Here is a 55,173-nt window from a genome sequence, read left to right as displayed (position 1 = left end):
CCCCGCCGGGAACGCGGAGCATGCCGGGGATAGACACCCCGCCGGGAGCGTGGAGCATGCGGGGGGCAGGAACTCCCGCCGCAGCGCGAAGCACCTCGCCGGGGGCGCGGACCGCGCAGGGCGGTTCGACCGGGTCGGTCGGGAGCCGGGGTGTGTGGGGGCAGGTGGAGGTGGGGTTTCGGTATGACTTGACGCCTGGGTCGCCGGATGTTTCTACGTTTCCGCGGAGTGAGTGGTTGGCGGCTGCGCGCAAGGCGTTGCCTTCGGCACCTAATGAGGCGTTCGGGTACGGCGATCCGCGGGGGCGCATCGAGCTCCGGCGGAACCTGGCCGACTACCTCGCCCGGGCGCGCGGCGTACGGGCTGATCCGGAGCGGATCCTGGTCTGCTCCGGCTACGTCCAGGCGCTCAACCTGCTGAGCGACGCGCTCCGGGTGCAGGGTGCGACGACGATGGCGGTCGAGGAGTTCGGGTACAACCTGCACTGGGATGTGATCCGCTCGCGCGGGCTCGATCCGGTGCCGGTCCCGGTCGACCAGTACGGCGTACGCTCCGATCTCCTGGTGGGTCAGGCCGCGTTGCTGACGCCGGCGCACCAGATGCCGACCGGGGTTCCGCTCGCGCCGGACCGGCGGGCGGCGGCGGTCGAGTGGGCGCGCGAGGCCGATGCGTTGCTGATCGAGGATGACTACGACGGCGAGTTCCGGTACGACCGGCAGCAGGTTGGGGCCTTGCAGGCGTTGGATCCCGAGCGGGTCGTCTACACCGGTACGGCGAGCAAGAGCCTCGCGCCGGGGTTGCGGCTCGCCTGGATGGTGTTGCCCGAGGCAATGATGGAGCCGGTGCTCGAGGCCAAGCGGACCACGGATCTGCTGTCGGCGACGCTGGACCAGTTGATCCTTGCTGAATTCATTGCCTCAGGCCACTATGACCGGCATGTACGGCGTTCTCGGTTGCACTACCGGCGTCGCCGGGACAAGCTGGTGGAGCTGCTCGCCGTCCGCGCGCCAGGCGTCAAGGTCGCCGGGATCTCGGCCGGCCTGCATGTCCTCCTCGACGTACCGGGGCAAGCGCTGGAGATGGTCGACCGCGCCGCCCGCCAAGGTTTGGGCATCGCCGCCCTGGACCGCTACCGCTTCGTCCCCGCACCGAACGACCGCCAAGCCATCATCGTCGGCTACGGCACCCCACCCGACCACGCCTACACCGGCGCCCTAGACCTCCTCTGCCAAGTCCTCGCCGTCTAGCCGACGCGGCGGCGCCGCCACTCCGCGTCCGCCGAATCCTCGCCGTCAGCCGACTCCGTGCGCCGCCCGCGCACGTGGAGTCTGCGGGGTCTAGGTGGTGCTTAGGGTTTGGGCTAGGGCGTGGATGTCGGTGGGGCCTACTCGGCAGCAGCCGCCGATGTAGTGGGCGCCGGCTGCCGCCCAGGCGGGTGCGAGGGAGGTGGCGTCCGAGGTGTTGCCGGTCCAGCGGCGGCCTCCGGCGTCCCAGCCTTCGCCGCTGTTGGAGTAGGCAACGACCGGCTTTCCGTTGCGGGCTGCGAGTTCGACGGCCTGCTGTACGTCCTCCGGTGCGCAGCAGTTGATGCCGATGGCAACGAGATTGTTGCTGTCGACAGCGAATGCTGCTTCGAGTGGCTGGCCTGCGCGCGTCAGGGTTCCTGCGGCGGAGTACGAAAGCCAAGCAGGGAAGGCGATCTCGTCGAGGATCTCGATCAGGACCTCGGCCTCGTCGATGTCCGGGATGGTCTTGATCGCGAGCAGATCGGGGCCGGCGGCAACGAGTAGCTCCATCCGGGGGCGATGGAAGTCGCGGAGGAACGCCTTGCTCACGCCGTACCGGCCTCTGTACTCCGATCCGTCGGCGAGCACGGCGCCGTACGGGCCCACCGAAGCAGCCACAAACCGCCGCCGCCCGCCGGGAACCACCTCATCGTCGCCGCGTTCGGCGTCGGCCAACTCGTCGCGGACTTGGCGGGCGATGGTGACGCTCGAGGTGATCAAACGTTCGGCTTCGGCGCGAGACACGCCGGCTTTGGCGAAGCCGTCGACGCTTGCCTGGTAGCTGGCTGTTGTGGCGAAGGTGGCGCCTGCTTCGTAGTACGCGCGATGAACGGCTGCGATCTCCTCAGGCGCATCTTTCAGCAGCCGCGCGGACCAGAGTGCGTCGGAGAGATCGTGGCCGCGGTCCTCCAGAGCGTTCGACATGCCGCCGTCGAGGATCTCCATCAGTTCGCACGGACCAGTTCGAGGACCTCATCGGCGCAGCCCCAGGAGAGCGTGACGCCGGAGCCGCCGTGGCCGTAGCAATGGATGACGCGCTGGCCGGCTGCAGTACGGACCGATTCGCACCGTACTTCGGGGCGGGCCGGGCGCAGGCCGACTCGGTGCCGGAGCACTTTCGCCTTGCGTAGTTGGGGAACGAAGACGGATGCGCGATCCAGGATCGCGGTCGACGTCTTCGGGTCGACCGAGAGATCCCAGGTGTCCGGCTGGCTCGTGCCACCGACGACGATGTCCTTGCCGCGCGGGAACACATAGACGAGGTCTTGCGGGCCTTCGTCGGCCATCAGCCATTCGGTCAGACCGAACTGCTCGACGGTCAGCACCTGCCCGCGAACAGGCGTGACGGTCGGATCGCCTGCGGTCAGCCGCGCACCGAGACCCGCGCAGTTGATGACCAGATCGGCATCGTTAGGAAGACCGGACAAGGCCGCTCGGGTCAGCGTTCCACCTGCAGCTTCGAGGCGTTTCACCAAATACGGGAGGTAGCTCGGCATCTCGATCACCGGAGCAGTGAACGACCAGCCGTCCTTGAATCCAGGCGGAGGCGAACCGACCCGGCGTAGGTCGCTGAGCACATCCGTCCACACCGGATCAGGAGTCACCGCATGCTTGAACTCCTGCCCGTGCCGCAACTGCACTGACGGCTCACTCTCGGCCAGCTTGCTGAACTCCTGGTACGACGCCCGCGCCCAAGCCGCGACGCGATCCACCGGAGCCGACAGATACGGATAACAGATCGCCCCCGCCACCGCCGACGTGGTCTCCAACGGAAGATCCCGAGCCAGCACGGCCACCTCGTACCCCGCCTCGGCCACCCGCACAGCACAACTCAGCCCGATCACCCCGGCACCCACCACGATCACGCGCATGTCCGCATTCTGTCCCGCCCCACCAAAACCCGCCACCACAATCGGACTGTTGCCCCCTCCAACCAACCTCTACCTTCCACCTCTGACCCGGATGCGATCGGTAGGGAGATGCGGTGGTTAGGTGGTGAGTTTGAGGGCGCGGCGTAGGTCTTCGGCGTAGGCGTGGGGGCGTTCCCAGGCGGCGAAGTGGCCGCCTGAGTGGTGTTCTGCGTACTCGTGGAGGTTGAGGAACGCTTCGGCGTACGCGCGTGGTTCTGGTTTGAGGTCGTGGGGGAAGACGGACAGCACTGTTGGCGTCTCGACGCGGGCGGGCAGGGTGACCGGTTCGGCGTACGTGCTGAAGGAGGTGGCGATCGTACCGGTGGACCAGTACGCCGTGACCCAGGTGAGTAGGTCGTCGGGGGTGAAGGCTCCGGGGTCGGACCAGCGGTCGAGCTTCCAGGCGGCCAGGCCGGCGGGGGAATCGGCCAGGGCGACGGCGAGGGTGTTGGGCCGGGTCGACTGCTGGTGGATGTATCCGCCTTCGGTCCGGAACCATTGCGCCGTACCAGCCAAGTAGGCCGCGGCTTCCGGTGGAAGAGTCGCCGGGTCGGCGGTGAGCGCCCTCAGCGGGGCGACGTTGGTGAGGTGCAGGGCGGCGACCCGTTCCGGATGATCCGCGGCGAGGATCTCGGCGACGGTGCCCCCTAGATCGCCGCCGGAGAGGATGTAGCGCGGGTAGCCGAGTGCTTCCAGGGCGCCCGCGACAAGCTCGGCGATGCGGTTGGCGGACAAGCCGCGGCTGTCGAGCGGGGCCGCGAAGGGGAAGCCGGGCAGCGCGGGAACGACCACGTGGAGATCCGTGAGAAGTGGCAGGAGGCGCTCGAACCGTAGTACTGAGTCCGGCCACCCGTGCAGGAGCACGACGACCGGGGCGTCGGGATCAGCCGCTCGTTGGTGGATCAGCCGGAGGTCGGCGCCGCCCGCGGGCACCGTCACCCAGGGCAGGTCGTTGATGCGGCGTTCGTGGATGGCCCAGTCGAAGCCGTTGGCCCAGTAGTCCAGCAGTTCGTCCAGGCGGGTGTTGGTGATGCCGCGCGTCTCGTCGTCGCCCCAGGGCGTCGCGACACGACGCGTCCGCAGGAGCCTTTTCCGTAAGTCGTCAGCCATGTGTATGAGCGTACACATTGATGTGTATGCTCGTACACATGAATTCCCGCAATGCGGCCGCCACCAGAGAGCGGATCCTGGAGCAGGCGCGGAGGCAGTTCGCTCAGTACGGGTACGCCGCTGTCACGGTCAAAGGTGTGGCGGACGCGGCTGGCGTCTCGCCCAACCTCATCACCCGGTACTTCGGCGGCAAGGATGGCCTGTTCCTGGCCGCGACCAAGGTCGAGATCCCGGTATCGGACTCCTTCGACGGAGACCTTTCCGCCCTCGGTTCGCGGCTCGCGGCGAGCATCGTGCAGCGCTGGTTCGGCGAACCCGGCGAAGATCCGCTGCTCGTCCTGCAGCGCGCATCCGGTGAACGTCCCGAGGCCGCCGAAGCGCTCGCCGCCTTCCTGGACTCGAACTCGCTCGAGCCGCTCCAGCACTATCTGCGCGCCACCGGCCTGGACGCCGCGGAGGCTCGCAACCGGGCCGCCGCGATCGACGCCTTCGTCCTCGGCGTCTCCACTCGTCGCCGGGTCCTGCGCTCCGAACTCGGCGACCCCACGGCCCTCCAGACCTGGCTCAGTACCACCATCCAGCGCCTCGCGGACAGCTGAACCAACGCCCGGCTCAGCACAGGTCGACCGCCACGGGTCGGGCCGTCTACTTCTGTAGGCGGTGGCGGGTGTTTGAGAGGTGTACGCGGGCTGCGGCTCTGGCGGCCTCGGGGTCGGAGCGGGCGATCGCGTCGTAGATGTTCTCGTGCTCCGCGATGACCCGGGTGAAGTGGGCGGGGTCGGCGGCGGAGAAGGATGGGTCCAGGCGGGTGCGCGGCAGCATGATCATCATCGGTCCGAGGGAGTCGAGGAGTTCCGGGTAGAAACGGTTGCCGGAGGCAACGGCTAGCTTGAGGTGGAACGCGAAGTCCGCCGCCACCAGCTTGCCGGGATCCTGTCCGGCCCGGCGGAAGTCGGTCAGCGCCCGGGCGATCGCCTTCAGCTGATGCTCGGTACGCCGTCCGGCCGCCAGCCCGGCCGCCTCGACCTCGAGCCCGAGCCGGAAGTCGAGCAGGTCGAGCACATCGTCGTGCGAGCGGATCCGGGACGCGTCGAGGGAGAACTCGTGCGCGGGCAGCGCGAGTACGAACGACCCGCGGCCCTGGAAGGTCTCCACCAGCCCGGCCGCCTGCAACCGGGAGATCGCCTCGCGCACCACGGTCCGGCTGACCCCGAACTCCGCCGTCAGCGAACTCTCGGTGGGGAGCTTGCTGCCCGGTTCGAGCTCGCCCGCCAGGATTCGCTCCTTGAGTCGCTCGACCAGCTCGTGCGCCAGTCCGCGCCCACCCTCGCGATCCAGACCCTGCTGCTCCTGCCGGTAGTTCATGGGGTGCCGAAATCGCAGCTGTCGACGGTCCAGGCCTTGCACTGATCGCTGGTGGTGAACCCCAGCCCCGGCCGGTCCGGCACCAGCATCCGTCCGTCTTTCGTCTCAAGGCGTTCGTTGAACAAGGGATCGAGCCATTCGAAGTGCTCCACCCACGGCTCACGCGGGTACGCCGCGGCGAGGTGCAAGTGGATCTCCATCGCGAAGTGGGGCGCGAGTTGCAGGCCGTGGTGATCGGCCAAGGTCGCCAGCCGCAGGAACGGGGTGATGCCGCCGATCCGCGGGGCGTCGGGCTGGAGGATGTCCGCGGCGCGGGCTTCGATTAGCCGGACGTGCTCGGTGACGCTGGACAGCATCTCTCCGGTGGCGATCGGGGTGTCGAGGGTGGCGGCGAGTTGAGCGTGTCCCTCGGCGTCATAGGCGTCGAGCGGTTCCTCGATCCAGACCAGGTCGAACTGTTCAAGGGTCCGTCCGACCCGGAGCGCCGTGCCGCGATCCCACTGCTGGTTCGCGTCGACCATCAGCGGTACGCCGGCGCCGAGATGCTCGCGGACGGCGTGGACGCGATCCAGGTCGATCCGGCTGTCGGGCTGGCCGACCTTGATCTTGATGCCGCCGATGCCGCTGGCCAGCGACTCCGACGCGCGCTCCTTGACCTCCTCGATCGGCGCGTGCAGGAAACCGCCTGAGGTGTTGTAGGTGCGCACCGAGTCCCGATACGCACCGAGGAGCTTCGCGAGTGGCAGGCTCGCACGCTTCGCCTTCAGATCCCACAAGGCGATGTCGATGGCCGCGATCGCCTGGGTGGCGACGCCGGACCGGCCGACAGAGGCGCCCGCCCAGAGCAACTTGTCGTACAGCTTGGCGATATCCGACGGATCCTCGCCGATCAGGTTCTGCCCGATCTCCTTGGCATGGGCGTACTGCGCCGGTCCGCCGGCCCGCTTGGAGTAGCTGAACCCGATCCCGTGCTGGTCGTCCTGGGTGGCGATCTCGGCGAACAGCAAGACGATCTCGGTCATCGGCTTCTGCCGCCCGGTCAGGACCTTGGCGTCACTGATCGGCTGGTCGAGCGGGAGGACTACCGAGGACAGCCGGAGATGACGGATCCGATCGCTCATGAAGTCATCATACAAGTGATCAACTCGTATGATGACTACACCTTGACTGCCAGCGAGTAGAGCCGGGTGATCTGGGTGGCGCCGTTGTTGTCGTCCGACATCAGGTACAGCTGGCGACGTCCGCCCGGGAGGTGGCCGCCGAGCGCCAGCGCCTCGACGTTGTCCAGTAGCGGGTTCGGCTGCGGCTGCTTCGCGATCGCACCCGATGGCGGGCAGTTGACCAGGTCGAAGAGGAGCTTCTTCTTCAGGAAGACCTGCTCCGGGGCATCGGCCAACGAAGTACGGGCGGTCACGTCAGTAGCGTGCTGGATGGAGACCGTGAAGACGCGGATGGTGTTGCCGACGCCCGGCGTGTAGGTGCGTTCCATGGAGATGAGTTCGTCGCGGTTGACGACGGCCAGCTCGACGAGGGCGAGGCCCGGGTCGGGTTTGTAGGCGTATTGGGCGACCGGGTAGTAGCCGCGCCCCGGCAGACCGGCGTACCGGATGATGCGGTTTCTTGTCCGTCCGTCGGCGTCGGTGCCGTCGGGAGCGAGCGGGCCTTCCATTCCGGCGAACAGGCTGCGTCCGTCGGGGCTGACCGCTAGCGACTCGAAGGTGGCGTTGGCCGTGGCCTCGCCGGCCGGTGCGACCTGGAAGCGCGGCGGCACCGGCAGCGAGTCGACCTGCTTGCCGTCGGACAGCCGGAACCGGCGGATCGACGGCTCCCGCTCCGACGTCGCGAGAATCGTCCGCCCGCCGCGCTCGGCGACCAGTCCTTCTCCGTCGAAGTCAGCGCCCGTGTACGGCGTACCGTCGGGCCGCCGCAGGGTCGTCATGCTCTCCACGGCGGTCCGCGGCTTACTGTCGATCGTCAACCCGAAGACCCGCGCGGGCGTGGTACCGACGTTGTCCACGAGAGCCAGCGCATGCCCCGGCCGGGTCAGGTTCAACGCGGAAAGCCCAGCGACCGGCTGCCCGTCGTACGTGGTCTTGTCCAGGCTGTCCGTGAACCCGAGGAACCGCGCGTCCGGCGAACAACTCCCACCGCCGGATCCGTGCGCACTGGCCGGTACGACGGTGAGCGAAGTGGTCAACGCGGCCAGTACCACGGTCGCGACGATGGGTGTCTGCCAGCGCATTCGAGTGCCTCCGTTGTCGACGTCGACTTGCACCGAAACCTACGCCCGGGAATAGCGGGTGAACAATGAACTCACCCGGCCCTCAACACGAACCCATCAGGAACTGAACCTGCACCGACGGGCTACTCGACGGTGACCGACTTGGCCAGGTTGCGCGGCTTGTCCACGTCGTGGCCGAGGGCGACCGATGCGTGGTACGCGAGCAGCTGGAGCGGAATGGTGAGCAGGATCGGGTCGAGCTCCGGCTCGTTCTTCGGGACCCGGATGACCGCGGCCGCGCCGTCCGGCACGTCGACACCTTCGTGCGTCACGACGTACAGCGGACCGGAGCGGGCCGCGATCTCGTGCAGCGCGCCGATGTTGCGGTCGAGCAGCTCGTCCTGCGGCACGATCGCGACCGTCGGTACGTCGGGGGAGATCAGCGCCAGCGGACCGTGCTTCAGCTCGGAGGTCTGGTACGCCTCGGCGTGCCGGTACGAGATCTCCTTGAGCTTCTGCGCACCCTCGCGCGCCACCGGGTAGCCCCGGGTCCGCCCGACGAAGAAGATGCTCTCGTGCTTGGCGAGCCGGCCGGCGATGGCAGCCAGCTCCTGCTCGGTGTCGACGATCGCCTGGATCTGCGCGGGGATCTTCTTCAGCCCCTCGATCAGCCGGCGCCCATCGGCCGGCGAAACATCCCGGATCCGACCGAGGTGGATGCCGAGCATCGCGAATGCGACCGCCATGTTGGTGAGCGCCTTCGTCGACGCGACCGAGACCTCGGGGCCGGCGTGCAGGTAGACGCCGCCGTCGACCTCACGGGCGATGCTGGAGCCGACCGCGTTGACGAGACCGATCACCCGGCCGCCCTTGCGCTTCAGTTCCTGTACGGCGACCAGCGTGTCGAGCGTCTCGCCCGACTGACTCACTGCGACGTACAAGGTGTCCCGCTCGACCACGGGGTTGCGGTACCGGAACTCCGACGCCGGCTCCGCGTCGGCAGGGATCCGGGCCACTTCCTCGATGAACTGCGCGCCGAGCTGGCCCGCGTAGTACGCCGAACCGCAGCCGAGGATCTTGACCCGCTTGATCTCCCGGGCCTCCCGGGCATCCATGTTCAGACCACCGAGGTGCACGGTGTGAAAGCGCTCGTCGAGCCGGCCGCGGATCGCGCGGAGTACGGACTCGGGCTGCTCGTGGATCTCCTTGACCATGAAGTGCTCGTGCGCGCCGCGCTCGTACTCCTCGGCGGTCCACTCGACCGTCTTCTCGGTCTTGGTGGTCGCGCGGGCGTCCTGGGTGAAGGTGCGGTACCCGTCGGCGCGCACGGTCGCCAGCTCGCCGTCGTCCAGGTAGACGACCTGGCGGGTGTAGCGGATCAGTGCGGCCGCGTCGGACGCGACGTGCATCTCGCCGTCGCCGACGCCGAGGATCAGCGGGCTGCCGTTACGGGCGACCACGATCCGGTCGGGGAAGTCCAGGTCGATCACCGCGATGCCGTAGGTGCCCTCGATCCGGCGCAGCGCGGCCAGCACCTTCTCCTCGAGCGTGTCGCCGGCAGCCTGCTCGATCAGGTGCGCGAGCACCTCGGTGTCGGTCTCGGAGCGCAGCTTGACGCCGGCTTCCTCCAGCTGGGCGCGCAGTACGCCGGCGTTGTCGAAGATGCCGTTGTGGACGACGGCGATCCGCTCGTTGCCACTGGCGTGCGGGTGTGCGTTGTCCTTGCTCGGACCGCCGTGGGTGGCCCACCGGGTGTGCCCGATGCCGAGCTTGCCGCCGAACCGCTTCGGCAGCGACGCCTCCAGCTCACGGACCCGGCCGGCGTCCTTGTGCACGCGCAACTCGCTGGAGCCGACCACGGCGACTCCGGCAGAGTCGTAGCCGCGGTACTCCAGCCTGGCCAGTCCGTCGACCAGGATCGGCGCGGCCGGCTTACTGCCGACGTACCCGACGATTCCGCACATAGAAGGTGGTTCCTTTCAAGCAGGCGATCAGCCGTAGACGATCCGTCGTAGCTGACGCGTGGAGAGTTCGGGGGAGCGCACCGGCCAGTGCCGGAGCTCCACACCGAGGCGGGCGAAGATCTCGTCGTTGCGGGCGCCGTAGGTCTGCAGTTCGCGGTGCCGGCGCCGGACGTACTCCTCGGTCGTCTCGGTGAAGTAGGCCAGGACGTCGGCGACGACGCGGCGAGCATCGTCCGGGGTCAGCCCGGTGGTGCGGCTGACCTGCTCGACCAGTTCGTCACTCGGGACGCCTACCTCGGTCATCACCCGGCCTACTCTGCAGTGTAGAAGGCCTAAAAACCAAGAATCTGCCCGAAATCGGGCACGTTTCTCAGAACAGCCGGAGGACGTCGGATTCCATGCCGCGGAGGGCGTCGTAGTCGACGGTGACGCATTCGAGGCCACGGTCGGTGGCCAGGAACTGGGCCTGCGGCTTGATCAGCTGGGCCGCGAAGATGCCGCGGACCGGGGAGAGCAGTGGGTCGCGGTTCAGCAGTTCGACGTACCGGGTGAGCTGCTCCACGCCGTCGATCTCGCCACGGCGCTTGATCTCGACCGCGACGTGCTTCCCGTCGGCGTCCCGACAGAGCAGGTCGACCGGGCCGATCGCGGTCGGATACTCACGGCGTACCAGCGTGAAACCCTCGCCGAACGTGGTGACGTGCTCGGCCAGCAGCTCCTGCAGGTGCGCCTCGACGCCGTCCTTGATCAGCCCGGGGTCCAGGCCCAGCTCGTACGACGTGTCGCTCAGCACCTCCTTGAAGGTGATGCGCAGCTCCTCACCGGCCTTGTTCGTGACGCTCCAGACGCCCTCCTCTTCCGTCAGCTTGCACGGGGGAGACATCCAGTTCAGCGGCTTGTACGAACCGCCGTCGGCGTGGATCAGGACGGATCCGTCCGCCTTCACCATCAGCAGCCGGGGCGCCATCGGGAGATGGGCGGTCAGCCGGCCGGAGTAGTCCACGGAGCATTGAGCAATCACCAGGCGCACGAGAAAGCACCGTAGTCCACTCGCCATCGGTGTGTGGTGGCGGCTGGCCGGGTTCGGGTGGGACGCTGCTGGGATGAAGCCGAAGATCAGTCTGAAAGCGCGGCTCGCGTACGACGATGTGGCCAAAGGGCTGGCCGATGCCGGGGTGGTCGAGGGCAGCATGTTCGGGATGCCGTGCCTGAAGATCGAGAAGAAGATGCTCGGCGGGCTGTACGGCGACGCGATGACGTTCAAGCTGCCGCCGGAACCGCGGGAAGAGGCGCTTTCCTTGTCGGGTGCCGAGCATTTCGATCCGGGGATGGGGCGGCCGATGAAGGAGTGGGTGGTGATTCCGCTCGAGCACAGCGAGACCTGGCCGAAGTACGCGGAGCTCGCGATGGAGTTCGTCACCGGATGAACCTGATGTGTCCCGCCCGCATCCTGCTGCTGCCCGGCGACGTGCTGGAGCCGGTGGTCGGGGAGCGGATCGCGCAGGTGTACGCGGGGTCGTTCGAGGTGGCGGCCGGGACCCGGCTGGCCGATCAGCTGGGGGTGGGGCTGACCGTCGTACCGGATCTCGTCGAAGGGGAGTTGCAGGCGATCGCGGACCTTCATCGCGGCGAGACCGTGGTGGTGCTCGGGCTGGATCTCGGGCTGCGGTTGCCGGCTCTCGTGGAGCACACCGGGGACGGGTGGACCCGGGTTCCGTCGGACAACGAGGTGACGCTGGCGGCGTACGAGCAGGCGGCGGAGAAGTTTCGCGAGACGATCCCGCACGGGCCGAGCGAGACGATGGATCGCTGGCTGGATCGGATCGGCGAGTTGGTTCCGGCCGGCGCGAGCGTGCTGGAGATCGGGAGCGGGACCGGGGAGGACGCGATCGAGCTGGAAGCACGCGGCTATCGCGTACGGCGTACTGATGCCGCCCGCTCGTTCGTCGAGATGATCCGCGCCGATGGTCATCAGGCTGACCTGCTGAACGCGATCACCGATGAGCTTGGTGGGCCGTACGACCTCGTCTTCGCGGACGCCGTGTTCCTCCACTTCGACCGGGCCGAACTGACCTCCGTACTGCGAAAGGCTCGGCGGGCGGCCGGTTGTCTCGCCTTCACCACCCGCGAGGGCCAGGGCGGCGAATGGTCCAACCGCTTCCTCGACCTCCCCAGACGCTTCAACAACTGGCAAGAACAACCCTTGCGAGACCTCCTCACCGAAACCGGCTGGACCATCACCAGCCTCGACCACCACCAGACCCGCCTCGGCAGCACCTGGCTCTTCGTCGTAGCAAAGCGCACATGAACGAAGCGGAGGCGAAGCGCCCGGTGAGCGACGCGGAGGCGATGCGCCCGGTGAGCGGGGCCGCGGGGAAGCGGTCCGCGAGTGGCGCTGCGTCGAGCTGGGTCCGGGCGGGGGTGATCTTGCGATCGTCGGCGGGGATTGCTGCTATCGAGCGGATTCGGGGTGGGCTCGTGTACTTCACGCTTCCCGGTGGGCGGGTCGAACCGGGGGAGACCGCGGAGGAGGCGGCTCAGCGGGAGGCGTACGAGGAACTCGGTGTTGTGGTGAAGCTCGTCGGGCTGGTCGCCACGGTGCAGTTTCGCGAGAACACTCAGCTCTACTACCTGGCCGAGCCGGTCAGCGGCGAGTTCGGCACTGGCGCCGGCGAGGAGATGGACAGCCCGGCCGACTCCCCGGCCGGCACCTACCGTGCCGTCTGGGTCCCGCCAGGCCAGCCCGAGCTGAAGCCGGCGCCGATCGCCGCCGCGCTCAGCGCCGGGCCCGACCTCGACCAGCTCCTCGCCACCTGGCTCACCCAGCCGCCCGCCTTCACCGAGTAGTTTCCGAACCTCCGAGACATCAGCCCGTGGTGTGAGGTTGGACTCGGTGGTGATGTGGCTCATGTGCGGACCAGTGTGGCGACTGGCACACTTCCAGCCATGGCTCGTGAACTGAAGACGGTGGGAGTGGTCGGTCTCGGCACGATGGGTGCCGGTATCGCGGAGGTGTTCGCCCGGCACGGGCTGAGCGTGGTCGGCGTGGAACGCGACGAGCAGGCGGTCGAGCGCGGCCGCGGGCACATCCAGCACTCGACCGACCGGGCGGTGAAGCGCGGCAAGCTGTCCGTCGAGGACCAGCAGGCGCTCTTCGACCGGGTCACGTTCGCCACCGAACTCGAGGCGCTGGCCGACTGCGACCTGGTGATCGAGGCCGTGATCGAGCGGCTCGACCTGAAGCGTGAGATCTTCTCCGCGCTCGACAAGGTGGTCCGCGAGGACGCGATCCTCGCCACCAACACGTCGAGCCTGTCGGTGACCGAGATCTCGGTCGCCACCCAGCGCCCCCGTCGCGTGGTCGGGATGCACTTCTTCAACCCGGCGCCGGTGCAGGAGTTCGTCGAGGTGATCAAGACCGTCGTCACCGAGCCGGACGTGGTCGACGACGTCTCCGAACTCGCCCGCCGGCTGGACAAGGTCCCCGTCGTCGCGGCCGACCGCGCCGGGTTCATCGCGAACGCGCTGCTGTTCGGCTACCTGAACCACGCCGTCTCGATGGTCGAGTCGCACTACGCGACCCGCGAGGACGTCGACGCCGCGATGCGGCTCGGCTGTGGCTACCCGATGGGGCCGCTGGCGCTGCTCGATTTGATCGGCCTCGATACGGCGTACGAGATCCTCGACACGATGTACAAGCAGGGCCGCAACCGGCTGCACGCGCCGGCCCCGATCCTCAAGCAGATGGTGACCGCGGGCCTGCTCGGCCGCAAGACCGGCCGCGGCTTCTACACCTACGAATCGGCCGACTCGCCGGTCGTGGTCGACGACGACCTGACGCCGAAGGTCTCCGAGGACACCGCACCCGTACGCCGGGTGCAGCAGGTCGGCGTGGTCGGCTCGGGCACCATGGCTGTCGGCATCATCGAGGTCTGCGCCAAGGCCGGGTACGACGTCCTGTACGTCGCGCGCGGTACCGAGAAGGTCGACAAGGTCCGGGCCGGCCTGGAACGCTCGCTGGAGAAGGGTGTCCAGCGCGGCAAGCTCTCCGCCGAGGACCGCGACGCTGCGCTGCGCCGGATCGTCGGTACGGCGAGGCTCGACGACCTCGCGTCGGCGGACCTGGTGATCGAGGCCGTCGTCGAGGAACTCAGCGTGAAGCAGGCGCTGTTCGAGACGTTCGACGAGATCTGCAAGCCGGGCGCGATCCTGGCGACCACCACCTCCAGCCTGCCGGTGATCGACCTGGCGATGGCGACCAAGCGCCCCGCGGACGTGGTCGGCCTGCACTTCTTCAACCCGGCGCCCGTGATGAAGCTGGTCGAGGTGGTCAGCACGGTGAGCACCTCGCCGGAGGTCGCGGACGCGGTGGCCGCGGTAGCTGTTGCCGCTGGCAAGCACCCGGTGCGCTGCGGGGACCGGGCCGGCTTCATCGTGAACGGCCTGCTGTTCCCGTACCTGAACGACGCGGTCCGGATGCTCGAGGCGCACTATGCGGGTGTCGACGACATCGACGCGGCGATGAAGCTCGGCTGCCGTCTCCCGATGGGCCCGTTCGAACTCCTCGACGTGGTCGGTCTGGACGTGTCGCTCGCGATCCAGCGCACGCTCTACTTGGAGTTCCGCGAGCCCGGCTTCGCCCCGGCGCCGTTGCTGGAGCACCTGGTCACGGCCGGTTACCTGGGCCGCAAGACCGGCCGCGGCTTCCGCGACTACTCAAGCTGAACTAGTAGACGCGGTCGCTGAACCAGCTGACGCGGTCGCTGAACCACACGCCGTGGGAGACTCCACGGCGTGGCTTATGTCCGGCAGGGAGTGCCGCTCAAGCAGGCTCTGTTCTCGGTCGCCTACCAGCTGATCCTCGTCTGGGTGGGCCTCGGGTTGATCCTGATGCCTGGTGTGGTCGGCGCCGACTGGCCCGGCTGGACCGCCACGATGATGCTGGTGGTCCTGCTCGCGTTGCCGACAGCCGCCGTACTGCTCGTGGTGTCGCCCGCTGCGAGCCGGTTCGCCCGCTGGATCGCGGTCGTTGCCGTCGGCGCCCTTCTCATCCGGCTGCTCTGGAGCCTGTACGACGTGGGCCCGGTGCTGCTGATCGCCGCGATCCCGGTCGTCGGGTTGATGGTGCTGGCCGTGCTGCTGCTGGTGTATTCGTGGCCTCGGGCAACCAGTTCGGCCTTGCGGGATGCCGCCCATGGGCGAGGTTGGCGAGTTGCGAAGGTGGCCGACTTGGCGTTGCCCGAGCTGCCGTTGCCGGTCGGAAAGACTTGGGTCGCGCGCAACGTCGTACAGGCTCCTGCTGGCACTGCCTTTGAGGTCAGGTGGCTGGAATGGCATGGGGTGTTGTGCCGTCGGCGGCGGTTGTCGGTGTTCGTGGCGCGGTTGCAGGAGGCGTTGCCGGCGATGGAGGTGCGGCCGGGGAGCGGGCTGACGCGGTCGGATCTGTCGCTGGAGAGCGGCGAGTTCAACCGGTCCTTCGATGTCGTCGGCGAGGATCCGCGCTATCTGATGTCCGTACTTCATCCGCGCGCGATGCAGGCGCTCCTCGACGCCCGCCCGATCGGACTGGCCGTCGCCGAGGAAGCGCTCGTCCTGTACGACGCTTGTGAGTTGACCCCGGAGTCGTTGGTGCGCGGACTGGCGACCCTCGAACGAATCCAGGTCCCGGCGCACGTGTTCGCCGACTTCGGCCGCCATCCTGCCCAGCGGGCGAAGGGGCTGCGTTTCACCGGCCCGGGGTTCAATCGGTCGCCGCTAGCGACCTTGGGACGGTTGGTCAGCCTGGGGAGCGGATTGCTCGCCGTTACCTTGGCTGCCTGTCTAGCGGCTGCGGCCGCGGAGAGCCGAGCGGACGGCGTACTCTTCGATCCCCCGCGGTCCGTCTCCGCCTTGGTGATCTCGGTAGCCGCCTTGGTGGTGCTCTCGATCATCGGCGTACTGGTCGCCCGGCCTCACGGCTCCGCGATCGCGTAGTCGGTCACGGCTCCGCGGTCGCGTAGTCGCCGCAGGGGCCGCCGCCGATGGCTTCGGTCAGGTTCGTGGTGCGGCGGTCGGGGCGGACGAGCGGGTTGTAGAAGCCCGCGATCTCGGTGCTGTCCTCGGGGATGTAGTGAAAGATCAGCGAGCGGCGGAAGCGGTCGGTACTCGTGTTCGGGCGGGACCCATGCACGACGCTGCCGTGGAAGAAGAGCACATCGCCGGCCTTCATCCTGGTCTGCACCTTGCTGAGACCGTCAGGAATCGGTACTTCGACGTTCGTGAACGACTCGTTGAGATCGGCCTCTTCCGGGCAGACCAGTTCGACCCGATGCGACCCCGGTACGACGGCCAGCCCGCCGTTCTCCGCGTCGACGTCGTCCACCGCGATCCACGCCGCCAGACAGGTCTCGGGATGCGCTCGAAGGAACGTGTTGTCCTGGTGCATCGCCTGCCCGCGGGCACCCGGCGGCTTGAAGTAGAACATCGACTGGGCGCCGAGCGCCGGACCGATCAGCGAGGTGACTACATTGAGGATCCGGCTATCCAGCATCAGGTTGAGCGCCAGTCGGCCGGCCTCGACATCGGTCCGCCGATGCGGATGGACGAACCGTGGGTAGCGGGCCAGCGGGTCGTCGTCGGGAACGCCGTCGTCGATCGCCAGCGAGTGGTCAACCGCGACCTGTTCCATGTAGGCAGCCTTGAGCGCGGCGATCTCAGCCGGACTGAGCAGCCCCGGTACCTGAACGATGCCGTCCCGCTCGTACACCTCTTCGACAATGCTTGTCATACCTCCAGTCTGGCCGGACGCCGTCGTGGAGTGGATAGTCTATTGAGCTGTGAACCTTCGAGATCCTGCTGAGTCCTTCACGCCGACGGTGCGCCGGTTGCTGGCCGACGAGTTCGACGAGGGCGCCGGCTATTCGACGTACCGGTCTCGTGGAACCACCGACTACCTGCTGATCCACACCCTCGGCGGACGCGGGCACTTCGGCGAACTGTTCGCCGATCCGGGCGTCACCACCCTGGTGCGACCCGGGACGCCGCACGACTATGGAGTAGAGCCTTCGTTGCAGCGCTGGCACTTCCTCTTCGCGCATTTCCATCCCAAGCCGGACTGGCTACCGCTGCTCGACTGGCCGGAAGTTGCCCCCGGCATCCATCAGCTCGCGGCCGGCGAGCAAGCCTTCGACAGGATCACCGAGAACCTGCACGCTTGCGTCCGCTACCAGCACAGCGTTCTTCCGCATGGCGAACTCCTCAGCATGAACGCCCTCGAAGCCGCCCTGCTCTGGTGTGACACCCAGAACCCGGCGGCCGCCCAGATCGACGACCGCCTGCTCCGCGCCATCGAGTACATCGACCGCGACCTCCGCGCCGACCTCGACGTAGCAGTCCTCGCCCGTACGGCGAACCTCTCGGTCTCCCGCTTCGCCCACCGCTTCCGAGCCCAACTCGGCGTCACCCCGCAACGCTTCGTCGAACGCCGCCGCCTCGACGCCGCCGCCCGCCTCCTGGAACTCACGACGCGCCCGATCAACGTGATCGCCGCCGAGGTCGGCTTCACCAACCCGCTCTACTTCTCCACCCGCTTCCGCCACCACACCACCCAATCCCCAACCACCTACCGCCAACGCTGACCGGGTAGTTCTACGCTGCTGCCATGAATCCACGTTCTGGTCTGGCCGCGCTGGCCGTCCTCGCTGTTGTCGGACTCGCCGCCTGTGCTCCGGAGGACGAAGCATCCGGTGGTGCCACCACGCCGCCGGCTGCGGATGCCTGTAGCAAGGACAAGTTGGCGCTCAAGGCGGCAGGCTCGCTGACGGTCGCGACCGACAAGCCGGCGTACGAGCCGTGGTTCTCTGCCAACGACCCGGCCAACGGCAAGGGGTACGAGTCGGCCGTGACGTATGCCGTCGCGAAGAAGCTCGGCTTCGAGACCGCTGAGGTGAAGTGGCAGACGGTGCAGTTCAACGCCGCCTTCGCGCCTGGCCCGAAGAAGTTCGACTTCGATGTGAACCAGGTGTCGATCGACGACAAGCGGAAGCAGGCTGTCGACTTCTCCAGCGGGTACTACGACGTTCGGCAGGCTGTGATCACTACGGCGGGTAGCAAGATCGCGAATGCCAAGTCTGTCGCTGATCTGGTCGACGCCAAGCTCGGGGCTCAGCTCGGGACGACCAGCTACACGGCGCTGCGCGACATCATCAAGCCGAAGCAGGCTCCCGGGGTGTATGACAGCAATGACTTGGCTGTGCAGGCGTTGAAGAACAAGCAGTTGGACGGGATCGTGGTGGATCTGCCGACCGGGTTCTACATGACCGCGGCGCAGCTCGACAACGGGAAGATCGTGGGGCAGTTGCCGGCGAGTGGGGACAAGCCTGAGCAGTTCGGGTTCGTGCTGGAGAAGGGGTCGAAGCTGACCGGCTGTCTGTCGCAGGCGGTGGATGCGCTGCGTGCTGATGGGACCCTGACCCGGCTGCAGGCGCAGTTCCTGACCTCGGAAGGCGCGCCGGAACTCTCGTGAGCGAGGTTCGTGATTGGCAGCCGTCTGCGCTTCAGCTGGAGCGGATCGCCTATCGGCGGAGCCGGGCCCGGCGGTCGACTCTGATCGCCGGGATCAGCTCCGTCGTACTGGTGGTTCTGGTCGCAGTCGGGGTCGGCTCGACGCCGGGCTGGCCGCGGGTACGGGACACGTTCTTCAATTTCCATCGCGGCTGGGAAGCGTTGCCTGTCGTCGCACAGGGCCTCTGGCTGAACGTCCGGGTGATGCTGGTCTGCGCGGTGCTCATCGTGATCTTCGGGATGACGCTGGCGATCATGCGGACCTTGCGCGGACCGATCTTCTTCCCGTTGCGGGTATTCGCGGCGGCGTACACCGACGTGTTCCGCGGACTCCCGTTGCTCCTGGTCATCTTCCTGCTCGGCTTCGGCGTACCGGCTCTGCAGCTGCGTGGTCTGCCCAACCAGGCGGTGATCTGGGGTGGTGCCGCACTGGTGCTCACCTACTCGTCGTACGTCGCGGAGGTGTTCCGCGCGGGCATCGAGTCGGTTCACCCGTCACAGCGCGCGGCAGCCAGGTCGCTCGGCTTGTCGTACCGGCAGACCTTGCGCTTCGTAGTACTGCCTCAGGCCGTACGGCGGGTGCTGCCGCCGCTGCTCAACGACTTCGTCTCACTGCAGAAGGACTCCGGCCTCATTGCTGTGCTCGGAGTCATCGACGCGATCCGGGCAGCGCAACTCGAAACCGCCGAGGACTTCAACTTCACCCCGTACGTCGTGGCGGGGCTGCTCTTCGTCGCGTTGACGATCCCGTTGACCCGGCTGACCGACTGGGTCGCCCGGCGGCAGGGTTGGTACGGCGCCGGGGGAGGTGTGGTGTGAGCCTGCTGTCCATCCGCTCCGTGCGGAAGTCTTTTGGTCCTCATGTCGTGCTCGATCAGTTCAGCCTGGAAGTCGAGGCGGGGGAGTGCGTCGTACTGATCGGCGCTTCCGGCTCCGGCAAATCGACGTTGCTCCGCTGCGTCAACCTGCTGGAGACCGTCGACGACGGCGTGATCGAACTCGACGGCCGCGACATCACCGACCCGCGCGTCAACGCCGACCAGGTCCGCTCCGGCATCGGCATTGTCTTCCAGGCCTACAACCTGTTCCCGCACCTCTCGGTCCTCGACAACGTCACGCTCGCCCCGATCCGCGTCCACGGCGTACCGCGCGACGTCGCTCGCACCCAAGCCCTCGAAATGCTCGACCGGGTCGGCCTCTCTGCCAAGGCTTCGGCCCGCCCCGACGACCTCTCCGGCGGCCAGCAACAACGCGCCGCCATCGCCCGGGCACTGGTCAACTCACCCAAGCTGATGCTCCTCGACGAGGTCACCTCAGCCCTGGACCCCGAGCTGGTCGGCGAGGTCCTCGACCTCCTCCGAGACCTCAAGTCCGACGGCATGACCATGCTCATCTGCACCCACGAAATGACCTTCGCCCAAGACGTAGCCGACCAAGTCTGCTTCCTGGACAAAGGCCGCCCCCTGGAAGTCGGCCCACCCTCCCAGCTCCTCACCAACCCCCGCGAACCCCGAACCCAAGAATTCCTCCGCCGAATCCGCCTCTGAACTTCCCCGTCCCGTTCGAGAGGAAATAGTCAGCCGTCGACCCGGTCGCCACGCTCAGCCAAGCGGCGGGCGGGCGGCGTACGGGGGCTATTTCCTGTCGGACGTGACGGCTGCCTGGGTTAGGGCGTCTCGGATTAGGGCGTGGGCGGCGTGGACCATGGTGGTGGTGGCTTCGGTGGGGTCCAGGCCGGCGGTGTCTCGGGTGACTACCAGGGCTTCTACGCCCCAGACGAGCATGACGGCGTGGGTGAGGCGGCGGAGGGCGTCGGGGGAGAGTTCGGACTCCAGGGGGCGGAGAGCGAGGGAGACGCCGTCGTGGCGGGCGGTGGAGCGGACGGGGACCATTTCGCCGCCGGCTTCCCATTGGGCGAACCAGCGTTCGAGGGTGGCGTGCAGGACGCCTCGCCAGACCGGTTCGTCGCCGAACTGCATGGCGGCGGCGTGCCGGATGACGGTCTCGATCCGGACGAACGGGTCGTCGCCGGCGTCGGCGAGGATCTCTTCGAAGGTCGGCATGTTACGGGTGGCCGAGACGGCGGCGTCGGCGCGCAGCGACTGCGGGTTGGGAAAGTAGCGGTACGCCGTGGCGACCGAGACCTCGGCGCGGTCCGCGACCTCGGCGATGCTCGGTGACTGCCCTTGCCGGATCAGCTCGAAGTAGGCGTCGATCAGGGCGTTGCGAGTGCGCTGCTTCTGGTGTTCACGGCCGCTCATGAGAGATCTCTCTTGACGTGAGAAAAGTTTCGCATAACGATAGATCCATCTTACCAACCTGATCTGGGGGACCACCATGGGAATGACACCGGCCGCGATGGACGACGTACTGAACCGCCACTTCGAGGGCGAGGAGGCTCACGATCTGAAGGCGGTGCTGGCGACACTGACCGAGGACATCGAGCACGACGTCGTCGGCCTCGGGGTGAACCACGGGCACGACGCCGTCACCAAGGTCTACGAGCTCCTGTTCTCGGAGACCACGGACGAGGAGTACAAGCCGGTACGCCGGTTGCACGGCGAGAACCATGTCGTCGACGAGGTGCTGGCGACCTGTCTCGTCTCCGGACCGAACGTCTTCGGTCCGCAAGCGGTCGGCAAGGTCGTCACCTATCGGTTGCTGCACGTCCTCGAGTTCCGCGACGGCCTGATCAGTCGCGAGAACGTCTGGATGGACTTCGGCGCCATCCTTGCCCAGACCACCGCCGAATGACGCTCACCAAAGAAACCACCGCCCGCGAGAATCCCGGCGCCGACCAGATCAGCGCCGGTCAAACCGTCCGCCGCGATGAACCCGACAACCGCGCTGCGCCGTCAGGTGAGGCTCGGCGCCGAGCTGGTACGGCGAGTGGCGCCTACCGTGCGCTCCAGCGCAACCACTCCAGAGGCCCGAGTCAGCGGGACGACAAATAGGTCAGAACGGCCATCACCCGGCGGTTGTCGTCTTCGGACGGGGGGAGGTCGAGCTTCGCGAAGATGTTGTTGGTGTGCTTCGAGACTGCCTTCTCGGTGACGAAGAGGGCGGCCGCGATCGCGGCGTTCGACCGGCCTTCGGCCATCAATCCCAGTACTTCGGACTCGCGCGGGGTGAGTCGGCCGATCGGCTCGTCGCGGGTGTTGCGGGCCAGTAGCTGGCCGATCACATCAGGGTCCATCGCGGTACCGCCGCCGGCCACCCGGCGTACGGAGTCCAGGAAGTCCGCCACGTTCGAGACCCGGTCCTTCAGCAGATAGCCGACGGCCCCACCGCCCCCGGTCAGCAACTCGCGGGCGTAGAGCTGTTCGACGTACTGCGACAGCACCAGGATCGGCAGCCCCGGCACCTGTCGCCGGGCCTCGATCGCGGATTTGAGGCCCTCGTCGGTGAAGGTCGGTGGCAGCCGGACGTCGACGACGGCCACGTCCGGCCGGTGCTCGACGAGCGCCGGAACCAGCCGGGGGCCGTTGTCGACAGCTTCCACGACCTCGAAGTCGTGGGCTTCCAGCAGGCGGATCAAGCCGTCCCGGAGGAGGGCGTGATCTTCAGCGATGACGACTCGCAAGGCAACTCCATGATCACAGTGGTCGGCCCGCCGGTCGGGCTGGCCACCGTCAACGTACCGTCGAAGGCGTTCAGCCGCCGCTCGATTCCGTGCAAACCGCCACCGGGTCGTACCGTGGCGCCGCCCACACCGTCGTCGCCGACCAGGATGTGCAGCCGTTCGGACTCGTGGGTGATCTGGATCCAGGCCGTCGTCGCGGCCGAGTGCTTGACGATGTTGGCCAGTGCTTCGGCGACCGCGAAGTACGCCGCGGACTCCACCGGCGCGGGCGGCCGGCCCGGCAGCTCGATGGTGACGTCGACCTTGAACGGGCAGCTCATCGCGAGTGCCTTCACTGCTCCTTCGAGTCCACGGTCGGCCAGCACCGGCGGGTGGATACCGCGGACGAGGTCGCGGAGCTCCGACAGCGCCGTACTCGCTGATTCGCGGGCCTCGGTCAGCAGCGCGGCGGCCTGGGCCGGGTCGCGGCTGACCATCTCCTCCGCCATTCCGAGGTTCATGCTGAGCGCGGCCAGCCGGGCCTGGGCGCCGTCGTGCAGGTCGCGCTCGATCCGGCGCAGCTCGGCCGCCTGGGTGTCGACGGTCTCCGCGCGGGACTCGGACAGCTCGCGGACCCGGATCGCCAGCTTGGCGCTCTCGGTCGGCCCGAGCAGTGAGCGGCCGATGATGGCGTCGGCCTTGAGCAACCGCTCGCCGACGGCGTACCAGAGCAGGAACGCGACCAGGCCGAGCGGCACCATCCCGAAGCTCTCCCAGAAGCTGAGCGTGACCAGTCCGCCGAACGGCTGGTCGAACACCCCGTGCGGCGTCACGCCGACGAGCAGCGGGTAGACCAGGTAGAACGCGGTGGCCAGGAAAAGCACCGCGGACAGCAGCGACAGGGTGAAGCCGATGACGGCGTTGACCAGCAGCCAGGCGATGTCGCGCCAGGTGGCCGGGTCGGTCAGCGTGGTGCGCAGCCACATCAGGATGCCGGGCAGCGGTGGCTTCTTGTACGGCCGGGGGATCACCTCGCCGGTGATGCCGGCGAACATCACCCGGTGGCAGTTCGCGAACCAGCGGGCGGCCGGGACGAAGGCGAGCAGCAACGGGATGCCGACCCAGACCGCGATCAGCGGAACGGCGACCACGTTCAGGACGAAGAAGGCGATCCCGATCTCGGCCAGCACGGCCAGGAAGAGCGCGACGAACGGCTGCGCCAGACGCGGGAACTGCAGCGGCGCCTTGGGTGGTGCCTGGGTGATCGTCATCTCTGGTCTCCCGTGGTGGTTCGGCCGGCGAGTCCGGCTCCCACCATCATGACGGAGCGTCAGCTCGTCTTCGGTGGAGCTAGACCCACTCTTTCCGGGGGCCTTCCTCCCGGGAGAACGGGACCTAGCTCCGCTGTTTTCGTGTCGCATCACGCAGAGGCTGGATGGCGTACGCTGGCCGAGGCTGTTCGCCTAGGCCTCCCACCGCTCTGAGATGAGGCCTGATGGCACAGCCCGTCGTTGCTCCCGCCCGCCCAAAAACGAGTTCCCGGGGGAGCGACTTCTCGCCCTTGCTGCGGGAGATCAAGGAAGCCGGGCTGCTCGAGCGCCGGACGGCGTCGTACGTGATCGCCATCACGCTGAACGTCGCGCTGCTCGCCGCGACCTGGGCCGGGATCGCCCTGCTCGGCAACTCGTGGCTGCAGCTGCTGCTCGCCGTACCGCTGGCCGTTTTCACCACCAGGGCAGCGTTTTTCGGCCATGACGCCGGGCACCAGCAGATCAGCAAGTCGCGCAAGTGGCACGACTGGCTCGGCATGCTGCACGGTGATCTCCTCTGCGGGATGAGCTACGGCTGGTGGAACGACAAGCACAACCGGCACCACGCCAACCCGAACCACACCGACAAGGATCCGGACGTCGGCGAGGGCGTGCTGGTCTGGACGCTCGAGCAGGCCGAAGGCCGGACCGGGCTGCACGGCTGGCTGAGCCGCAACCAGGCCAGGATCTTCTTCCCGCTGCTCACCCTCGAAGGCCTGAATCTGAAGGTGTCCAGCGTCACCTTCCTGCTCGGCAAGCGCAGCTGCCGGCAGGCGCGGATCGAGCTCGGCCTGATGGCCGCACATCTCGGCCTGTACTTCGGGGCGCTCTTCCTCATCATGTCGCCGGGCAAGGCGATCGCCTTCGCCGCGCTGCACCACGCGCTGTTCGGGTTGCACCTCGGCAGCGTCTTCGCCCCGAACCACAAGGGCATGGAGATGCCCGACGACGACAGCAACTGGGGTCACCTGGAGAAGCAGGTGCTGACCTCGCGCAACGTCACCGGCGGCCTGGCCACCGACTGGCTGATGGGCGGCCTGAACTACCAGATCGAGCACCACCTGTTCCCGAGCATGCCGCGCGCCAATCTGCGCTTCGCGCAACCGATCGTCCAGTCGTACTGCGAACGCATCGGGATGCCGTATGTCAGCACCGGCGTGATCGAGTCGTACCGGATGGGCCTCGGCCACATGCACGAGGTCGGCAGCGTGCTCCGATCCGAGCACGCCGCGCGCGGCATCTGAGCGTTCGCTGAGAAAACTCCCCGTAGGGAGGCGACCCCGGACAGTTTCGGCTACGGTCATCGGTCTCGGGGCCACCCTACGAGGGAGACCTGCATGACCGATACGTCCGGCATGAGTCGTCGCGGCCTACTCGGAGCCGTCGCCGGCGTCACCGCCGCCACCGCCCTGCCCGCAGTACCGGCCTGGGCAGCCGACGACCAGCGACCAGGTGCGGTACGCCGTCCGTCGCTCGACAAGTACGACCGCCAGATCGTCAACGGGCTGTCCTCGGACCGGGCGCTGCGTCACCTGCAGATTTTGTCCGAGACGATCGGGCCACGGATCGGCGGCACCGCCAGCGAGAAGCGGGCCGCGGACTACCTGGCCGACCAGCTCGACCGGTTCGGCTACCGGACCCGGCTGGAGCCGTTCCCGGTGGCGGACAAGTTCCTCGCGCAGATAGGTGACGTCCGCAACGTTCTGCCGAACGACGTGTGCTGGCAGGCCGGAGCCGCCCCCGGTGGCAAGCTCGACGTCACAGTGCAAGGCCCTGCTCGAGACGTCGGTCCAGCGACCGCACCAGTCTGGCCTGCCGATGTCACTGGTGCAGTGGTGCTGGCCGACGACACTGCGGCGGCACGGCCGGCCTTTGTCGCAGAGGCTGCCGCGCGAGGCGCAGTTGCCGTAGTACTGCTTCCAGCTGATGGCGTGTTTCCACGGCGGGCTTCTGCGTTCTCGCCTGCTGGGCTGACGGATGCCCCGATTCCAGTGGTTGGTGTCGCCCAGGTGCAGAAACGCTTGCTGCGTGAGGCGCTCGCAGTAGTGACGTCGCTGCCGTTGGAGATCAGTACTGCGGCGCATCGCGGGCTGATCTCGAACAACGTGATCGGTGAGCGCCGTGGGCGGAGTTCGACCTCGCCGATCGTTGTCGTGTCCGGGCACTACGACACGGTGATCGGTGCGCCGGGCGCCAACGACGACGGCTCTGGGACCGTGCTGACTCTGGAGATCGCGCGGGTGATGAGCAAGCTGCCGACCGATGCGACGCTCCGATTCGCCTTGTGGGGTTCGGAGGAGCAAGGGCTGATCGGGTCGCGGTACCACGTGGCGCAGCTGGCGCAGGATCAGCGCGAGCGGCATCTAGCGGTCTTCCAGAACGACATGGTGGCGACGAGCTGGGATCCCGCGATCGTCTACTGGTTGCTGTCCTTCGACGGATTGGCGAACGCGGCAACTGACGCAGTACGGGCTTCGGCGCAGCGACTCGGGTACGAGCCGCAGCTGGTCGGGCCCGTACTACGGGGGTCGTCCGATCACCAGTCTTTCCAGGAGGTCGGTATCGCGGCGGCGAACTTCTCCTGGCGAGGTGAGTCGTCACCGGCGCTGTTGGAGCCGCCGTACCACTCGCCTGAGGACACCATCGCCAAGAACGTCAGCCTGGAACGCCTCCAGGTCTCGATGGAACTCATCGGCACCGCTGCCTACTCGCTGGCCCGGCGGCTCTGATCTTCCCGCGCGTCTGATCTCCCCGCGCGTCTGATCTCGCGGCCGCCTCTGATCTTCCGGTGGCTCTGATCTCCGGGCCGGCTGTTCGTCGGCACCGCGCACGGATCGCGTGGTGCCGACGGATAGGCTCGGGGGTGTGTCGCCCCGGAAGAGAAGACCCTCGAAACACACGCGGCCAGTCAGCGACCGGCCGTTGATGGGTGGGCATCAGAAACGGGAATCGCATCCCGACGGCGACTGGATGGTGCGCCAGGTGTCCGGGTCGGCCTCGACCAAGGCGTACCGGTGTCCCGGCTGCGATCAGCAGATCCTGCCCGCCACCCCGCACGTGGTGGTCTGGCCGGAGAACCCGAGTCTGCTCGCGGCGATCGGCGGCGGGCAGTCACTGGACGAGCGCCGCCACTGGCACACCGCCTGCTGGCAACGCCGACGATGAGCTGTGCGAGGTCGGTTCGAGGTCGCCGGTGGTGGCGGTCCTGATTCTGCGAGGAAGGTGTCGATGAAGCTCCCGGTCACGGCGTACGGCGAGAGTGGTTCACCGGTGGTGGTGATGCACGGACTGTTCGGTTCCGGCCGGAACTGGATGACGGCCGCCCGCCGGCTGGCGTCCGCGCATCGGGTGTATGCGTTCGACCTGCGCAACCACGGGACCTCACCGCACGTCGACACGATGAGCTATCCGGAGATGGCCGCGGACGTCCAGGAGACGATCGCCGACCTCGGCGTCGGGCCGGTCGCGCTGATCGGCCACTCGATGGGCGGCAAGACCGCGATGGTCACCGCGCTGCAATACCCTTCGGTCGTCGAGCGGCTGGTTGTCGTCGATGCTGCTCCAGTCACCTACCCGCCGGCCTTCACCGACTATGCGCGAGCGATGCGCACGGCAGACCTCTCGAACGTCCAGCGCCGCGCCGACGTCGAGGCCCAACTGGTCGACGCCGTCGACTCAGCCGGCACCCGAGCTTTCCTGTTGCAGAACCTCATCCTCGACAGCGAAGGCGCCCGCTGGCGCCCCAACCTCCCCGTCATCGAGGCCGTCCTCCCCGAAATCTCCGGCTGGCCGGACATCACCGGCACCTACGAAGGCCCCACCCTCTTCGTCTACGGCGGCAAGTCGGACTACGTCCAGCAAGACCACCGCGCCACCATCGCGACCTACTTCCCGCACGTCCAGTACGCCGAAATCCCCGAAGCCGGCCATTGGGTCCACGCCGAACGCCTGGACGACTTCCTCACCACCATCACCCCCTTCCTCGCGTAACTACCGCCGTTCCCGGGGTTCTCGCTTAACTGCAGCCGTTGAGTGTGCTCACCTCCTGTTGGCGTGCTTACCCCCTTCTCTACGAGGGGGGTAACCCTGCGAGGAGGAGGGGAGCACACTCAGAGGGCACCAGCTTCTGCCGAACGGGGGTAGGGCTGTCGGGTCCGAATGGGTCAGCTGGTGAGGGTGTGGTGGGTTTCGGGGAGGGACTCGCGGGCGGTGAGGTTCGGGGTCCAGTCTGTGAGGGGGACGTCGTTGGCGGGGCGGGGGAGTAGGTGGAAGTGCAGGTGGAAGACGGTCTGACCGGCTGCGGCGCCGTTGGCCTGTAGGACACTGATGCCGTCGGCAACTAAGCCGTCCTTGAGCAGCAGTGCCGTCCGGTGGAGTGCCGGGCCGATCGCGGCGAGGGGCTCGGCGGCGCCTTCGTCCAGCAGGTCGCGGACGTGGCGGCGGGGGACGACGAGCGTGTGGCCGAGCCGGAGCGGATTGGCGTCGAGGAACGCGCAGGCGTCGTCGACCTCATAGATGAACCGGGCTGGCGCACGTCCGGCGATGATGGCGCAGAAAATGCAGGATGAGTCAGCGCTGTGCTCGGTCATCTGCACCTTCCGGCGATGGTGGTGAGGACGGCGCAGGAGCCGGTCATCGGTGAGCCCCGGCGAAGGAGGAGGCGCAGGAGCCGGTCATCGATGAGCCCCGGCGAAGGAGGAGGCGCTGGAGGGGGTCCTCGGTGAGCTCCGGCGAAGGAGGAGGCGCAGGAGTCGGTCATTCGGAGGGTTCGGGGGTGGGGAGGGGGAATTGGATCCAGCCGCCGATGTCGGTGCGGGTGGCGGTGGTGGCTGCGGTGAGGGCGCCGCGGTTGTTGGCGTGGATGGTGCCGACGAGGAACGGCAGGTCGTCGGGGAGGGCGCGGGCCAGCAGGGTGGTGAGGTGAGGGCCGTAGCCGCGGCCGCGGTAGTCGGGGGCGAGGATGATGTCCTGGACGGTGTAGGCGGGAAGACCGAGATCCTGGCCGTCGGGTTTGGCGGCGATGTAGCCGGCCCATGAGTCGTCGACCATGACGTCGAAGAGGAGACCGTCCTCAACCGCGTCCTCCAGGTTGTCGCGACTCTGGAGTTGCGCCTGCTCCGGATGATTCGGGTGCGCGGCGTCGACCGCGTCGTACGCCGCCTGAGCGAGCTCGTAGTTGGCCAGCGACGTCGCCCGGACCAAGGTCAGCTCTGACGGCAGCGGCTCGCCTGCACGCCGGAGTACGGAGAGAGGACCGGCGAGGAATCGCTTGTCTGGAAGGGTTTCCGGGAAGGAACCGGCGGGCTCTGAGCTCCAGAGTCGCAGGTACGCCGGGGCGAGCGCCCCGAAATACTTCGTCGCAGCCTCGGCCGCCGGCGGCAGATCTCCCACCTGCAATGGGCGACTCAGCGCAGAAGCATCGACGAAAGGTCTCGCCTGATCGCCGCCTTCATAGCGCATGCTCAGCATCACGTGCTGATCGGCCGCGACCTGCACCCACTGGTTGAACATGAGTTCGATCGGCCGGCCGGGAGCGAACCGTTCGATCCGCATCCGGGCGATCTCCGGATCCGTCAGCAGTTCGATGTCGAGCTCGTGCTGCTTGGTCAGCAGGTCGAGCCGGAGTTCGTCGTCGACCCAGCGGCGGGTCACTGGATGCTGGGCGCGGAGGCTGAACTCGGCCAGTTCCCGGGCAGTCGGTGTAGTCGTCATCACCGCTGAGGAAACGCGAACGCCCCGCAACCGTCAAGCAGGTTTCGGTTGCGGGGCGATCCGTCAGGAAGCGTCGGCCTTGCGGACCCACACCTCGCGGATGATCAGCAGGATGGCGGCCGCCGTCGGAATCGCGAGCAGCGCACCGACCACACCGAGCAGCGCGCCACCGAGCAGCGCGGCGATCACCGTCACCGCCCCGGGGATGTCGACCGCGCGGCGCATGATCCGCGGCGCCACCACGTAGTTCTCGATCTGCTGGTAGATCACGCCGTACACCAGGCAGGCGACACCGACCCAGACGCTGTCGGTCAGCCCGATCAGCGTGATGATCACGCAGCCGATCAGCCCACCGACCATCGGGATGAAGTCGGTGAAGACGATCACGATCGCCAGCGCCACGGCGTACTGGCCGAGGCCGACGATCTCCAGGAAGATGAACGAGCAGACCCCGGCGGTGATCGCGACCAGGAACTGACCGCTGACGTAGCCGCCGACCCGGCCGAGTACCTCGTCGCCGAGGATCGAGACCCGGTTCCGCCGGCTGGCCGGCACCAGGCTGTACGCCGCCCGCTTCACCGTCGGAAGCGAAGCGAGGAAGTACAGCGTGAGGATCAGGATCGTGAACGCCGAGAAGAGCGCGTTCGCGACCACCTTGCCGACGCCGAGGACACCGCCGAAGGCCTTCTGCGCCAGTGCGGGGTCCTGGATGTAGTCCGTGGCCTTGTCGATGAAGTGGTACTTCTGGTCGAGCTCCTTCACCGTCTTCGACTTGGTCAGCAGGTCGAGCCACTGCGGGGCGTTGTCGATCAACCCGTTGATCTGGTCCGTCACCACCGGCACGATCGCGAACCCGACGCCGACGACAGCGAGCAGCACGAGCAGGAACACGACACCCACCGAGAGGCCGCGTTTCAGCCCGCGGCGCATGAACCACTCGACCAGCGGGTTCAGGCCGACCGCGATGAACATCGAGACGATCAGCAGGATCAGCACCGACTTGGCCTGGCCGAGCGCGTGCCACAAACCCCACGCGACCAGTACGCCGAGGGCGGCGAAGAAGCCGAAGACGAACGGGTTCGACCGGCGCAGCGGCGGCCCGGGCGCACCCATGCCCTCCGACGGATGCCGCTCGTCGATCAGCAGCTCGCCCACCAGACTGTCCGCCTCGTCGGCATCCGCGTCCGCCCGATCGGCCTCCGCGTCCGCCCGATCGGCATCCGCGTCCGCCCGATCGGCCTCCGCGCTCGCCCGCTCGGCGGCAGCACCGGACCGTACGGCGTCCGCGTCTGCCCGGTCGGCGTCTTCGTCGGCCCGTACGGCGTCTGCTTCGGCCGAGCGCGCCGAGGTCTTGGCCTCCTCGGCGGAGACCTCAGCTTCGTCGGCGGACTGCTCGGCCTCGTCGGCGGACTGCTCGGCCTCGTCGGCCGCCGCTGCGGCTTCGGCGGCGGCGGCCTTCGCTTCCTTGGTGGCTGCTTCGATCGCTGCGACGCTGCCGGCCGACTTGTCGTCGCCGGTCGACGTCACCTCTTGTCCTTCTCGGCCTTGGAGTCACCCTCGTCCGCCACCTCGACGTCATCGGCGTCGGCATCGTCCGCGTCGTCGGCGGACAGGTCGACGTCGGCCGGCTTGGCGTCGTCGTCGGTCGACTTGCCGTTCGAGCCGTCGAGCCGGAACTCGTCGATCCGGGTCTCGTCGCGCGGCTCCTCGGTCCGGGCCGATTCGTCGGTCCGGGTCGGCTCGTCGGTCCGGGTCGACTCGAGGCTCGACGGGTCGAAGGTGGCCGTGTCGACCCGCAGGCCGGTGTCGATCCGGGTCTCGTCGACCCGGGCGCCACCTGCATCGGCGCCGGTGAACGGCGAGGTCCCGGCGTACGGGCTGGCGGTCGAGCCGAAGCTGCTCTCCTTCGCCGACGAACCGCCGTACGAGCTCTCGTTGCCCGGCGTGCTGTACGAGCTGTCAGTGCTGTACGAGGTGTCGGGTGCGGAGTAGGAGGTGTCCGGGGCGGAGTACGAGCCGATGTTCGGGTACGACGGGGTGTCGCTCACCGGGGCGCCGAACGGGCTCTCGCCGCGGCCGAACGGGCTGTCCGTGCTGCCTGCCGTCGGTGCGGCCGGCGGGGTGCCGCCCGCGTTGAAGGGCGTGTACGCCGGGGCGGCGGTCTCCGAGTCGAGCTCGGCGGCCTGGCGCGCGATGTTGCCGGCGATCTCGTTCAGGCCGGCGATCTGGGCCAGGATGCCGTCGCGGCGCTTGGCGAGCCGCTCGGTCTCGCGGGCGACGATCGTCCGGGACCGCTCCGCCTCGTCGGCCGCGTTGGCCAGCTCGGCCTCGGACCTGGTCCGGGCCGTGGTGAGCAGCTGCTCGGCCTCGCGGCGGGCGCGGGACAGCGTGCGCTCCGCCGACTCCTCCGCCTGGGCGCGGATCTTGGCCGCCTGCGCGGTGGCCTCGGCGACGCGACGCTCGGACGCCTCGGCGGCCTCGCGCATCTGGGTGGTCAGGTTCTCGGTGTCGCTGGCGATCTGGGAGTGCTTGTCGGCCAGCTCCTTCGCCTGCTGCTCGCGCTCGTCGGCGAGCCGGGCCCGCAGAGCGGCGGACTCGCGCTGGATCGCGGTACGGATCTTCTCCGCCTCGTGCAGCGCGCCGTTCTTCAGCGTGCTGGACTGCGACTCGGCCGTCAGCTGCAGCTGCTCCGCCTTGCGACGGGCGGCCGCGAGCACCTCGGCGGCCTCGGTCTCGGCGGTACGGCGGATCTCGGCGGCGTCGCCCTCGGCCGTACGGCGCAGGCTGTCGGCCTCGTTCAGCGCGACGGTGCGGATGTCCTGCGCCTCGCGCTCACCGGCCGCCCGGGTCGAGGCTGCTTCCTTGGTCGCCGCGGCCCGCAGCTCGTCGGCCTCACGCTTGGCCTCTTCCAGCGCCTCGGAGGCCTGGTCCTGGGCCAGCCGGAGGATCTGCGCGGCGCGGTCACCGAGACCGGCGTACGACGGGTTGGCGCTGGCCTCGAGCTGGCGCTTGGCCTCGTCGAGCTGGCGTTGCAGTGGCGCCGAGTTGTTCTGCAGCTCGTCCGCCCGGTTGCGCGCTTCGGCAAGCTGCGCCTCCAGCGCGCGGACGTAGTCGTCCACTGCCTGCTTGTCGTACCCGCGCCGACCGACGGGGAAGCCCCCGGCAGCGGTCGCCGTACGGTCGAAGAACGGCAGGCTCGACTCGTCAGCCATCCCCAAGTTCCCTTCTAGGCGGCTCGGATGAAATCCCCACCCTAGAGCCTGTCAGAACCACCCCTCCATCACCTAACCGGGTCTGTGCATAACCCCAGGTGAGACCAAGAAAAGACCAAACCGGGGGAAGCAAGCAGAGCGAGGACGGAACGAGCGCGGCGGGAGTGAGGGACGGCATGGTCTCGGAGGTCCGGACAGATTGTCGGGGGTGGGGATGGGGTTATGTGTTGTCCGAAGGTCCGAGAGGTTGTCCGGAGGTCCGACGAGGTGTCCGGAGGTCCGAGGAGGTGTCCGGAGGTCCGAGGAGGTCTCCCGAGGTCCGAGGGGGTGTCCGGGGAGATGGCGCCTGGGGGGCGGAGGGCGATGGATCGGGCGCGGTGCGGGTGGGGGAGGGCCGGGTCTCGGAGGTTCGGACAAGTTGTCGGGGGTGGGGGTGGGGTTATGTGTTGTCCGGAGTCCGAGGGGGTGTCCGGGGAGATGGCGCCTGGGGGCGGAGGGCGATGGATCGGGCACGGCGGGGGTGGGGGAGGGCCGGATCTCGGAGGTTCGGACAGGTTGTCGGGGGTGGGGGATGGCGGGGGGTCTCGGAGGTTCGGACAGGTTGTCGGGGGGGGGGGTGGGGTTATTTGTTGTCCGGAGGTCCGAGGAGGTGTCCCAGGGGACGAGGAGGTGTCCGGAGGTCCGAGGGGTGCCCGAGGCGAGGGGTGTACGGAGGGGGCGACGGGTGTGCGGGGTGTCCGGGGTGGAGCTCCGGCACTCACCAACCCGGGGTTGGCGGGTCGGCGAGCGGTCAGCGGGGGTGGCTGGGGGCGGGGGTGGTGAGGGGGGAGGTTCGGGGGTGGGGTCAGCGGTTGCGGAAGCGGTTGATTTTGTCTAGGTGCTGGGCTCGGAGGTCGGGGTTGGTGACGCCGAGGCCTTCGGTGGGGGCGAGGGTGAGGACGCCGACCTTGCCCTGGTGGAGGTTGCGGTGCACGTCGTACGCCGCCTGGGCGGTCTCCTCGAGCGGGTAGACCTTCGACACCGTGGGGTGAACCATGCCCTTGGCAATCAACCGGTTCGCCTCCCAGGCCTCGCGGTAGTTCGCGAAGTGCGAGCCGATGATTCGCTTCAGGTTCATCCACAGATACCGGTTGTCGTACTCGTGCATGAACCCGGTCGTCGAGGCACACGTCACGATCGTCCCGCCCTTGCGCGCCACATAGACCGACGCCCCGAACGTGTCCCGCCCCGGGTGCTCGAAGACGATGTCCGGATCGTCCCCGCCGGTCAGCTCGCGGATCTTCGCGCCGAGCCGCTTCCATTCCTTCTGGTCCTGCGTCGTCTCGTCCGACCAGAACTTGTACCCCTCGGCCGACCGGTCGATGATCAACTCAGCGCCCATCGCCCGGCAGATCTCCGCCTTCTCCGGCGACGACACCACGCAGACCGGGATCGCCCCGCCGTTCAGCGCGAACTGCGTCGCATACGAACCGAGCCCACCCGACGCACCCCAGACCAGCACGACGTCGCCCTGCTTCATGTTGGCGCCGTTCGACGACACCAACTGCCGGTACGCCGTGCTGTTCACCAATCCGGGTGACGCGGCTTCCTCCCAGGTGAGGTGGGCCGGCTTCGGCATCAGCTGGTTCGACTTCACCAAAGCGATCTCGGCCAGGCCGCCGAAGTTGGTCTCGAAGCCCCAGATCCGCTGCTCGGAGTCCATCATCGTGTCGTTGTGCCCGTCCGGCGACTCCAGCTCGACCGACAGGCAATGCGCGACGACCTCGTCGCCCGGCTTCCACGCGTTGACGCCCGGCCCGGTCCGCAGGACGACGCCGGACAGGTCGGAGCCGACCACGTGGTACGGCAGGTCGTGGCGGGCCGTCAGCGGCGACAACTTCCCGTACCGCTTGAGGAAACTGAAGGTCGAGACCGGCTCGAAGATCGACGTCCAGACGGTGTTGTAGTTGATCGCGCTCGCCATCACCGCGACCAGCGCCTCGCCCGGCCCGAGCTCCGGCGTCGGTACGTCGTCCAGATGCAGGCTCTTGCGCGGATCCTTCTCCCGGGTGTCCAGGCCTTCGAACATGGTCGCCTCGTCGGCGTGCACGGTGATGCCGCGATAGTGCTCGGGCACCTCCAGCTCACCGATCGCCGCGGTGTCGCCGGCCAGGATGGCGTCAAGGATCTGCTTCACGTCGTACCTCCGAAACGGATGGGCGTGTGAGCGGAATCTACCGACGAGTATGCCCTCGTCGCAGCGGTCTGTGATGTAGTTCGCAGCCGTTGAGACGGGTGTCACTTTTTCAGTCCAGTGCCGCACGTGGTCTTATCGCGCGCTTGACCTTCGATGTCAGTGCAAGCGGGTGTGCAACCGGACCTGGGTGAACCCTTCGCCGGAGCGGATCTGGACCAGGTCGCAGAGCTGGTTGGCCAGCCAGACGCCTCGCCCGCCAAGCCGGTCGACCGGCGGCAGCACCCGCCCGACCAGCAGGTCGTCGATCCGTCCCTGGTCGGTCACGTCGACCACGAGACTCCCGTCCGCCGACCACAGCGACAACGTCCCGCGCCCACCGCCGAACCGGATGCTGTTCGTGCAGATCTCGTGCAACGCCAGCGCAAGATCGTCGAGCCGTTCGCCGGACAACCCGCGCAACCGCGCCCGCGCCGTCAGCCATTGCCGTACGGCCCCCAGTTCGGCCAGCCCGAATTCGAGCCGTTCCCCGTACGCCGGTACGCCGGGCAACCGGGTCCGGAAAGCCTCCACCACCTTCGCGCGCTCGAACCCACCAGAGTGGTTCTCGGCGACCGACGGGGTCGCCATCGACACGTCGTACGGGCAGAGCAGCCGGAAATCGCAGGCGGTCTCGAAGGCGACGTTGAGCAGTGCCTCGTGGAGTCCGGCTTCGTCGAGTTCGACCGCGGTGCGCCCCGGATAGGCGGGTTCTCCGATGCCGCGGACCGGGCGCCCGGCGTACTGGTCGAGCAGGTCGCGCCACAGCGGGATGATCCGGGCGGGGTTGCGGCCGACGATCGTCATGTCGAGGAAGGTCACCCGGTCCGCCGCGGACCCGAGAGCCGAACGCAGCTTGGCGATCCGCGCCGGTGGCAGTGCTGCGAGCAAGGCTTCGTTTCCGGTCAGGCCGTCGCAGAGAAAGGGCGCTGCCTGCTGCACGAACTCGTCGTCGTCGCGATAGACGAAAGCGTCGTGCGAGAAGCCGTCAGGGACGCCGTGCAGGGGCTTAGCGCTGTCGGTCAGCACCCAAACAGACTAGTCCTGTACTGGCGAGTCGGCGCTGTGAGCGGCCGGTCCTGTACTGGCGAGTCGGATCAGCGAGCGGCCGGTCCTCTACCGGCGGGTCGGCTCAGTGAGCGGCCGGTTCGACCAGTTCGATCAGGACGCCGCCGCCGGAGCGGGGGTGCACGAAGTTGATCCGCGAGCCGGCGGTGCCGCGCCGCGGTTCGTCGTACAGGAGTTCGGCGCCGCGTTCGCGCAGGGTCGCCGAGACCGCATCGATGTCGCGGACCCGGTAGGCGATCTGCTGGATGCCCGGGCCGCGCTGGTTCAGGAACTTGGCGATCGGGGAGTCGTCGGACAGTGGCGCGAGCAACTGGATCGACGAGCCGGAGTCGCCGACCGAGAGCATCGCCTCGCGCACGCCCTGGCCCTCGTTGATCTCCTCGTGCGTCACGGTCATCCCGAACACGTCCGCGTAGTACTGCACGGCCGCGTCGAAGTCCGCCACGGCGATGCCGACGTGGTCGATGGCTTCGAACAAGGTCTTGGTCGCGGTGAGGTGCTCCATAAGCTCAACATTGGCTCAACTCGAGCCTTGAATCCAACGAGTGTGACCCGATCGACAACCACGTACCAGTGCACCCGCAGGTATCGTGACAAACATGTCTGACGCCACTCGCAGCTCGCAGCACACCAGTGTCATCGTCGCCGGCGCACGCACCCCGATCGGGCGCTTGCTGGGCGGCCTCAAAGGCTTCACCGGCGCCGAGCTCGGTGGCTTCGCGATCAAGGCCGCGCTGGAGAAGTCCGGCGTCGCGCCGGACCAGGTCGAGTACGTGATCATGGGCCAGGTGCTGCAGGCCGGCGCCGGTCAGATCGCCGCCCGGCAGGCCGGAGTCTTGGGTGGCATCCCGATGAATGTTCCGGCGATCACCATCAACAAGGTCTGCCTGTCCGGCCTCAATGCGATCGCGCTCGCCGACCAGCTGATCCGCGCCGGCGAGTACGACGTGGTGGTGGCCGGCGGGATGGAGTCGATGACGAACGCGCCGCACCTGCTGCCGAAGTCGCGCGAGGGCTTCAAGTACGGCGAGGTGACGATGGTCGACTCGATGGCGTTCGACGGTCTGTGGGACGCGTTCACCGACCAGGCGATGGGTGCGCTCACCGACGACGTGAACAACACCGGCCTGAAGCTGACCCGCGAGGAGCAGGACGAGTTCGCCGTTCGGTCGCACCAGCGCGCCGCCGAGGCCTGGAAGAACGGCCTGTACGCCGACGAGGTGGTGCCGGTCGAGGTGCCGCAACGCAAGGGCGACCCGATCGTGATCGACTCCGACGAAGGCGTCCGGGCGGATACCTCGCTCGAGGTACTGGCGAAGCTGCGGCCGGCCTTCGGCAAGGACGGGACGATCACCGCGGGCTCGTCGTCGCCGATCTCCGACGGCGGTTGCGCGGTGGTCGTGATGAGCAAGGCGAAGGCCGAAGAGCTCGGGCTGACCTGGCTGGCCGAGATCGGCGCGCACGGGTCGGTGGCGGGTCCGGATTCGTCGCTGCAGTCGCAGCCGGCCAACGCGATCGCGAAGGCCTGTTCGAAGGAAGGCATCGAGCCGGCCGCGCTGGACCTGATCGAGATCAACGAGGCCTTCGCCTCCGTCGGGATCGCCAGCACCCGGGAGCTGAACGTCGACGCCGACAAGGTGAACGTCAACGGTGGTGCGATCGCCGTCGGGCACCCGATCGGTATGTCGGGCGCCCGCCTCGTGCTGCACCTGGCGCTCGAGCTGAAGCGCCGTGGCGGCGGCATCGGTGCGGCGGCTCTCTGTGGTGGCGGTGGCCAGGGCGACGCCCTGATCGTCAACGTCCCGAAGAGCTGACCCACTCCGAGTAGCTGACACACTGACCTGATGCCTCGTCGGACAGCCCCGGTCGCCGAACTCGTCGAACGCGCCCGGGCAGGTGAATCGCGCTCGGTCGCCCGGCTGATCTCGCTGGTCGAGGACGAGTCGCCGCTGCTCCGCGAGGTGATGGCGGCGCTGGCTCCGCATGCGGGGAACGCGCACATCATCGGCATCACGGGTTCGCCCGGGGTCGGGAAATCCACCTCCACCTCGGCGCTCGTTTCGGCGTACCGGGCGACTGGCAAGCGGGTCGGCGTACTGGCGGTCGACCCGTCGTCGCCGTTCTCCGGGGGCGCGCTGCTGGGGGACCGGGTGCGGATGCAGGACCACGCGACCGACGCCGGGGTGTTCATCCGTTCGATGGCTTCGCGCGGGCACCTCGGCGGGCTGGCCTGGACGACCCCACAGGCGTTGCGGGTGCTGGACGCGGCCGGGTTCGACGTGGTGCTGGTGGAGACGGTCGGGGTCGGGCAGTCCGAGGTGGAGATCGCCGGGATGGCCGATACGACGCTGATCCTGCTCGCACCGGGGATGGGCGACGGGATCCAGGCGGCCAAGGCGGGCATCCTGGAGGTCGGCGACATCTACGTGGTGAACAAGGCTGATCGCGACGGCGTGCAGAACCTCACCCGGGATCTGCGCTCGATGCTCGCGCTGGCCGAACGTTCGGAGGGTGCCTGGGTGCCGCCGATCCTGAAGACCGTTGCCTCCCGCAACGAAGGGGTCGACGAGGTGGTCGCCGCGATCGAGGACCGGCTGGCCTGGATGGACGCGAACGGCGTCCTGACCGAACGCCGCCGCGCCCGGGCCCGCGACGAGATCGAAGCCATCGCCATGACCGCCCTCCGCAACCGCTTCGCCCACCTCCACGGCGACGCCCGCCTCGACGTCCTGGCGACCAAGGTCGTGAACGGCGACACCGACCCGTACGCCGCGGCCGACGAACTCCTGGCTGCCCTGTAGCGCAGATGATCCGCATTCGGGACGCGGTGCCCGGCGAAGGCGATGCGCTGGCGGAGCTGCATGCCCGGTCGCGGGCTGTGTACTACGGTGCCGGCGGGCATGAGGTGGCAGCGGTTCCTGACGAGAGGTACCGGGAAACATGGCGCACGATGGTGACGGATGCTCAACTCGACGTCCTGGTCGCTTTCGTGGGCGACGACATCGTCGGTGTGATCACGCTCGATGCCAACGGCGGGTATCCGACCAATGCACCGGACGAGACACGCGTCCGACTCGTCGGGATCTTCGTCGAGCCGGGCCGGTGGTCGATCGGTGTCGGTAGCGCCCTGATGGCTTGCTTCGTCTCCACCGCACGCCAGGCCGGCGCTGTGGGCGAGGTGGATGTCTGGGAACGGAACTCGCGCGCCATCCGGTTCTACGAACGACACGGCTGGACCCGGGACGGAACCTCACGTCCAGGACCGGCGGGGGCGGATTACCTGGGCTTCGTGCATCTGCCGTAGGACTTTGGCATCGCTTTTCGTCGTACGGCGGGGAGTTGCAGTGGAACACTTGGCGACTCTGTGTCACATCCGAAAGCGGGCAGGCGGGCAACGATTCCCGGCGTACGGGCTGCTGTTCGTCTCAAGCGGCGCGCCGGTGGGTGCCATGCCCCCGGATCCGTTACAGAATGGGTCTTGTAGCTGGTGAGCATTGTGCGGTGGGCTGTGTTCAGTCAGTGACATTTGGTGACTATCCGTGATACAACACAGTCGACCGAGTTGGTTGCGAACGAGGAGTGGTGACATGCCGAAGAAGCTGCTGATCTGGCTGGTCATCGCCTTTGCGGCGTTCTATCTGTTCACACAGCCCAGAGGTGCCGCAGATGCCGTGGGAGGTGCGTTCTCCGCCGTTGGCGATGCCTTCGGGAGCGTGATCGTCTTCCTCTCCGCGCTGTTCAACTGATCCTTCGCTTTCAAGTGTCCCGTTGCGAGCCTTCGTGCGGGACACTTGGCTGTGACGGGTCCATGACGGCGGATGCCGATGGCCGAACGGCCGACAGCGGGGTGGACAGGGGAGTGAGCGGATGGCCGGAATAGGCCTCTTCAGGGTCTTCGATCCGAAGGTCAGGCGCCATCTGATCTCGGACGAGGGCGAGGTCGTCATCGACGAGGTGCGGCACCACTGGGTGGTGTTCGCGGTGCCGATGCTCGAGGTGGTGCTGGCGACCGCGCTGCTGATCACGATGCTGTGGCTGCCGCTGAAGGGTGCCGGGGTGCTGCTGGTGCTCGTCCTGGTGCTGCTCTCGCACTCGTTCTGGCGGTTCCTGACCGAGCACCGGGACCGGTTCGTGGTGACGAACATGCGGGTGATGCGGATCCGCGGCGTCTTCTCGCAGACCGTCGCGACCACCCCGATCGCGCGAATCCTCGACATCACCCTGCAGAAACCGATCATCGGGCGGATGTTCGGCTACGGCCACTTCGTCTTCGAGTCGGCCGCGCAGGACCAGGGCTTCCGGGAGATCAAGTTCGTCAGCCGTCCCGACGACCGGGACCTGACCATCCAGCGGGTCATCCAGCGCACCGGTCTGCGGGCCTCGGCCAGTGTCGATGTGGTCCAGGGCGACGACGACGATTCCGACGACGACGGTACCGGTCCGATCGGGATGGACTCCGCCCAGGAGGTCATCACCACCACGACGAAGACCGCGCCCGCCCCGGCCCATCACCACACCCGGACGGCCGGCAACGCCTCCAAGTCGATCTTCAACTCCGAACGCGGCAACTGGACCGACGACCCCGACCGCGACTGACTTCCGGTACGACGAACTTCCGGTACGACGAATCGCCCCGCGCTCCGGCGCCGGGGCGATTCGCTTTTCTCCGGGCAGCTATTGAACCGAAGCTGTCGAACGTACTAATCTCATGGATCATTCGAGCGATCACCTGAGAAGGGCACCGACATGGCTGAGGTTCTGTTGTTCCACCACGCGCTGGGGCTGACGGATGGCATCACCGTTTTCGCCGACCAGCTACGGGCGGCGGGACACACCGTGCACACCCCCGACCTGTTCGACGGGCGCACCTTCGAGACCATCGAGGCCGGCGTCGGGTACGCCCAGCAGGTCGGCTTCGGCGAGATCAGGGAGCGCGGCACCCGCGAGGCCGAGAAACTTCCGGCCGAGCTCGTGTACGCCGGGTTCTCGCTCGGCGTCGTCTCCGCACAGAAGCTCGCCCAGACCCGGCCGGGTGCGAAGGGCGCGTTGCTCTATTACTCCTGCGTGCCGGCCTCCGAGTTCGGCTCCTGGCCGAAGGGGGTGCCGGTGCAGATCCACGGCGCCGACGCCGACCCGTTCTTCGTCGACGAGGGCGACATCGACGCAGCCCGGGCCCTGGTCGCCGACACCGACGACGCCGAACTCTTCACCTACCCCGGCGACCAGCACTACTTCGCCGACAGCACCCTCCCGTCCTACGACCCGAAGGCCACCGAACTCCTGCTCGAGCGAACCCTGGCTTTCCTCGAGAAGATCTAGGTGCTGCACTCCGCGATCCGGGCGCGGAACTCCTGTACGGCGGTGTCGTTCCCGGAGGACTGTTCCATGCTCAGGTCGCGGCGGCCCCACAGCCACAGGAAGATGTCGTCCGGGTCGCCGAACAGCTCGGCGTCGACATCACCTTCGGAGCCGGGTGTGACGACAGCACTCGTCGCATCGACCCGGCACGTCCAGGAGCGGCCGGCCGAAGTGATCCGGATCGTCGCGTTCACCGGGTGCTTGGTGTCGCCTTCCTCCCACCAGGGACCGCCGAGCATCACCGTGAGGATCTCGTCGATCCCGTCGAGGGCCAGGTCGCGGTCGACCGGCGTCACCACCTTGTGGGCCAGCTCCGCGTCGATGCGGTGCATGACGGTCTCGAGTGCCATCCGGCGGTACCAGAAGCCGGAGGTCTTGTCCGACGGCGAGAACGTCCAGGTCGGCAACTCGGTGCCCGCCTCGGTCAACGCGACGACGATCGCCGCGCGCGTCTCGTCGTACAGCTCGAGGGCGTCGCGTTCGTCGAGGTTCGGCGGCCACGGGTCGGGAAGGGCGGCGAGCTCGAGCACCTTGAGCTTGTGCAGATAGACCTGCGCGACATGCCGTAGTACGGACTCGACCGTCCAGCCTGGGCAGCTCGGAACCTCGGCAGGCAGGCCCATCCGGCCCACCTCGGCGAGGCGGGCGGAGTCGGACCGCAGGTGGGTCAGGTAGAAGGCGGCGCGTTCGGGCGGCAGTGACATGGAGGAAGGATGTCATCAACCGCCGACAGTTTGCGCTCGCCCAGGGCGCGGAGCGGTTAACGTTGCGGCATGGCGAGGAAGAAACCGTTGCCGTTCGACCCGATCGACGAGGCGTCCCGGCAATGGGGCCGCCGCTGGGGCGCCGTCGAGCAGATGCGCGCGGTCACGTCCTTGATGCGGGCCCAGCAGATCGTGATCGGCGAACTCGACGAGATCCTCAAGAAGCACGGCCTGACGTTCGCCCGGTTCGAGGCGCTGGTGCTGCTGACCTTCTCCCGGCGCGGCTCGCTGCCGCTGGGCAAGATGGGCGAGCGGCTGCAGGTGCATCCGACCTCGGTCACCTCGATCGTCCGCCGGCTGGAGTCGGCGGGACTGGTCACCCGGACGCCGCATCCCGACGACGGCCGGGCGATCCTCTGTGAGATCACCCCGGAGGGTCGCGAGTTGGTCGAACGCGCCACCGCCGACCTGGTCGCTGCCGACTTCGCGCTCCGCGGCCTCACCGACGCCCAGCTCAAGATGCTCTGGTCCGTGCTGCTTCCGTTGCGCCAGACCGCGGGCGACTTCGCCGACTGAAACTTGTGCAAGACCTATGCGCGAAGTGGTATTTAGTAGGACGTCCAAGTACTTTGGGGTGAGACCAACTCCGAGGAGGACGTGATGGACGCCGAGCAGATCTCTGCCGGACAGCGCCGGTGGCAGCAGCGGTACGACGCCTCGCGCCGCCGTGAAGCCGATTTCACCACCTTGTCGGGGACCGAGGTCGAGCCGGTCTACGGCCCGCCGGAGGGGTACGACGACCCCCGGATGGAGCGGATCGGCTGGCCGGGCGAGTTCCCGTTCACCCGTGGGCTCTACCCCACCGGGTATCGCGGCCGCACCTGGACGATCCGCCAGTTCGCCGGCTTCGGCAACGCCGAGGACACCAACGCGCGGTACAAGATGATCCTCAACTCCGGCGGCGGCGGTCTCTCGGTCGCGTTCGACATGCCGACGCTGATGGGCCGCGACTCCGACGACCCGAAGGCGCTCGGCGAGGTTGGTCACTGCGGCGTCGCGATCGACTCCGCGGCCGACATGGACCGGCTGTTCAAGGACATTCCGCTGCAGGACGTCACCACGTCGATGACGATCTCCGGCCCCGCGGTACCGGCCTTCGTGATGTACCTGGTCGCCGCCGAGCGTCAGGGCGCCGACATCACCAAGCTCAACGGCACCTTGCAGACGGACATCTTCAAGGAGTACATCGCCCAGAAGGAATGGCTGTTCCCGCCGGAACCGCATCTGCGGCTCATCGGTGACCTGATGGAGTACTGCGCCGCCAACATCCCGGCGTACAAGCCGCTGTCGGTGTCCGGCTACCACATCCGCGAGGCAGGGTCGACGGCCGCGCAGGAGCTGGCCTACACGCTCGCGGACGGCTTCGGGTACGTCGAGCTCGGGCTCAGCCGGGGGCTCGACATCGACACCTTCGCGCCCGGTCTGTCGTTCTTCTTCGACAGCCACCTGGACTTCTTCGAGGAGATCGCCAAGTTCCGCGCCAGCCGGCGGATCTGGGCCCGCTGGATGCGCGACGTGTACGGCGCCAAGACCGACAAGGCGCAGTGGCTGCGGTTCCACACCCAGACCGCCGGCGTCTCGCTGACCGCCCAGCAGCCGACGCTCAACGTCGTCCGTACTGCGGTCGAGGCGCTCGCCGCGGTGCTCGGCGGCACCAACTCGCTGCACACCAACGCGCTCGACGAGACGCTCGCGCTGCCGACCGACCAGTCGGCCGAGATCGCGCTGCGGACCCAGTCGGTGCTGATGGAGGAGATCGGCGTCACCAACGTCGCCGACCCGCTCGGCGGTTCCTGGTACGTCGAGGCGCTGACCGACAAGATCGAGGCCGAGGCCGAGGAGATCTTTGCCCGGATCAAGGAGATGAGCCCGGACGGCACGATGACCGGCGGCATCCTGCGCGGGATCGAGGACGGCTGGTTCATGGCCGAGATCGCCGACGCCGCCTTCGAGTACCAGCAGAAGCTCGAGAAGGGCGAGAAGAAGATCGTCGGGGTGAACACCCAGACAGATACGGTGTCGGGCGAACTGGAGATCCTGCGGGTCAGCCACGAGGTCGAGATCGAGCAGTGCCGGGTGCTGGCGGCACGCAAGACACAGCGCGACGAGGACCTGGTCCGTCGTACGCTGTCGGCGCTGGTCGAGGCATCCCGAGGGACCGGCAGTCTGATCGAGCCGATGCTGGAGGCTGCGCGTGCCGAGGCCACGATGGGGGAGATCTGTCACGTTCTTCGGATCGAATGGGGCGAGTACCGAGAACCCGCCCGCTTCTGAGACCGACGAGGCAGAACCCGCCACCCCGGGCCGGCGACGGACCCGCACCCAGAGCCGCGCCGGCGCTGCGCCGGCGACGGACGGCCGCAGCATCGTGGTCTGCGGGTCCGACCGGACGATGCTGCGGGTCGTCACCGAACTGGTCAGCTCCGGCGAGCACGTCATCGCGGTGGTCAACCCGGCGTCCCGGCACTTCGAGCGGATCGGTGAGCTCGGCGCGCAGGTGATGGGCGTGCGGGTCGTCAGCGAGTCCGTACTCCGGCGCGCTGGCATCGATTCCGCAGCGGGGAAACCGTCGGCGGCGCGCGCCCTGGTGTTGCTCGACGCCGACGACGTGCACAACGTCCATACCGCGTTGACCGCGCGGGACATGGATCCCGAGCTCAAGATCGTGATCCAGATGGTCAACCCGCGACTCGGTGGCCAGTTGCACAACCTGCTCGGCGACTGCGTGGTCATCTCCGGGCCTTCGCTGGCGGCACCGGCGTTCGTCGCCGACGCGCTGGAGGACGACGAGCTGACCTGGTTCGAGGTCGGCGGCCGGCGACTGGTCGCCGGGCCGGCCGAGTTGATCAAGGGGCCGCATCTGACCGTGCTCGCCGACACCACCTCGTCAGCGACGCCCGAGCTGCTGCCGTCGGAGAGTTCGGACCCGGCCGGTGACATCGTGGTCGGAACCGGGCTGCGCAACATGTGGCGGACCAGGGACGTCCGGCGGGCCGGCTGGCTGATGGCGACCCGCGATCTGCTGGACCGCCGGGTCCGGATCATCGCGGCTGTGATGGCTGGGCTGATCCTGACCGGTACGGCGCTGACGCACTGGATCGCCCATGTCGAATGGCTTCGCGCGCTGTACCTGGCCGCGGGGGCGGTGACGTCGGCCGGGATCGAGGACAACACCTTCTCGGACGCCAAGCCGTGGGCGAAGGTGGCTGCGGTCGTGGTTCAGCTGACCGGCATTGTGCTGATGGCGCTGCTGACCGCTGTGATCGTCGACTCGTTGATCGGCGCGCGCTTATCGCGGGTGATCGGTGGTGTGCGCGGACGGCCTCGCAATCACGTGATCGTCTGCGGGTTGGGGACGGTCGGTGCGCGCGTGCTGGAGATTCTGGCCGAGCGGGGTGTCGCGGTGGTGGGCGTGGAGCACAACGACGACGCGCCCGGCGTACAGACTGCCCATCGATTGCGGATCCCGGTGGTGATCGGGGACAGCAGCAACGAAGAGACGTTGCGGTCAGCCGGCGTGGAGCGGGCGCAGTCGGTGCTCGCGATCACTAATGGCGACATCACCAACCTCGAGTCGGCCATGGTGGTGCGGCAGCTGAATCCCGATGCCCGGATCACGATGCGGATGTTCGATCACGACCTGGCCCAGCGGGTCGAACGACAGTTGGGGCTCGGGCACAGCCGGTCGGTGTCGATGCTGGTGGCTCCGGCCATCGCCGCGGCGGTGGCCAACCGGCGTACCCAGGCGACCGTTCCGGCCGGCCGCCGCGTGCTGCTGATCACCGAGGTCACCGTCGAGCAGGACTCGGTCGCGGTCGGCCGGCGGCTCGGCGAGCTGGACGAGACGGGTGGGTTGCGGGTGCTGGCGCGGCAGGACCAGGACGGCTGGGACTGGCAACCGGCGTTCGGGCGGGCCCTCAAGCCGGGCACCCGGCTGGCTGTCGCGGGGACCCGCAGTGGGCTCGCGCGGTTGTTGCTGGCCACCCGCGCTCCACACCGTTCCGGTGCGTCGGGGAGGATAGGACCATGACCGTATGTACCGACCGACTGCCGACCGGAGGCCATCGGTGAGCCAGCCGAACTTCACCCGTCCCGGGGCGATCGACCTGTCGTCCCTGCGCAAGCCCGCCGCACCCCGTCCGGGTGCGCCTGGAGCCCCCGCCGGTGGTGGCGCCGCTGGTGGTGCGCCGGCCGGTGGCGCGTACGTGCTGAACGTGACCGAGCCGACCTTCCAGGCCGACGTGATCGAGCGGTCGATCCAGGTCCCGGTGATCGTCGAGTTCTGGTCGCCGCGCTCCGAGGCGTCGCTCGCGCTCAGCCCGATCCTGGCCCGGCTCTCCACCGAGTACGCCGGCAAGTTCCTGCTGACCCGGATCGACATCGACGCCAACCCGCAGCTCGCCCAGGCGGTCGGCGTGCAGACGGTGCCCCTGGTGATCGCCGTACTGCGGGGGCAGGTGGTCCCGCTGTTCCAGGGCGCCGTCGGCGAACCCGAAGCACGCCAGTACGTCGACCAGCTGCTCACCGTCGCTGTTGCCAACGGGATCACGGGGCGCACCGACCCGGTGGGTCCGGCCGAGCCGGCTGACGCTGACGCCGCGGAGCCGGAACCGGATCCGCGCTACGAGGCAGCCGACAACGCGGTCGCCGCGGGCGATCTCGATGGCGCGATCGCGGCGTACGAGCTGCTGCTCAAGGAGACCCCGAACGACGCCGAGGCCAAGGCGGGGCTCTCCCGGGTGCAGCTGGTGAAGCGGACCCGCGACGTACCGGCCGAGGTGCGTACCCGCGCGGCCGAGAACCCGACGGACATCGAGGCGCAGCAGCTGGTCGCCGACGTCGACCTGATGGGCGGCCACGTCGAGGACGCCTTCGCCCGCCTCATCACCACCATCCAGCTCACCGCCGGCGACGACCGCGACGAGGTCCGCAAGCACCTCCTGGAACTCTTCGAGGTCGTAGGCGCGGACGACGAACGAGTAGTCAAGGCGCGCCGTCGCCTGATGGCCGCCCTTTTCTGACCAGCCCAAAGCGGGTGCCCCCTTCTTGGGGGCACCCGCTTTGCTGTGCTGTTTCCAGGGGTGTGAACTGTTGACAGGCGGGCTCGGTGGTTTTGAGAATCATTCACATGATGACTGGGGAATCACTGCAGGCCCGGATTCACGGGTTGTTGCCGGCCTTGAGTCCGGCGCAACGTCAGGTCGCCGACGAGGTACTGCGTGATCCTGCCGCTGCAGCCTCGTCAACCATCGGTGAACTGGCCGCTCGCTGCGGCACCTCGCTGCCGAGCGTCACCCGTTTCTGCCTGGCTCTGGGACTCGGCGGCTATGCCGAACTCCGGCTAGCGCTGGCGGCCGAAAGCGGCCGATCCAGTGCCAGTTGGGAGCTTGGCACCGGGGGAGAGGTCGCTGCAGAAGACAGCCTGGACGACGTACTCCGCACGTTGCTACTGGCCGACACCCGAGCACTTGAAGACACAGTCGCCGAACTGGACGTCCGTGCACTCGGCCAGGCAGTCCGGGCGATCTCCGACGCCCGACAGATCGACCTGTACGCCGTGGGCGGTTCGGCCACAGTTGCCGAGGACATGCGGTTGCGACTGCACCGGATCGGGCGCAGTGCAAACTGCTGGAGTGACGTGCACAACGCACTCACGAGCGCGGCCTTGCTCGGCGCTGGTGATGTAGCGATCGGCCTTTCGCACAGCGGCGAGACCGTCGAAGTACTGGAGCCTCTAGCGCGGGCCCGGTCGCAAGGCGCGCGAACTGTTGCCATCACCAACTACCCGAGATCTCCTGTGGCTCGTCAGGCTGACCTGGTGTTGGTAACAGCTGCCCGCGACGTCACGTTCCGCAGCGGCGGCCTAGCCGGCCGCCATGCACAAATGGTCGTCCTCGACGCCCTCTACATCGGCGTAGCCCAACGCGACTTCTCCCTAGCAGAACAGGCCTTCGACATCACTGCCGAGGCGGTTGCCGGGCATCGCGTCAAGTGATCGGCGGTCCGGTGTAGATGCCGGCGGCCCGGAAACGCAGGCCTGGTTCGGCGTACTCCTCCAGGGCGTGGGCGGTCCAGCCGATGATCCGCGCGATCGCGAACAGTGCTTCACCGGTGTCGGGCCGGAGTCCGTAGGCGTGCATCATCGCGGCTAGCGCCAGGTCGCTGTTGGGGAATCCAGGGACTTCCTTGACGATCGCCTGGACGCTCTGCAAAACAGGGCTGTCGGGCAGTAGCTCGAACAGCACCTCGGCGCGCGGATCGCGCTGTTGGTAGATCCGGTGACCGAATCCGGGTAAGGGCTCGCCCGATCGCAGCTGATCCGACAGGGCACCGACGGGATCGTGGAGTGCTCGGTCGAGGAACTTGTAGGCCAGCGTGGTCGCAGCCCCGTGGTAATGGCCGTCGAGCGCGCCGAGGCCGGCCGACACTACGGAGTACAGGTTGGAGCGTGCGCTCGCTGCTACCCGTGCGGCGAGTGTGGAGACGGCGAGTCCGTGGTCGGCGAGCAGGATCAACGCAGCGTCGAGTACTGCCGGTTGAGGAGGTTCGTTGCTCAGCTTGGGCCACAGTCTGGTGCCCAATGAGCCCTGTGCGGTCTCGCCGGGGAGCGAGTCGACCAGCACTCCGATGAGGCGGCGCGCAGCCGATATCACCGACTCCGGCGCGAGGCTGAATCTGAGCGCATCGCCGGCGCCCAGAACTGCGACGGCTATCCGGAGCTGATCCGTCATCCGCGCCGTAGGTGGTGCTACCTGGATCGCGCTGCGGGCCAACTCCACCTGGTCGGCAGGAGCGGGGAACGGCTCCTGCTTGGCCAATTCGCCCGTCCACAGCAGGTGGGCGACCTGCTCGACGGTGCTGGTCGTCGCCAACTCGCGGACTGGGCGACCGCGGTAGTACAGCTCGTCGTTCTGCAACAGAGTGAGTTCTGTCTCGATCCGCTCGACCACGCCCGGGTGTTCCACCTTGCGGCCGGCTAGGCGCTCTACCTCCTCCTTGGCGAACAGGCTGCCTCGCTTGCCGCGAGCGCGAACGCTGGTGAGCTGACCGCGACTGACGTAGGCGTAGATCGTCGCCGGCTGGACGTTCAGGCGACGGGCGACCTCTGCTGTCGTCAGGTAATTATCGTCACTCTGTTGATTCACTACCGCTCCTATGTTGATCGGATCAACATTGACAATAGTTGATCGTGAATCAAGCTATACATATGACATCCACCATCGAAGGACCGATCGAAGTACCCGCGGGACTGCGCAACGTCGTCGTGACCGAGACCCGGCTCGGCGATGTCCGCGGTGACGAAGGCTTCTACCACTACCGGCAGTACTCCGCGATCGAGCTGGCTCGCTCGAAGAGCGTCGAGGATGTCTGGTTCCTGTTGTTCGAGGGCCGGCTGCCCGACCCGGCCGAACGGGCCACGTTCGTCGCGGAGCTCGCCTCCTTGCGCGAGCTGCCGCCCGAAGTACGGGCTGTTCTTCCTGCTGTTGCGGCCGCCGGGTCGTCGTTCAATCCACTGGCCGGGCTCCGTACTGCGCTGTCTCTGCTGGCCGCGGCGCGTGGGCTACGGCCGTTGTGGGACGTCGATGCGGCACAGCGCAAGGCTGACGCGATGCTCGTCTGTGCTGTGACGCCGACGATCCTTGCTGCCTTGTACCGGCTGCGTTCCGGCCTGGAGCCGATGGAGCCTCGAACAGACCTGGGCGCAGCGGCTCATTGGCTGTACCTGGTGACGGGCGAGGTGCCGGACGACGCGAAGGTGCGGGCGATCGAGCATTACCTGATCTCGACGATCGACCACGGCTTCAACGCGTCGACCTTCACCGCGCGGGTGATCGCCTCGACCGGTGCCGATGTCGTCGCGGCCGTCGCCGGCGCGATCGGCGCCTTCTCCGGACCGCTGCACGGTGGCGCGCCTGATCGCGCGCTGGCGAGTCTGGACGAGATCGGTACGCCGGACCGGATCGACGAGTGGGTCCGGGCGAAGGTGAGTTCCGGGGACCGGATCATGGGCTTCGGGCATGCGGTCTATCGCACCGAGGACCCGCGATCGCTGATGCTGCGCGACATCGCTGTCGAGCTCGGTGGTGACCTGGTGGACTTCGCGACCACGGTCGAGCGGCGCATCGTCGAAGTACTGGCTGAGCTCAAGCCTGGCCGCAACCTCTACGCGAACGTCGAGTTCTATGCCGGAGTAGTGATGTCCCTGTGCGGTCTACCGCGCGAGATGTTCACACCGACCTTCGCTGTGAGCCGAGTGATCGGCTGGAGCGCCAACATCCTCGAACAGGCCGGTACTTCGAAGATCATCCGTCCGTCTGCCCGCTACGTCGGTGAGCCCCCGCCCGTACCGGTTCCTGCTGAGGTCTGAAGTGCATGGAGCCGTCTTCTAGGGTGCTGTAGCGGAGGGAGAGGTAGTCGCGGGGATAGTTCTGTCGGAGTCTCCAGGGACCGTAGGAGCCCTGGCGGGGAAGGATGTTCGCTGCACGGCGGATGTAGCCCGAGGACAGGTCGACCACTGGACGCGGCGGGGCGTCGTACTCGGCCGGGTCGATCTCCGGGACACAGATGCTGGTACCGGTGCTGTCCAGATGGTTCAGCAGCCGGCACACGTACTGCGAGGTCAGGTCGGAGCGCAGCGTCCAGGAGTTGTTGGTGTAGCCGATGCACCAGGCCAGGTTCGGTACGCCGCTGAGCATCATGCCCTTGTAGACGAAGGTGTCGTGCGGGTTGACCGGCTCGCCGTCGACGGTCAGCTGGATCTTGCCCAGGGCAACCATCTGCAGGCCGGTCGCGGTGACGATCAGGTCGGCTTCGAGTTCGTCGCCGGTGCGGAGCCGGATCCCGGTCTTGGTGAAGGTATCGATCTGGTCGGTGACGACTGACGCCGTACCGGCGCGGAGTGCTTCGAACAGGTCCGCGTCAGGGACCAGGCAGAGGCGCTGGTCCCACGGCTTGTACGGCGGTACGAAGTGCGGGTCTGCCGGGATGTGTGCTGGGAGTTGCTTGGCAGCTGTGCTGTTGAGCAGCCAAGCTGCATGAGCGGGCCACTTCCGGAGTACGGCGTACGTGGCTGAGCTGAGCGCGACGTTCTTCGTCCTGATCAGTCTGTGCGCGAGCTTCTCCGGTAGTACCTCGCGGAGCTTGTCGGAGAAGGCGTCGTGGGCCGGGCGCGATGCTACGTAGCTGGGCGTGCGCTGTAACATCGTGACGTGCTTGGCTAGCGGAGCCATCGCCGGGACCAGCGTGACCGCAGTGGCGCCGCTGCCGATCACTACGACTCGCTTGCCCGTGTAGTCGAGGTCCTGCGGCCAGTGCTGCGGGTGGACGACCTGCCCTTGGAAGTCGTCGAGTCCCGGGAAGGCGACCTGGTAGCCGGCGTCGTAGTTGTAGTAGCCGGTGCAGACGTAGAGGAACGAACAGGTGTACGACTCCTCATTGGTCTCGACAGTCCACAGCGCATCGGTCGAAGTCCACGAAGCCCGTACTACGTGGCGCCCGAACCGGATGTTCTTGTCGATCCCGTAGGCCGCCGCCGTCTCGTGCAGGTACTCCAGGATCGACGGGCCGTCGGCGATCGCCTTCGCCGCGGTCCACGGGTGGAACGGGAAGCCGAGCGTGAACATGTCCGAGTCCGAGCGGATGCCGGGGTAGCGGAACAGGTCCCAGGTGCCGCCGAGGTTCTCGCGGCCCTCGAGGACGGCGTACGAGCGGTTCGGTGCCTGGGTCTGCAGGCGGTAGGCGGCGCCGATCCCGGAGAGGCCGGCGCCGACGATCAGGACGTCGAGGTGCTCCATCAGTTCCTCCCGAGGGCCGGTTGAGTTCCTGTTGAGTTCCTGGTCAACCGTAGATCAGTCGGAGAGGGTGGAGCTGTCGGTGTCCGCTATCTCACGTGGGGTGATGATCGAGAAATTCCCGGTCGGCTCTGTCGATTCCGCTGACGGTCGTTCGTCAGCAAGATATCCAGTACAAACCCCAGACAAGGGAGCCAGAGATGGCGCAGTACGTGTTCCTGCTGTTCGACACCGAAGAGTTCTACGACAACGTCACCCCGGAGGGGTGGCAGGAGGCGATGAAGCTGCACAACGCCTTCGCCGAGGCGGTCGAGGCGGCCGGCGCCAGCATTCTCGGTGGCAGCGCGCTGGAGAAGTCGTCCACCGCGAGCACCGTCCGGCAGGGCGACGGCAACCCGTTGGTCACCGACGGACCGTTCCTCGAGACCAAAGAGGCACTGGGCGGCTTCTACATCATCGACGCGAAGGACCTCGACCAGGCGCTCGCCCTGGCGAAGCTCTGCCCGTCGAGCAACGTCGAGGTCCGTCCGGTGATGGACACCTCCGAGGGTTCCGGCCCGCCGGCCTGATCGACTGCACCGGCCTGATCGCCTGCACGCCGGCTGCTGTCCTCGGATCGTCGTGAAGCCGAGGACAGCGCCGCCGTCGCTATCGACAGGTCAGGGTGTAGTCGTGGGAAGCCGTGACGGGATTCGGCTTGTCGATGATGAGGGTCTGAGTCAGTGGGATCTCCTCGCCGGGCAGACCTTGGAGGTCCACCTTCGTGCTGACTTGTTGCTCGGCGCCCTTTGAGAACTTGAGTTCGGTCGCCTTCGACTCGGTGCCGTCCTGTGCCTTCCAGCGATACCTGACGGTCGCATCGTCGTCGGTCTGCACGGTCGCCTCGATGATGAGCGGCTTCGTGCAGTTGACGATGGTGGTCGTCAGCTTGCTGAACTCCACCTTCGTCACCTCGCCGGAATCCCCACCTGACACCGCGATCCAGATCGCCACCGAAACCACCGCGACAACAGCCGCCAACATCACCGACCACCGCGACCTCCTCCGCGGCACCACAGCCCAGACATCCCCACCCTCCGAACCAATCCGCTGATCGCCCTGGGTCGACCCCCGAAGCAACCCGCGTGCGGCGGTTGAACCACTTGCTCGGGTCGAGTTACCTGCCGCGGTGGAGCCACTTGCTGGGGTTGACCAACCTTCTGCGGCCTTTTCGGATGTTCGGGCGTGCTCTGGCGGCGCGAGTAGGTGGCGGACTGCCGGCTCGGCGGCTGCGGTTGTTCCGGGCGTGGAGGGAACGGTGATCGAGGTGAGGAGGAAAGGGGTTGAGGTTTCTGGGATGAAGTCCGACTCAGCGGCCAGGAATCGCCGGTAGGTGTGCAGCGCTTCTGTGCGGGCGATGTCGAGGTCTACTTCGTCGATTTGGTTGATTTCAGCGTCTCTACAGACGAATCCGTACAACAGCTCCAGCGGGCGCCCGAACTGGTCGACCGGAGGGCTGTCGTCCGCCCGGCGCGGGTTTGCTTGGAGGTCCGCGGTGGTTAGACGTTGGGTTCTGTAGGCGAGGGTGAGTTTGCCTGCGTGGTAGACGGCTGTGGAGATTCGGGGCGTTCCGTCGGTCGGGGCGTCGCCGGCGGTTTGACTCAGCACTCCGATCTCATTGCTCTGGGCAAGGAAATCGGGGACGAGGAGTGAACGGTAGCCTTCCCGACGCCCGCGGGCGATCAGGAACGCCCACCCGTTCACTGCGGCCTCCAGCTGATGAGCCGCCTCGCCAGCCGACGGGAGATGAACGGTGCGATCGCGTACGGCATGCAGGATGCGGGTGCGTGGTGGGGTGGGGTGGAAGCGCCGGGGTTAGGCATGGGGGTGCCTTTCGCTGAGGCGGGAGGCGGGGAGGCGGGCTTCCAGGTGGAGTAGTTCAGTGCTGAACTCGGTGAGGACGCGGGAGCGGGCGGCCTCGAGTGACTGGGCCTGGCGGCGGTTTTCTTGGCGGGTTCGGGCGGTGGCTCGGGCTTCGGCGGCGGAGGCGCCTGCCATCCAGTCGAGGAACATGCCTACGACCTCTTGGCCCGACGCCTGGCCGGTTGCCTCCTGGAGTTTGTTCCGGAGGGCGACGCCGGTGGGCAGCTTCAGGAAGTTTCCCATTGAGAAGGGCGAACCGCCGGTGATGGCGCCTTGGCGGGACTGCGCCGCGATCGCCAACTGCTTGCGGGTGGAGGCGTCCAGAGAAGCTTCTGTTTGGTGGAAGAGGTCGGGGAGGATGGCGGTGAGGGGGACTTCGACGTTGGTCGGGTTCACTTCGCCGTCGGGGAGTTTCAGGACGTGGCCGTTCTGGTCGAGCTGGGCGAAGTCCGGGCCGACAGCGCTGACTGGGATCAGGCGGATGACCCGGTTCGCGAAGCTGTGGGTGTCGACCAGGGCTTTGAGATGGGATGTCCGCAGGAGGGCTTCGCGGACCAGGGTGAGTCGGGTGTTCTCGTCGGCGTCCGCTGGTTCGCCGAAGCCGCGGACGAGATCCCACTTGGTGAGGACGAAGTGGATCGGGCAGGTCGCGCCGGCCATGATGCCGGTCATCGGCTGGATCGAGCTTCGGAAGTATCGGCGGCCGGCGGGTTCGTTGCGGAGGTACTGCAGTACGCGGTAGCCGTCGAGCATGCCGAGGAGTCCGTGCGCGTTCTTGATCCGGGCTTCCAGGTCGTCGAGTGCTGTCGAACCTGCTTCCTGCTCGGACTCCAGTAGCTCACCTGCGTAGTCGAGGTAGCTGATCTTGAAGACTCGGTGCTTGACGCCTTCGTTGAAGGAGACACAGTCGAAGTCGAGTTCGCGTGATTCGCCTGTTCGGGTACCGCGCGGCCAGGGCTCGGTGGTGTCGCTCAGCTCGTCGAACACCTTGCTGAGGTAGATGCGGTGCGAGGCGTTCGTTTCGAGGAAGTAGGCGCGGTCGGGCCTTGGGACGTTCACTGTGTGGAACATGCTCGACAGGTAGACGGTCTTGCCGGAACCGGCGATCCCCAATGCCACCACGCGAAAGTGCGGCACGGCAGTCGGTTGAGATGCGGTCTGGCTGAAGGTTGATTGAGGTGCGGAGTGGCTCGCGGCGGATGAACCTTGGGGGTGGGCCCCGGTGGGTGGAGCTACTGGGCGGGGCGCGGTGGGTGGAGTTGCTGGGTGGGCCGCGGTTGGGTCAGCCGATGGGCGGGCGTGGGGTGCGGGGGGTGGCGCGAGGTTTGTGGGGTGGTTGGAGTGGGGTGTGGGGGCGAAGACTCGGGGGCGGAGGGTGAAGGCGTGGATGGTGGCGATCAGCATCAGGCCGACTAGAAGGGGGCGTCCGGCTGGGCTGTTTGCTGTGGCGAGTCCTAGGCCTAGCCAGGTGAGGGTGTAGATGATCGCGGTTGCCCAGGATGCTTTGTCTTTGAGTTTGCCGGCGGCATGCAGGAATGGGACGGGGGTCAAGAGGCCGAACGACAGGACAGGCATCAGAGCCCAGAACACTGAGCCGGTTCCGGGCTGGGGTGCGGGGATGGTAGGTCGTGGCTGTTGTTGGGGCTGTGGCCAGGTGGGGCGTCCATCGGTGGTCGACGAGTGCGGCTGCGAGGGAGTGGCGCCGGTGGCCGATGGCGGTGCGGTCGCGGCAGAGGTGGCGGGTACGCGGGTGGCGGTTCTGGGGGTGTCGTGCGCCGGGGTGGTGGGCGGCGGGGTGGTTGTGGGGGTTTCGAGGTGTGCCGGGGTGGTGGGCGGCGGGGTGGCGGTATTGGAGTGCGCCGGGGTGGCCTCGGCGGTGGCGGGT

Annotated in this window: 55 protein-coding genes; 30 read left to right on the top strand and 25 right to left on the bottom strand. The window is 67.7% G+C overall.

Annotated elements, in window-relative coordinates:
• The first annotated feature begins 236 nt into the window (after positions 1-236).
• Positions 237-1,247, top strand: a complete 1,011-nt coding sequence (locus ABZ004_RS15660) for a PLP-dependent aminotransferase family protein (protein WP_355680698.1) — start codon at positions 237-239, stop codon at positions 1,245-1,247.
• Positions 1,248-1,337: 90 nt separating this feature from the next.
• Here the strand turns inward: ABZ004_RS15660 and mmuM are convergent, their stop codons facing one another.
• The 3 genes from mmuM to ABZ004_RS15645 all read right to left on the bottom strand — a co-directional run bounded on the left by mmuM (position 1,338) and on the right by ABZ004_RS15645 (position 4,306).
• On the bottom strand, positions 1,338-2,231 hold the full coding sequence (gene mmuM / locus ABZ004_RS15655; protein ID WP_355680537.1) for a homocysteine S-methyltransferase: 894 nt from the start codon (positions 2,229-2,231) through the stop codon (positions 1,338-1,340).
• Entirely contained in the window at positions 2,231-3,157 is a 927-nt protein-coding gene (locus ABZ004_RS15650) for an FAD-dependent oxidoreductase (RefSeq protein ID WP_355680536.1), read from the bottom strand. Before ABZ004_RS15650 ends, mmuM begins: the two co-directional genes overlap by 1 nt.
• Before the next feature lie 117 nt (positions 3,158-3,274).
• Positions 3,275-4,306, bottom strand: coding sequence for an epoxide hydrolase family protein (locus ABZ004_RS15645; RefSeq protein WP_355680535.1), 1,032 nt, complete (start codon positions 4,304-4,306; stop codon positions 3,275-3,277).
• Positions 4,307-4,344: 38 nt separating this feature from the next.
• Here ABZ004_RS15645 and ABZ004_RS15640 point away from each other — a divergent pair, with 38 nt between their 5' ends.
• A complete protein-coding gene (locus tag ABZ004_RS15640) occupies positions 4,345-4,905 on the top strand; it encodes a helix-turn-helix domain-containing protein (RefSeq protein WP_355680534.1) in 561 nt (186 codons plus the stop codon).
• A 46-nt stretch (positions 4,906-4,951) separates the two neighbouring features.
• Here ABZ004_RS15640 and ABZ004_RS15635 read toward each other — a convergent pair whose 3' ends face one another.
• The 6 genes from ABZ004_RS15635 to nucS all read right to left on the bottom strand — a co-directional run bounded on the left by ABZ004_RS15635 (position 4,952) and on the right by nucS (position 10,886).
• Positions 4,952-5,671, bottom strand: a complete 720-nt coding sequence (locus tag ABZ004_RS15635) for a FadR/GntR family transcriptional regulator (RefSeq protein ID WP_355680533.1) — start codon at positions 5,669-5,671, stop codon at positions 4,952-4,954.
• On the bottom strand, positions 5,668-6,792 hold the full coding sequence (locus ABZ004_RS15630) for a mandelate racemase/muconate lactonizing enzyme family protein (protein ID WP_355680532.1): 1,125 nt from the start codon (positions 6,790-6,792) through the stop codon (positions 5,668-5,670). The genes ABZ004_RS15635 and ABZ004_RS15630 overlap by 4 nt, the downstream gene beginning before the upstream one ends.
• A 35-nt stretch (positions 6,793-6,827) precedes the next feature.
• Positions 6,828-7,913, bottom strand: a complete 1,086-nt coding sequence (locus ABZ004_RS15625; RefSeq protein WP_355680531.1) for an esterase-like activity of phytase family protein — start codon at positions 7,911-7,913, stop codon at positions 6,828-6,830.
• Positions 7,914-8,035: 122 nt separating this feature from the next.
• A complete protein-coding gene (glmS, locus tag ABZ004_RS15620) occupies positions 8,036-9,856 on the bottom strand; it encodes a glutamine--fructose-6-phosphate transaminase (isomerizing) (RefSeq protein WP_355680530.1) in 1,821 nt (606 codons plus the stop codon).
• Positions 9,857-9,883: 27 nt separating this feature from the next.
• Positions 9,884-10,159 carry a hypothetical protein gene (locus ABZ004_RS15615; protein ID WP_355680697.1) on the bottom strand — a complete coding sequence of 92 codons (276 nt, stop codon included), beginning with the start codon at positions 10,157-10,159 and terminating at the stop codon, positions 9,884-9,886.
• A 67-nt stretch (positions 10,160-10,226) separates the two neighbouring features.
• Positions 10,227-10,886, bottom strand: a complete 660-nt coding sequence (gene nucS / locus ABZ004_RS15610; protein WP_355680529.1) for an endonuclease NucS — start codon at positions 10,884-10,886, stop codon at positions 10,227-10,229.
• A 73-nt stretch (positions 10,887-10,959) separates the two neighbouring features.
• Here nucS and ABZ004_RS15605 point away from each other — a divergent pair, with 73 nt between their 5' ends.
• The 5 genes from ABZ004_RS15605 to ABZ004_RS15585 all read left to right on the top strand — a co-directional run bounded on the left by ABZ004_RS15605 (position 10,960) and on the right by ABZ004_RS15585 (position 15,829).
• Positions 10,960-11,283, top strand: a complete 324-nt coding sequence (locus tag ABZ004_RS15605) for a hypothetical protein (protein ID WP_355680528.1) — start codon at positions 10,960-10,962, stop codon at positions 11,281-11,283.
• Positions 11,280-12,164 (top strand): methyltransferase domain-containing protein, encoded by an 885-nt coding sequence (locus ABZ004_RS15600; RefSeq protein ID WP_355680527.1) that lies wholly within the window; start codon positions 11,280-11,282, stop codon positions 12,162-12,164. The genes ABZ004_RS15605 and ABZ004_RS15600 overlap by 4 nt, the downstream gene beginning before the upstream one ends.
• Complete coding sequence (locus tag ABZ004_RS15595) at positions 12,161-12,703, top strand: NUDIX domain-containing protein (RefSeq protein ID WP_355680526.1); 543 nt, start codon at positions 12,161-12,163, stop codon at positions 12,701-12,703. Before ABZ004_RS15600 ends, ABZ004_RS15595 begins: the two co-directional genes overlap by 4 nt.
• Before the next feature lie 99 nt (positions 12,704-12,802).
• Positions 12,803-14,581 (top strand): 3-hydroxybutyryl-CoA dehydrogenase, encoded by a 1,779-nt coding sequence (locus ABZ004_RS15590; protein ID WP_355680525.1) that lies wholly within the window; start codon positions 12,803-12,805, stop codon positions 14,579-14,581.
• Between the two features lie 69 nt (positions 14,582-14,650).
• Complete coding sequence (locus ABZ004_RS15585) at positions 14,651-15,829, top strand: hypothetical protein (RefSeq protein ID WP_355680524.1); 1,179 nt, start codon at positions 14,651-14,653, stop codon at positions 15,827-15,829.
• Between the two features lie 4 nt (positions 15,830-15,833).
• Here ABZ004_RS15585 and ABZ004_RS15580 read toward each other — a convergent pair whose 3' ends face one another.
• Positions 15,834-16,622, bottom strand: coding sequence for a phytanoyl-CoA dioxygenase family protein (locus ABZ004_RS15580; RefSeq protein WP_355680523.1), 789 nt, complete (start codon positions 16,620-16,622; stop codon positions 15,834-15,836).
• Positions 16,623-16,671: 49 nt separating this feature from the next.
• Here ABZ004_RS15580 and ABZ004_RS15575 point away from each other — a divergent pair, with 49 nt between their 5' ends.
• The 4 genes from ABZ004_RS15575 to ABZ004_RS15560 are packed head-to-tail and all read left to right on the top strand — an operon-like array spanning position 16,672 to position 19,944.
• The gene (locus tag ABZ004_RS15575) at positions 16,672-17,472 is read left to right on the top strand and encodes a helix-turn-helix domain-containing protein (RefSeq protein ID WP_355680522.1); all 801 of its coding nucleotides are present in this window, start codon (positions 16,672-16,674) and stop codon (positions 17,470-17,472) included.
• A 23-nt stretch (positions 17,473-17,495) separates the two neighbouring features.
• Entirely contained in the window at positions 17,496-18,359 is an 864-nt protein-coding gene (locus ABZ004_RS15570) for an ABC transporter substrate-binding protein (RefSeq protein WP_355680521.1), read from the top strand.
• Positions 18,356-19,216: an amino acid ABC transporter permease gene (locus tag ABZ004_RS15565; RefSeq protein ID WP_355680520.1), complete on the top strand. Its 861-nt coding sequence runs from the start codon at positions 18,356-18,358 to the stop codon at positions 19,214-19,216. Before ABZ004_RS15570 ends, ABZ004_RS15565 begins: the two co-directional genes overlap by 4 nt.
• Positions 19,213-19,944: an amino acid ABC transporter ATP-binding protein gene (locus ABZ004_RS15560; RefSeq protein ID WP_355680519.1), complete on the top strand. Its 732-nt coding sequence runs from the start codon at positions 19,213-19,215 to the stop codon at positions 19,942-19,944. Before ABZ004_RS15565 ends, ABZ004_RS15560 begins: the two co-directional genes overlap by 4 nt.
• Before the next feature lie 87 nt (positions 19,945-20,031).
• Here ABZ004_RS15560 and ABZ004_RS15555 read toward each other — a convergent pair whose 3' ends face one another.
• The gene (locus tag ABZ004_RS15555; RefSeq protein WP_355680518.1) at positions 20,032-20,658 is read right to left on the bottom strand and encodes a TetR/AcrR family transcriptional regulator; all 627 of its coding nucleotides are present in this window, start codon (positions 20,656-20,658) and stop codon (positions 20,032-20,034) included.
• Between the two features lie 76 nt (positions 20,659-20,734).
• Here ABZ004_RS15555 and ABZ004_RS15550 point away from each other — a divergent pair, with 76 nt between their 5' ends.
• Complete coding sequence (locus tag ABZ004_RS15550) at positions 20,735-21,151, top strand: nuclear transport factor 2 family protein (protein WP_355680517.1); 417 nt, start codon at positions 20,735-20,737, stop codon at positions 21,149-21,151.
• Positions 21,152-21,332: 181 nt separating this feature from the next.
• On the opposite strand, the gene ABZ004_RS15545 is transcribed toward ABZ004_RS15550, so the two are convergent.
• Both ABZ004_RS15545 and ABZ004_RS15540 read right to left on the bottom strand, forming a co-directional pair.
• A complete protein-coding gene (locus ABZ004_RS15545) occupies positions 21,333-21,980 on the bottom strand; it encodes a response regulator transcription factor (protein WP_355680516.1) in 648 nt (215 codons plus the stop codon).
• Positions 21,932-23,230, bottom strand: coding sequence for a sensor histidine kinase (locus tag ABZ004_RS15540; protein WP_355680515.1), 1,299 nt, complete (start codon positions 23,228-23,230; stop codon positions 21,932-21,934). The genes ABZ004_RS15545 and ABZ004_RS15540 overlap by 49 nt, the downstream gene beginning before the upstream one ends.
• Before the next feature lie 224 nt (positions 23,231-23,454).
• Between ABZ004_RS15540 and ABZ004_RS15535 the strand changes: the two genes are divergently transcribed.
• The 4 genes from ABZ004_RS15535 (at position 23,455) to ABZ004_RS15520 (ending at position 27,259) form a co-directional block, all read left to right on the top strand.
• Positions 23,455-24,513, top strand: a complete 1,059-nt coding sequence (locus tag ABZ004_RS15535) for an acyl-CoA desaturase (protein ID WP_355680514.1) — start codon at positions 23,455-23,457, stop codon at positions 24,511-24,513.
• Positions 24,514-24,606: 93 nt separating this feature from the next.
• The gene (locus ABZ004_RS15530) at positions 24,607-25,998 is read left to right on the top strand and encodes a M20/M25/M40 family metallo-hydrolase (protein ID WP_355680513.1); all 1,392 of its coding nucleotides are present in this window, start codon (positions 24,607-24,609) and stop codon (positions 25,996-25,998) included.
• A 196-nt stretch (positions 25,999-26,194) separates the two neighbouring features.
• Complete coding sequence (locus tag ABZ004_RS15525) at positions 26,195-26,434, top strand: hypothetical protein (protein WP_355680512.1); 240 nt, start codon at positions 26,195-26,197, stop codon at positions 26,432-26,434.
• Between the two features lie 63 nt (positions 26,435-26,497).
• Positions 26,498-27,259, top strand: coding sequence for an alpha/beta fold hydrolase (locus tag ABZ004_RS15520; RefSeq protein ID WP_355680511.1), 762 nt, complete (start codon positions 26,498-26,500; stop codon positions 27,257-27,259).
• A gap of 173 nt (positions 27,260-27,432) precedes the next feature.
• Here the strand turns inward: ABZ004_RS15520 and ABZ004_RS15515 are convergent, their stop codons facing one another.
• The 7 genes from ABZ004_RS15515 to mce form a co-directional block, all read right to left on the bottom strand.
• On the bottom strand, positions 27,433-27,858 hold the full coding sequence (locus ABZ004_RS15515) for an HIT domain-containing protein (RefSeq protein WP_355680510.1): 426 nt from the start codon (positions 27,856-27,858) through the stop codon (positions 27,433-27,435).
• Positions 27,859-28,024: 166 nt separating this feature from the next.
• Entirely contained in the window at positions 28,025-28,981 is a 957-nt protein-coding gene (locus ABZ004_RS15510; RefSeq protein WP_355680509.1) for a GNAT family N-acetyltransferase, read from the bottom strand.
• Between the two features lie 63 nt (positions 28,982-29,044).
• Positions 29,045-30,508: an AI-2E family transporter gene (locus ABZ004_RS15505; protein WP_355680508.1), complete on the bottom strand. Its 1,464-nt coding sequence runs from the start codon at positions 30,506-30,508 to the stop codon at positions 29,045-29,047.
• Positions 30,505-32,193 (bottom strand): transposase, encoded by a 1,689-nt coding sequence (locus ABZ004_RS15500; protein WP_355680507.1) that lies wholly within the window; start codon positions 32,191-32,193, stop codon positions 30,505-30,507. Before ABZ004_RS15500 ends, ABZ004_RS15505 begins: the two co-directional genes overlap by 4 nt.
• 844 nt (positions 32,194-33,037) lie before the next feature.
• Complete coding sequence (ccrA, locus tag ABZ004_RS15495; RefSeq protein ID WP_355680506.1) at positions 33,038-34,369, bottom strand: crotonyl-CoA carboxylase/reductase; 1,332 nt, start codon at positions 34,367-34,369, stop codon at positions 33,038-33,040.
• 156 nt (positions 34,370-34,525) lie between these two features.
• The gene (locus ABZ004_RS15490; protein WP_355680505.1) at positions 34,526-35,434 is read right to left on the bottom strand and encodes a sensor histidine kinase; all 909 of its coding nucleotides are present in this window, start codon (positions 35,432-35,434) and stop codon (positions 34,526-34,528) included.
• A gap of 103 nt (positions 35,435-35,537) precedes the next feature.
• Positions 35,538-35,978, bottom strand: coding sequence for a methylmalonyl-CoA epimerase (gene mce / locus ABZ004_RS15485; protein ID WP_355680504.1), 441 nt, complete (start codon positions 35,976-35,978; stop codon positions 35,538-35,540).
• Positions 35,979-36,072: 94 nt separating this feature from the next.
• Between mce and ABZ004_RS15480 the strand changes: the two genes are divergently transcribed.
• The 6 genes from ABZ004_RS15480 to ABZ004_RS15455 all read left to right on the top strand — a co-directional run bounded on the left by ABZ004_RS15480 (position 36,073) and on the right by ABZ004_RS15455 (position 40,792).
• On the top strand, positions 36,073-37,287 hold the full coding sequence (locus ABZ004_RS15480; RefSeq protein ID WP_355680503.1) for an acetyl-CoA C-acetyltransferase: 1,215 nt from the start codon (positions 36,073-36,075) through the stop codon (positions 37,285-37,287).
• Positions 37,288-37,317: 30 nt separating this feature from the next.
• Positions 37,318-38,274 (top strand): methylmalonyl Co-A mutase-associated GTPase MeaB, encoded by a 957-nt coding sequence (gene meaB, locus ABZ004_RS15475; RefSeq protein WP_355680502.1) that lies wholly within the window; start codon positions 37,318-37,320, stop codon positions 38,272-38,274.
• Between the two features lie 5 nt (positions 38,275-38,279).
• Positions 38,280-38,777: a GNAT family N-acetyltransferase gene (locus tag ABZ004_RS15470; RefSeq protein ID WP_355680501.1), complete on the top strand. Its 498-nt coding sequence runs from the start codon at positions 38,280-38,282 to the stop codon at positions 38,775-38,777.
• 283 nt (positions 38,778-39,060) lie between these two features.
• Positions 39,061-39,219, top strand: a complete 159-nt coding sequence (locus ABZ004_RS15465; protein WP_166678885.1) for a hypothetical protein — start codon at positions 39,061-39,063, stop codon at positions 39,217-39,219.
• A 121-nt stretch (positions 39,220-39,340) separates the two neighbouring features.
• Positions 39,341-40,069, top strand: coding sequence for a PH domain-containing protein (locus ABZ004_RS15460; protein ID WP_355680500.1), 729 nt, complete (start codon positions 39,341-39,343; stop codon positions 40,067-40,069).
• A gap of 150 nt (positions 40,070-40,219) precedes the next feature.
• Positions 40,220-40,792, top strand: coding sequence for a dienelactone hydrolase family protein (locus tag ABZ004_RS15455; protein WP_355680499.1), 573 nt, complete (start codon positions 40,220-40,222; stop codon positions 40,790-40,792).
• Here the strand turns inward: ABZ004_RS15455 and ABZ004_RS15450 are convergent.
• On the bottom strand, positions 40,789-41,535 hold the full coding sequence (locus tag ABZ004_RS15450; RefSeq protein ID WP_355680498.1) for a maleylpyruvate isomerase family mycothiol-dependent enzyme: 747 nt from the start codon (positions 41,533-41,535) through the stop codon (positions 40,789-40,791). The two genes, ABZ004_RS15455 and ABZ004_RS15450, sit on opposite strands and share 4 nt — an antisense overlap.
• A gap of 69 nt (positions 41,536-41,604) precedes the next feature.
• Between ABZ004_RS15450 and ABZ004_RS15445 the strand changes: the two genes are divergently transcribed.
• The 5 genes from ABZ004_RS15445 (at position 41,605) to ABZ004_RS15425 (ending at position 47,590) form a co-directional block, all read left to right on the top strand.
• Entirely contained in the window at positions 41,605-42,111 is a 507-nt protein-coding gene (locus ABZ004_RS15445) for a MarR family transcriptional regulator (RefSeq protein WP_355680497.1), read from the top strand.
• 84 nt (positions 42,112-42,195) lie between these two features.
• Positions 42,196-43,869, top strand: coding sequence for a methylmalonyl-CoA mutase family protein (locus ABZ004_RS15440; protein ID WP_355680496.1), 1,674 nt, complete (start codon positions 42,196-42,198; stop codon positions 43,867-43,869).
• A complete protein-coding gene (locus ABZ004_RS15435; RefSeq protein WP_355680495.1) occupies positions 43,790-45,625 on the top strand; it encodes an NAD-binding protein in 1,836 nt (611 codons plus the stop codon). Before ABZ004_RS15440 ends, ABZ004_RS15435 begins: the two co-directional genes overlap by 80 nt.
• Positions 45,626-45,629: 4 nt before the next feature.
• Complete coding sequence (locus tag ABZ004_RS15430) at positions 45,630-46,616, top strand: tetratricopeptide repeat protein (RefSeq protein ID WP_355680494.1); 987 nt, start codon at positions 45,630-45,632, stop codon at positions 46,614-46,616.
• Between the two features lie 110 nt (positions 46,617-46,726).
• Positions 46,727-47,590, top strand: a complete 864-nt coding sequence (locus tag ABZ004_RS15425) for a MurR/RpiR family transcriptional regulator (protein WP_355680493.1) — start codon at positions 46,727-46,729, stop codon at positions 47,588-47,590.
• Here the strand turns inward: ABZ004_RS15425 and ABZ004_RS15420 are convergent.
• Positions 47,583-48,740, bottom strand: a complete 1,158-nt coding sequence (locus tag ABZ004_RS15420; RefSeq protein ID WP_355680492.1) for a citrate/2-methylcitrate synthase — start codon at positions 48,738-48,740, stop codon at positions 47,583-47,585. The two genes, ABZ004_RS15425 and ABZ004_RS15420, sit on opposite strands and share 8 nt — an antisense overlap.
• 62 nt (positions 48,741-48,802) lie before the next feature.
• On the opposite strand from ABZ004_RS15420, the gene ABZ004_RS15415 reads away from it, so the two are divergent.
• Entirely contained in the window at positions 48,803-49,963 is a 1,161-nt protein-coding gene (locus ABZ004_RS15415; RefSeq protein ID WP_355680491.1) for a citrate/2-methylcitrate synthase, read from the top strand.
• On the opposite strand, the gene ABZ004_RS15410 is transcribed toward ABZ004_RS15415, so the two are convergent.
• Positions 49,899-51,389 carry an NAD(P)/FAD-dependent oxidoreductase gene (locus tag ABZ004_RS15410; RefSeq protein WP_355680490.1) on the bottom strand — a complete coding sequence of 497 codons (1,491 nt, stop codon included), beginning with the start codon at positions 51,387-51,389 and terminating at the stop codon, positions 49,899-49,901. The two genes, ABZ004_RS15415 and ABZ004_RS15410, sit on opposite strands and share 65 nt — an antisense overlap.
• A gap of 197 nt (positions 51,390-51,586) precedes the next feature.
• Here ABZ004_RS15410 and ABZ004_RS15405 point away from each other — a divergent pair, with 197 nt between their 5' ends.
• Positions 51,587-51,955 carry a YciI family protein gene (locus ABZ004_RS15405; RefSeq protein WP_355680489.1) on the top strand — a complete coding sequence of 123 codons (369 nt, stop codon included), beginning with the start codon at positions 51,587-51,589 and terminating at the stop codon, positions 51,953-51,955.
• Between the two features lie 79 nt (positions 51,956-52,034).
• On the opposite strand, the gene ABZ004_RS15400 is transcribed toward ABZ004_RS15405, so the two are convergent.
• Both ABZ004_RS15400 and ABZ004_RS15395 read right to left on the bottom strand, forming a co-directional pair.
• On the bottom strand, positions 52,035-52,409 hold the full coding sequence (locus ABZ004_RS15400; protein ID WP_355680488.1) for a hypothetical protein: 375 nt from the start codon (positions 52,407-52,409) through the stop codon (positions 52,035-52,037).
• An 831-nt stretch (positions 52,410-53,240) separates the two neighbouring features.
• Positions 53,241-54,407 (bottom strand): hypothetical protein, encoded by a 1,167-nt coding sequence (locus ABZ004_RS15395; protein WP_355680487.1) that lies wholly within the window; start codon positions 54,405-54,407, stop codon positions 53,241-53,243.
• Positions 54,408-54,993: 586 nt separating this feature from the next.
• Between ABZ004_RS15395 and ABZ004_RS15390 the strand changes: the two genes are divergently transcribed.
• Positions 54,994-55,173, top strand: a 180-nt coding sequence (locus ABZ004_RS15390) for a hypothetical protein (RefSeq protein WP_355680486.1), incomplete at its 3' end; no start/stop codon positions are given.

The sequence above is a fragment of the Kribbella sp. NPDC006257 genome, assembly GCF_040613535.1.
Taxonomy (GTDB): domain Bacteria; phylum Actinomycetota; class Actinomycetes; order Propionibacteriales; family Kribbellaceae; genus Kribbella.
The sequence above is the reverse complement of the archived record's forward strand: the minus strand, read 5'-3'. Positions and strand labels throughout refer to the sequence as shown.

What these genes read in the sequence shown, in the direction of transcription:
- ABZ004_RS15415 (WP_355680491.1), top strand. Translation starts at nt 48,803, where the DNA reads ATGACATCCACCATCGAAGGACCGATCGAAGTACCCGCGGGACTGCGC.
- ABZ004_RS15465 (WP_166678885.1), top strand. Translation starts at nt 39,061, where the DNA reads ATGCCGAAGAAGCTGCTGATCTGGCTGGTCATCGCCTTTGCGGCGTTC.
- ABZ004_RS15450 (WP_355680498.1), bottom strand. Translation starts at nt 41,535, where the DNA reads ATGTCACTGCCGCCCGAACGCGCCGCCTTCTACCTGACCCACCTGCGG.
- ABZ004_RS15400 (WP_355680488.1), bottom strand. Translation starts at nt 52,409, where the DNA reads ATGTTGGCGGCTGTTGTCGCGGTGGTTTCGGTGGCGATCTGGATCGCG.
- ABZ004_RS15430 (WP_355680494.1), top strand. Translation starts at nt 45,630, where the DNA reads ATGTACCGACCGACTGCCGACCGGAGGCCATCGGTGAGCCAGCCGAAC.
- ABZ004_RS15515 (WP_355680510.1), bottom strand. Translation starts at nt 27,858, where the DNA reads ATGACCGAGCACAGCGCTGACTCATCCTGCATTTTCTGCGCCATCATC.
- ABZ004_RS15550 (WP_355680517.1), top strand. Translation starts at nt 20,735, where the DNA reads ATGGGAATGACACCGGCCGCGATGGACGACGTACTGAACCGCCACTTC.
- ABZ004_RS15440 (WP_355680496.1), top strand. Translation starts at nt 42,196, where the DNA reads ATGGACGCCGAGCAGATCTCTGCCGGACAGCGCCGGTGGCAGCAGCGG.
- ABZ004_RS15510 (WP_355680509.1), bottom strand. Translation starts at nt 28,981, where the DNA reads ATGACGACTACACCGACTGCCCGGGAACTGGCCGAGTTCAGCCTCCGC.
- ABZ004_RS15605 (WP_355680528.1), top strand. Translation starts at nt 10,960, where the DNA reads ATGAAGCCGAAGATCAGTCTGAAAGCGCGGCTCGCGTACGACGATGTG.
- ABZ004_RS15625 (WP_355680531.1), bottom strand. Translation starts at nt 7,913, where the DNA reads ATGCGCTGGCAGACACCCATCGTCGCGACCGTGGTACTGGCCGCGTTG.
- ABZ004_RS15445 (WP_355680497.1), top strand. Translation starts at nt 41,605, where the DNA reads ATGGCGAGGAAGAAACCGTTGCCGTTCGACCCGATCGACGAGGCGTCC.
- mce (WP_355680504.1), bottom strand. Translation starts at nt 35,978, where the DNA reads ATGGAGCACCTCACCGCGACCAAGACCTTGTTCGAAGCCATCGACCAC.
- ABZ004_RS15555 (WP_355680518.1), bottom strand. Translation starts at nt 20,658, where the DNA reads ATGAGCGGCCGTGAACACCAGAAGCAGCGCACTCGCAACGCCCTGATC.
- ABZ004_RS15650 (WP_355680536.1), bottom strand. Translation starts at nt 3,157, where the DNA reads ATGCGCGTGATCGTGGTGGGTGCCGGGGTGATCGGGCTGAGTTGTGCT.
- ABZ004_RS15635 (WP_355680533.1), bottom strand. Translation starts at nt 5,671, where the DNA reads ATGAACTACCGGCAGGAGCAGCAGGGTCTGGATCGCGAGGGTGGGCGC.
- ABZ004_RS15615 (WP_355680697.1), bottom strand. Translation starts at nt 10,159, where the DNA reads ATGACCGAGGTAGGCGTCCCGAGTGACGAACTGGTCGAGCAGGTCAGC.
- ABZ004_RS15470 (WP_355680501.1), top strand. Translation starts at nt 38,280, where the DNA reads ATGATCCGCATTCGGGACGCGGTGCCCGGCGAAGGCGATGCGCTGGCG.
- ABZ004_RS15410 (WP_355680490.1), bottom strand. Translation starts at nt 51,389, where the DNA reads ATGGAGCACCTCGACGTCCTGATCGTCGGCGCCGGCCTCTCCGGGATC.
- ABZ004_RS15480 (WP_355680503.1), top strand. Translation starts at nt 36,073, where the DNA reads ATGTCTGACGCCACTCGCAGCTCGCAGCACACCAGTGTCATCGTCGCC.
- ABZ004_RS15570 (WP_355680521.1), top strand. Translation starts at nt 17,496, where the DNA reads ATGAATCCACGTTCTGGTCTGGCCGCGCTGGCCGTCCTCGCTGTTGTC.
- ABZ004_RS15455 (WP_355680499.1), top strand. Translation starts at nt 40,220, where the DNA reads ATGGCTGAGGTTCTGTTGTTCCACCACGCGCTGGGGCTGACGGATGGC.
- ABZ004_RS15590 (WP_355680525.1), top strand. Translation starts at nt 12,803, where the DNA reads ATGGCTCGTGAACTGAAGACGGTGGGAGTGGTCGGTCTCGGCACGATG.
- meaB (WP_355680502.1), top strand. Translation starts at nt 37,318, where the DNA reads ATGCCTCGTCGGACAGCCCCGGTCGCCGAACTCGTCGAACGCGCCCGG.
- ABZ004_RS15640 (WP_355680534.1), top strand. Translation starts at nt 4,345, where the DNA reads ATGAATTCCCGCAATGCGGCCGCCACCAGAGAGCGGATCCTGGAGCAG.
- ABZ004_RS15600 (WP_355680527.1), top strand. Translation starts at nt 11,280, where the DNA reads ATGAACCTGATGTGTCCCGCCCGCATCCTGCTGCTGCCCGGCGACGTG.
- ABZ004_RS15535 (WP_355680514.1), top strand. Translation starts at nt 23,455, where the DNA reads ATGGCACAGCCCGTCGTTGCTCCCGCCCGCCCAAAAACGAGTTCCCGG.
- ABZ004_RS15595 (WP_355680526.1), top strand. Translation starts at nt 12,161, where the DNA reads ATGAACGAAGCGGAGGCGAAGCGCCCGGTGAGCGACGCGGAGGCGATG.
- ABZ004_RS15530 (WP_355680513.1), top strand. Translation starts at nt 24,607, where the DNA reads ATGACCGATACGTCCGGCATGAGTCGTCGCGGCCTACTCGGAGCCGTC.
- ABZ004_RS15425 (WP_355680493.1), top strand. Translation starts at nt 46,727, where the DNA reads ATGACTGGGGAATCACTGCAGGCCCGGATTCACGGGTTGTTGCCGGCC.
- glmS (WP_355680530.1), bottom strand. Translation starts at nt 9,856, where the DNA reads ATGTGCGGAATCGTCGGGTACGTCGGCAGTAAGCCGGCCGCGCCGATC.
- ABZ004_RS15525 (WP_355680512.1), top strand. Translation starts at nt 26,195, where the DNA reads ATGGGTGGGCATCAGAAACGGGAATCGCATCCCGACGGCGACTGGATG.
- mmuM (WP_355680537.1), bottom strand. Translation starts at nt 2,231, where the DNA reads ATGGAGATCCTCGACGGCGGCATGTCGAACGCTCTGGAGGACCGCGGC.
- ABZ004_RS15520 (WP_355680511.1), top strand. Translation starts at nt 26,498, where the DNA reads ATGAAGCTCCCGGTCACGGCGTACGGCGAGAGTGGTTCACCGGTGGTG.
- ABZ004_RS15460 (WP_355680500.1), top strand. Translation starts at nt 39,341, where the DNA reads ATGGCCGGAATAGGCCTCTTCAGGGTCTTCGATCCGAAGGTCAGGCGC.
- ABZ004_RS15500 (WP_355680507.1), bottom strand. Translation starts at nt 32,193, where the DNA reads ATGGCTGACGAGTCGAGCCTGCCGTTCTTCGACCGTACGGCGACCGCT.
- ABZ004_RS15580 (WP_355680523.1), bottom strand. Translation starts at nt 16,622, where the DNA reads ATGACAAGCATTGTCGAAGAGGTGTACGAGCGGGACGGCATCGTTCAG.
- ABZ004_RS15645 (WP_355680535.1), bottom strand. Translation starts at nt 4,306, where the DNA reads ATGGCTGACGACTTACGGAAAAGGCTCCTGCGGACGCGTCGTGTCGCG.
- ABZ004_RS15405 (WP_355680489.1), top strand. Translation starts at nt 51,587, where the DNA reads ATGGCGCAGTACGTGTTCCTGCTGTTCGACACCGAAGAGTTCTACGAC.
- ABZ004_RS15540 (WP_355680515.1), bottom strand. Translation starts at nt 23,230, where the DNA reads ATGACGATCACCCAGGCACCACCCAAGGCGCCGCTGCAGTTCCCGCGT.
- ABZ004_RS15630 (WP_355680532.1), bottom strand. Translation starts at nt 6,792, where the DNA reads ATGAGCGATCGGATCCGTCATCTCCGGCTGTCCTCGGTAGTCCTCCCG.